Here is a 57,671-nt window from a genome sequence, read left to right as displayed (position 1 = left end):
ATCATGAATTCTCCTCCTTTCCTTATCCAGCAAACCTTGATCTGCCGGCAGATAGGTTCGCACAGGGAAGGAGCTGCGGATAAGCTGTCTGCCTGCTTCCAAGGAATCCAGCTCCCCTGCCGCTATTATTTGGACGATCAAGTTACCTAGCGCAGTCGCTTCTGTTGGACCTGTAATTACCTGTAAACCGCTGTAATCGGCTGTCAGCTGATTGAGCACTTGATTCTGTGAACCGCCGCCGACGATGTGCAAAGTTCGGATGCTTGTTCCCGTCAGCAGTTCCAGCTCTTCCAATGCTTCACTATAAAGCATGGCTAGATTATGATAGACCGTCAGACCCAGTTCTCCGATGTTAGTCGGCACATATTGATCGGTTTCACGGCAATAATCCTGCAATTCCTCAATCATATTGGCCGGCTTCAAAAACCTTGGATCATTCAGGTCTATGGAAGGCACCTGTTTCAAGTCTGTCCGACTAGCTTCCTCGGCCATCTCACCAAAATTGTAATCCACCGGGTATAATCTTCTTATCTCCTGAATCATCCACATCCCGATGATATTTTTTAGATATCGGTAAGTTTTGTTGATTCCCCACTCATTCGTGAAATTTTTATCCAAGCTGCTGTCGTCCAAGATAGGCTCGCTTCGTTCGGTCCCGATCAAAGACCAGGTGCCGCTGCTAAGATAGGCCCACCCTTCCCCGGCTGCTGGTACACCAGCAATGGCAGATGCAGTATCATGGGATCCGACAGCAATCACAGTGCAGGCAGGCAGGTCATATTGCTTTTGCAATGTCCCTTTGATTTCGCCGATTACTGTACCGGCTTCTACCAACGGGGCAAACTGCTTGGATTGAAAACTGGTCAAGGCAAGCAAATCTTCGTCGAAGTCACGTGTGAGTGGATCAAATAATTGCATCGTGGAAGCATTGGTTGCTTCCATCACTTTTTTACCGGTCAGCCGGTAATGAAGATAATCTGGTACAAGCAGCACTGTTTCGGTCCGCCCGATCAGCTCCTCATTTTCAGTAAAAAGCTGATAGATTGTATTGAAGGGTTGGAATTGGATGCCTGTTTTCCGGTAGATATCATGCTTAGGTACCGTTTTCCATACCTGCTCCATCACATCATCCGTCCGGGAATCCCGGTAAGCGATTACCTCACGCAACCGCTCACCATCCTTCCCTAGTAAAACATAATCCACTGCCCATGTATCGATTCCAAGCGTACATGATTGGATACCCTGCCGCTTGGCAATTTGAAGCCCACGTAAAATTTGTTCTTCCAAATGATCAATATCCCAGCACTGATAAGCCCCCTGTTTCTGATAGCCATTCGCAAACCGGTGAATCTCCTGTATGACAAGCTTCCCCTCTTTCAATTCACCAGTGACGAGACGGCCGCTTGATGCTCCAATATCGACTGCAATATGCATCTTGCGCCCCCCTATCTTGTGAAGGCAGCTGGTACGCCGCCATCAACCGTGATCATGCAGCCAGTTGTCTTCGCCGCTGCATCCGAGGCGAAGAATGCAATCGATTCTGCAATATCACTTGGGAAAATATTGACACCTAGTGTTGTACGTTTGCGATAATGCTCCTCCAGCTCATCAGGCGAAATATTATACGCAGCTGCTCTTTCCTCACGCCATTTGGAGCCCCAAATCGCTGATCCTTGCAGCACGGCATCAGGCAGAACACCGTTTACCCGAATACCATAGCTGCCGCCTTCTGCAGCGATACACCTGGCCAAATGCATTTCCATTGCTTTGACTGCGCTGTAAGCCGCTGCATTCTTTCCGGCATAAACAGAGTTTTTCGAGCCGACAAATACCATGCTGCCCCCGATTCCTTGCTGCTTCATCAAGCGGAAGGCTTCCCGGGCAACGAGGAAATAGCCTGTTCCCAATACATCCATATTAAGCTGCCATTCTTTTAATGTCGTTTCATCAAAAGGACTGCTTGTGGCAAGTCCTGCGTTATTGACTATATGGTCGACTCCTCCATACTGCCGTACAGCTGTTTCGAATGCTTCAGCGATTGCCGCTTCATCGGTTACGTCCATTTTGACGGCAAGCGCACGGCCTGCACCGTATGTTTCATTAAGTTCCCTGGCAACCTTTTGGGCTCCTTCGATATTGATGTCTGTCACGACAGCATGAGCGCCTCCTTCAAGGAATACACGCAATGTCGCACTGCCGATACCGCCTGCACCGCCTGTGACAAGAACAACCGAGCGGCTGAATCTTGCCTCTGGTGGAGCCAAGGACAGCTTATACAGCTCCAATGGCCAATATTCCACTTGGAACGATTCTCCTTCAGACAATGACACGAAGTCACCTAGTGCAGTTGCTCCCTTCATGACCGCAATGGCACGATGATACAATGCAGCACTGATATCAGCAGCTTTTTTGTCTTTTCCTGTTGTGACCATTCCGACACCAGGAATGAGAACCACTCTAGGCACAGGTTCGAACATCACATCCCCCTCGGATGCAAGACGGTTAAAATAATCTTCGTAATCTTCAGCGAAGTTTTGGATACCTTCTGCCACTTTCCGTGACAGATCCTCCGCATTGTCAGTAGACGGATCAAATGCAATGTACAAAGGCGTCCGCTTTGTATGTACAAGATGATCCGGACAAGCTGCACCTACCTGGCTCAGCTGCTGCGCCTGTTCACTATTCACGAATTCCAGCACATCATCACTGTCATCGAAACTCAGGATCATTTTCTTCTCTCCGCTCACCGCTCCCCTTATGGCTGGCATCACCTTCGTGATCAGCTTTTCACGTTCTTCTTTATCCAAAGCAGAAACCTTTGCTCCGCCGAAGGCTTTTGTTTCAGACTGTTGTCGGCTGATATAGTCCTCCGCTTCATTGATGACGGCAATCGTCCGATCATAGCTCTCCTGTGCTGTATCTCCCCAAACAACCAGCCCGTGCTTTTCCATCAATACAAGCTCAGCATGCGGATTCGCAGCCACTGCTTCCGCAATCATCTTGGAAAGTGTGAATCCTGGACGGATATAAGGCACCCAAACAAATCGGTCCCCGAAAATCTCCTTGGCGATTTCCTGTCCATTATCCGCACAGCACAGACTGATGATGCTGTCGGGATGTGTATGATCGACATGTTTGAATGGAAGGAATGCATGCAGCAATGTTTCAATTGAAGCGCGAGGGTGGCTGGCATCAATCATGCATTTACCCAAGTAGGCAACCATCTCTTCATCAGTCATAGACTCCTTCTCGATCAGCGGACGAATATCTTCCATCCGCAAACCAGTGAAGTTATGTGCTCCCATCGTTGCCAAATCAGAACCGCTGCCTTTGACATACATCACTTCCACCGGACGTCCTCGAAAGTCCTCCACCGTCGTTTTCATCGACGTATTACCGCCGCCCCAGTTACACACAGAACGGTCGCTTCCGATCAAATTGGAGCGATATACCAGCTCCTCTAGTCCTTCAAACTGCTTCGCATCTGATTCATTCCATTTATTCTGTACCAATTCTAACACTCCTTTTACATTTGATGAAGCGCTTTCAAAATCTACACTCATTATATAACAAACTACCTTACTTTTGTGTATTTATCTTTATTTTTATTTGTTTATTTTTGTTTTGTTATTTTCTTGCTTCACGAGTATTTTCCGGCACGGTTCCATAACGCTCTTCCTGTATCTCTTCCAGTGACTTGCCTCGAGTTTCAGGAGCCATAACCAGGCCAACTACAGCAGCGATGAGAAGGAATCCTATCATGATCAAACCTGCCGTCTGGAAACCCAGCGAACTGATCATCACCGGAACAACGAGCGAAATCAATCCGACAGCTATCCGCGCCAGGGCAAAAATAAACCCTTGTGCCTTGGCCCGATAACGTGTATGGAATAACTCCCCGGCCCATAAACCATAGAAAGCCTGAGCGCCAAAACCAGCAGCAATCCCCCACAGGACGACAAAGGTGAACAATTCAAACATTCCCATTCCGCCAAACGTAAGAACTAGCCAAGCAGCGATTCCCATAGCTGCGCCAATTCCATATAGAAGCTTGCGATTCACCCGGTCACCAAGCTTAATGAAGACGAAATACGTACCTGCCACAGTCAATGTCCAAAGGAAGCCTTGCAGTAAATTTGCCTGCGATGCAGATAAACCTCCGACTGTTTCGTAAATATAAGGCATGAAATAGCCCATCACTCCCGCGACTAGATTCCAGAATACATAGATTCCGACTAGCAGTACGATTGCCTTTAGATTCGCTTTCACAGTAAACAGCTGCTTCCAGGACACATCTTGTGAACCTGAAAATTTACGGCTTTTCTCTTTTTCCTCGGTCCAAATAGTCGATTCATTGATCTGCTGCTGCAGTATCCACGTAATCAGTGCGACAACGAAGAGCTGGGCAAAAATGATGCGACTGCCAAGCAAACCTAAAGGAGCCAGTAATACGGACAGAAACAGCGTGATTGCCGGTCCGATCGACCAAGCAAACTGCCCCCAGCCGACACGAGCAGCCCTCTCCCCCTTCGGAGCCTCTTCGGCTATGTAAGTCCAAGCAGCAGGTATTGCTGCACCAACTGCAATGCCCGTTACAACATACCCAATTAAGAGCATCGGGAAATTGAACGCAAATGTGATGAGCAGAATTCCCAGCATGTATACAAGCAGGTCATATTTATAGATGAATTTCCTGCCGAACTTGTCCACCAGAATACCACCAAGAAACGCACCAATCGCCGAGCCAAAACCATTGGCACTCAACGCACCAAGCAGACCAAGCTTGGCATCATTGAGATGCAAATACTCCATCCATAATGTCAAACCGCCAGCACCGGCAACAATTGAACCCGCCTCTAGATAATTGGACATTGCCACCGTGATGGTCGCCTTCAAACTCCCTTGTTTTGCCGCCATTGTTCTTCCCCTCCTGTACTTTTCAAACGCTACATAATAACAACTCACCTTTTAAAAGCGCTTACATAGAACTTTATGACTGAATTATACACTAATTAGTTTTGATTGTGTTTATTTACTTCTATTTATTTTGTTTTTTGGCCATATCTTAAGATGTCCTTTAGTTTACATAATTTTATTATGATAAACTCATTTCAATTATAAAACCTGCACCATCGATTTACTGATGGTACAGGTTTTTGATTACAGGTCATTCCTCTGATTGAAGCAATGCTTAATTATCCAAATCCGGGCATTACCGGCATACCATATGATTAAAACATTCTTATTAAAATTACACCCGCCAAAATCAAGAACAGTCCAACGACTTGTATCCAGTCAATCAGCGTTTTTTGAGCACCCATCCATCCAAAACGCTGGATAAGCAAGCTTCCCGCTATCTGGCCAAACAGAACCAGTACAACCGTTTGTCCTGTGCCGACTTGTCCAACTAAGTAAATGTTAATCAATACATATGCCGCTCCCAAAAATCCGCCGAACCAAACCCACCAAGAAGCTTTTTGTTTAATTGGATTGCTGACTTTGACAAATGAGCGCTCCTTTAAGCCGACTACAATGATCAAGGTAATCGCCCCAACGAAAAAGGAAACAAAAGCTGCTTGTATGGAGGAATCCAGCACCACACCAAGCTGCCCATTGATTGCTACTTGTGTCGACATCAACATACCAGACACGATGCCGATAAGACGCCAAATCCATAAATTAAAGTTGTTTTCACTGCTTTTTTCCTGTCTGTGCCTTACTTCCTGTATCGCAATTGCAAAAAATACCCCCACCAACACCAAACATATCCCAATTAATCGATAACCATCAAAGGCTTCTCTCCTGGAATGGAACCATCCGAAATTATCAATCAGCATTCCCATGATGATTTGACCGAGAATGGGCATGATGGCAGTCTGCACACTTCCCAGCTTAGGAAATAACAAAATATTGACAGTAAGGAAAATGACACCGAGTACTCCCCCAAGCCAAATCCAAATGGGCTCATGTACCATTAACTCCCAGGATAAACCCAGTGGTGAACCGATCACCAAGGAAATAACAGTCAAAAAGAGAGCACCAATCACAAATGAAATCATCGAAGCCAAGTAAGGGGAGATAACAAACTTTCTCAATTGCGAATTCACAGCTGTTTGAATGGACAACCCTGTCCCAATTAAAATTCCTATCAATGCAGTAATCATTTCATATAACTCCCTGAAAATTTATTTTTAACTAATATAAATGGATAAAATCAGGGAGGCGGTAAGGAACGGTAATGATCGTTATTCGTACTTATCTTCCTCTCTAAGACGATGAACTTATTTTATACCCTTTTAACAGCTGATAGTCAACCATGCAGATAAGATATTTTCCCAAAACAAAAACGCTCCCTAAATCGGCAATCCGATAACAGAAGCGTTAAGACCTTTAAACATATTTTAATGGCGGTCTAATTATAGTTAAGATCGACCTAAATCAGCATCAACTGGCACGGTGTTCAAGTCGCAGGCGATCTGCCACCATTGCAATGAATTCTGAATTTGTCGGCTTTGCTTTCGAGATGCTCACAGTGTATCCGACGGTTCAAAGCGTTGGTATGAAGCTGTTTCCGGTACATTTACCGGTACATTTGTCGGGAGTTTATGTATAAATTTATCGGCTTGTATGACCGGTAGTTTATCGGTCTATCCGTACAAGTTTATGGGCTTTATTGCGAAATTAACGAAGTTGCAAGGTGTTTCCGTTTATTTCCGAAATATTATTTTTATGTTTGTACTGTTACAATTATGCTCGCTTTCTCTGAGGCAAGCAGTAATTCTACTCTGAAGACTATTCCGAAGTATATTCTGTTCTCTATGCTGTTCGCTATTCCGCCGCGTGTCCGAGGGTGAATAGTCCGCCGGAATATTCCGAACGTTGTTATTCCGCGTTGTCCACGCTAGTTTGGTATATTCCGTTGTTCGGCGATATTACTGTGTAATATATATATCTATCCGTAACCCCGCAACCCTATTTCGGCAATACCTGACCTTACCTTGCGACGTCGCAATGTTTATAACGTGATAACCCTCGCCGCACACCCGGCATCCTCCGCCATCTTCCGCAACATCATCGCATAAAAAAATAGTCTCCTCGAGAGAAGGTTCAGCTTTCTTCTTAGCTTCTGCCTTTTCGGCTTTTTCTTTCTCAGCCTTCTCTTTAGCTGCCTGCTCTTCCTCTTTAGCTTTTTTCTCCGCTTCTTCCTTCTCCTTCGCAGCTTCTTCTTCCGCAGCCTTTGCTTCTGCTTTCTTCTGCTTTTCAGCAGCTTTGTCTTCTTTCTTATCTACCCCAGCCACCGGCTCCGCCTTTTCATCACTCTTTACTTCTTCCGTACTAGCCGACTTTAAGGTATCCGGACTCGTAGCAAAACCAATTATAGCAAGCAATATAATGACTGCTGTGACGACTGATCTAATAATCGTATTCCATTTCTTACTAACCCACATTAATACAAGTCCGACCGGGAAAAATAGGAATTATCGACGCCTTGCCTCAGCTAATTCTCGTCCGTTTACCAAGTAATATTTCGCAAAATTATTCCGGAGTTGGTGAGGCTGAACATCTAACCCAACCATCCTCGAATGCTTCTTAAAGGCAGTCTCTATATTTCTGACGTCCATCTTCTTGCCTCTGGTCGATGGAAATACGTGGGGGCTATCGGAATATCGGTCCTTATACTCCAACCATGACTTCAGTTCTCGGCCCATCTTCTGAGAAAAATAAACAATCCTCTCTTTTCCGCTTTTTGTCATTCGGAGGAGCATTGCTCCGTTTCTTATATCTATATCGGTAGGTAACGTCTCCAATAATTCTCCGATCCTGGCGCCGGTGTCTAAAATGAGCCGCGCAATGATCCAGTTCCGGTATTCATGGAATCGCGAAACATCGAACGTAGTAAAGAATAGCTTCAGTTCATTTTCGGTAAGCAGCGATTTTACCTTTCGCACTGGCCGAATTTTCTCTATACCTTCGCAGGGATTTTTCTTGATGATTTTATTTCGGTAAAGATAATTGAAAAACGCATTGATGTTGCGTTGATAATTAGCAAGTGTTGTTTCACTAACTTCCCTACCAAAATCCGAACGATTATGCGGTCTATTTTGCCGAGCCGACATATCGTTAGAAAATGCACCGTACTTTCCCCTCTGTCGTATATAGATAAAATACTCCGTAATATGATCCCGCTTTACTTTCGCCGGATTGTTTACGTCTTGCTGCTCGATTAAATATCGATGGAATAATCGCAAGGTTTGATCGTAACTACTCATCGTCTTATTCGATAATCCACGGCTCTGACATTCGATCATATAGCGGTCCAATTCGATTAAAAAAATGTCCATACAAAAAACGCCCCCTTCACCGGACAGACCCGATAAATTAGAGCGCTCATACATTTCCGAATATATATTTATACATTTCCGATAAGAGTTTATCGGCTTATTCCCGCAGAGTTTAACGCAAAAATCGCATGATACCGGGCTTAGGACGCACGGTGTTCAAGTCGCAGGCGATCTGCCACCATTGCAATGAATTCTGAATTTGTCGGCTTTGCTTTCGAGATGCTCACAGTGTATCCGAACAGAGAGGAGATGGAATCCATGTTGCCGCGGTTCCATGCTACTTCGATTGCATGGCGGATTGCCCTTTCCACGCGGGAAGCAGTTGTATTATATGTTTTGGCGATGTCCGGATAAAGCACTTTGGTGATCGATCCGAGCAGGTCAATATCATTGTAAACCATCGTGATTGCCTCACGCAGGTACATATAGCCTTTGATATGTGCAGGCACACCAATTTCGTGGATGATATTTGTGATGCTTGCTTCCAGATTCGGCTTCTTATCCCGTTTTTTCTCTTTTGTGACGCGGATTGGACTTGCTTCATAATTTCCGCCATGACCGCTTACTTGACGGATTTGTGCTGCCAGGTTCTCCAAATCGAAAGGCTTAAGGATAAAGTAAGCAGCGCCGAGGTCGACTGCCTTCTTGGTGACTTCTTCCTGACCGAAGGCTGTCAGCATAATCACATGCGGCATCGGGGCGGACGTTCTTTCCCGTAATGTGCGAAGAACGGCCAGACCATCGACATGCGGCATGATGATGTCGAGGACGGCTGGAGATCTTCCAGCATATCTAAACAATCTTTTCCATTATAAGCCGTTCCAATTACTTCTATATCGGATTGGTCTTCGAAATATTCCTCCATAAGCTGCACTAGCTCTCGATTGTCATCGACCAAAACTGCTTTTATCTTTTCCATTCCCAGCTTCCTCCCTTAATATCCCTTATGATTCCACGTTATAGTTTCGACACATCAAGGTCAATTCCTGCCAAATTGAAAAAAACCTCGCTTTTAATTCAAATGGATGAAACTCTGCCCATCATTCGACAGTATGCGACGAGGCTTGCTCCGAACAGATGTTTCTTGTCTTTACAGTATACCGTATGACTTGAAAAAGAAAAAGACAATCCTATTCGTAAACGAACAGGAATTGCCTTTTTCAGCTAGCTTTCTTATCGGTTTTATAAATGTCGATACCTGCTTCCTGCAGCATCCATTCAATATGCACGCCATAGCCAGATGTCGGATCATTAACGAATACATGTGTTACGGCACCGATTAGTTTACCATCCTGGATGATCGGACTTCCGCTCATTCCTTGGACGATCCCGCCGGTTTTAGCAAGCAGACGCTTGTCGGTCACCTTGATGATCATCCCCTTTGTTGCTGGGTGATCCTGCGGTACACTATTGACGATTTCCACATCGAATTCTTCAATTTTTTCTCCATCCACAACCGTTCGGATGATTGCTGGTCCTTTCTTCACTTCCTCGCTTAATGCAATTGGCAGTGCTTTTGCTTCTTCGTTTTGACGCATATCACTGTCCAATTTGCCAAAAATACCAAAAGGGCTATTTTTCGTTATGGTTCCGATATGATTGCGATTCATGCTGAATTCAGCGAGTTTTTCCCCTGGCTTGCCATTGTTTCCTTTTTGGATGCTCGTTACATTGGATCTGACGATTGTTCCATCATGTATCTCGATTGGCTTTTGTGTATCCATATCCGAAATGACATGTCCCAAAGCACCATAATTTTTCGATTGTGGATCATAGAAGGTCATCGTCCCGATACCAGCGGCTGAATCCCGGATATAAAGACCCATCCGATATTGTTTATCCTTATCATCAAGAGCTGGGTTCAATTCGGTTGTCAATGTCTGACTGCCGCGTTTCACTTTGATGCTGATAGGTTTTCCTGCCTTTCCGGCTTTCTCGATCAGCGGAGCTACTTCTTCCATATTGTGTATTTCCTGCTCATCGATTTCCAAAAGGATGTCTCCGGTATAAATGGCCGCATCTTCACCAGGTGATACGGTTTCTTGTGCAGTCCGCACTTGATGATGGCCGACAACGAGAACACCGAGTGTATGGAGCTTCACCCCAACCGAATGGCCCCCTGGGATGATACGAATATCCGGAAGGACGTTTACAGCGACCTTTTTGACAGGTATGCTGCCTACCGTATAGACCAGGTCTTGCTTACCACCAGACTGGCCGCGGAAAGCTTCTTGATCTAGTGCTTCGACCGCTTTGCCATCACCAAAAACCGGAAGAGCATCGGAAGGATCGTTATTTGAAAACAAGGTCAATGTTTTGGGTATGCTCAGAAAGGACTGTACAGGTTGGGTCAATGGCGCCGCTACTAACAACGCAAGCAGGCAAAGACCAATGGCGATGCGTAATGCTGCTATCCTTTTCTTCATTTTCTCATCTCCTAGAAGTCCTACCCCACAGCAGTTCATGCTTGTTTATGTACTTCTAGTTTGACTTTCACAGGAACATTTTAAACCCAGAAAACATCAGAAAAAGCGCCTATCTTTTCCTATGTATAAACGAAAAATCCTGCCGCATCAGGCAGGATCATGATTGTTTGTATTGGCCGGCAAGCGTGATGAGTTCCTTCGCATGCTCTTTTGTCTTTTCGGTAAGCACCGTTCCGGTCATCATCCTGCTGATTTCCTCGACTGCCGCGTCCTGAGCAAGCTCCGTCACAGAAGTATGCGTACTGTTGTTTTCCACATGCTTTTCAATCAGCAGATGCGTATCGGCCATCGATGCTACTTGCGGCAGATGCGTGATGCACAATACTTGAGAACCTACAGAGATACCGTAAATTTTCTCTCCTATCGCCTGGGCAACTCGACCGCTGACACCTGTATCCACCTCATCGAAAATGACACTCGTCACACCTTGATGACGTGAGAATATACGCTTCAGGGCCAACATGATACGGGATAATTCCCCTCCTGATGCAACTTTGTGCAGCTCTTTCAAAGGTTCTCCGGGGTTTGTTGATATATGGAAGACAATGGAGTCAAACCCTTCCGCTGTCAATTGAATAGGTCTCCCATCCAGTTCAGGATCACCAGGACTACCTACTTTATGCTGCACGTCAACATGGAAACGAGCTTTCTCCAAATAAAGATCCTTCAGTTCCTCATGAATCGCATCCGTCAGCTGAATAGCTGCTTGTACACGTAAATCGTGTAGTTGCCTTGCTTCCAGCAAAGTGTCTTCACTGAGTTCCGCAATTTGCTGCTCCAGCTGATGTATATGGGAATCACGATTCTGAATCCGATCGATTTCATCCTCGATGCTCGCAGCATATTCCAAAATCTCTTCGACCGATTGCCCATATTTCTTCTTCAATCGGTTTATTTCGTTCAATCGCATTTCAATTTCATTCAAGCGTTCTGGATCATACGAGAGCGAATCCAGCTGGCTGCTCAATTGGAAAGTAAGATCCTCCAGCAAGTAATATTGCTCGCTGATCATTTGATGATGTTTTTGAATATCATCATCATAGGAACTCGCCGATTCAAGGCTGGCTAAAGCATGCCCAACCCAGTCCAAGCCTTTTTGCTCACCGTAAAGGGCATTATAAGCATCATGAAGCGATTGATATATCCGCTCGAAGTTCATCAGCTTGGTCCGTTCTTCTGTAAGCTGTTCGTCCTCACCCGGCTGAAGCGCCGCTTCTTTCAATTCATTGTATTGAAATTGAAGCAGGTCAAGACGCTGTGCCATCTCCTGTTCATTCGTATTCCATTCTTTATAGCGTTTCTTCAATTTTTGAAGTTCTTTGAATTGAAGTGTGTAAGCATCTTTTGCTTTACCGATTGCATCTGCATCGTACAAATCAAGCAACTCGATATGCTTATCCGCATCCATCAACGATTGGGTTTCATGCTGGGTATGGATATCTATCAATGTTTTACCGAATTCACGCAAAATCGCCAAAGTCACCAGCTTGCCATTGACGCGGCAAATGCTTTTTCCGCTAGTTGTCATTGTCCTCTCCAGCACAATCATCCCATCATCGATATCGACACCGAATTGTTCCCCTACGGCATAAATCGGATGATCAGATGCATCAACGATGAAGAGTCCTTCCAATTCGGCTTTCTTCTGCCCATGGCGGATAAATTCAATTGATCCTCTTCCGCCGCTAAGCAGCTGGACAGCATCAATGACAATGGACTTACCTGCGCCTGTTTCTCCAGTCAGCACAGTAAGCCCTTCCTTAAAATGGATTCGTATGTGGTCGATAATCGCAAAATCCTTTATCGAAAGCTCTGTAAGCATTGTATCCCCTCATTTCACTTCCGTTTACAGCATGGACAGCAGTTTGTCTTTGATTAATTCTGTATCAGCTTCTGTACGGCAAATAATCAATATCGTGTCATCTCCGCTGATTGTACCGAGAATTTCATCCCAATCTAAGTTGTCCAATAGGACGGCCAACGCATTCCCATTACCTGGAAGCGTTTTAAGGACAATGAAATGGCTTGTCGTATCGATGCTGACAAATACATCCATGATGAGTCGCTTCAGTTTTTCGAGTGGATTGAATCGGTTATCCGCAGGCAAGCTGTACTTATAAGTTCCCTCCAATGTCGGGACCTTGACAAGATGCAATTCCTTGATGTCACGGGAAACGGTTGCCTGGGTCACATTGAATCCCAGGTCCTTCAAGTGGTCGACCAATTCATCCTGTGTTTCGATATCGTTATTAGTAATCAATTCGCGAATTTTGATATGCCGTTGAATTTTACTCATTGTCTTCCTCCATCACTTCTTCAGACACGCTCTTTTTCGCAGCTAATTGCAAATGCGCATCGTCGACGACTGATTTGATCGCCTCTGTATCAGGGAAATCACTTGCAGTATCTTTCCCCCAAGCCAAGTGAGCCAGAAATTCGATATTGCCATCCCCTCCGGTTATTGGCGAAAAAGTCAGCCCAACAAACTGAAAACCAAGTGATTCACTGAATTTCAAGGTGTCTTCCAATACTTCCATGTGGACTTTCCGGTCACGTACGATTCCTTTTTTACCGACTTGTTCCCGTCCTGCTTCGAATTGCGGTTTAATGAGCGCCACCACATCACTTTCGGAAGCGAGAATGTCTTTCAGTGCAGGTAAAATCAAACGCAAGGATATGAACGATACATCAATCGATGCAAAATCGGGCAGTCCTTCCGTCAGCATATCCGGTGTGACATAACGGAAATTTGTCCTTTCCATGACCACAACGCGCGGATCATTGCGAAGTTTCCAGTCAAGCTGATTGTAACCGACGTCGATGGCATAGCTGCGTGCAGCACCACGCTGCAAGGCACAATCGGTAAAACCGCCTGTCGAGGAACCGATATCAACCATTGTCCGCTCCCTGACATCAATACCAAAATGGTCCAAGGCCTTCTCCAGTTTGAGGCCGCCTCGTCCTACGTAAGGGATGACTTTGCCTTTGACAGTAAGTTCTGCTGTATCATCGACCTTCATACCTGGTTTATCAAGACGATCCGGGCCAGCGTATACGAGGCCGGCCATGATGGTCCGTTTTGCTTTTTCCCTTGTTTCAATTAATCCCCTCTCGACGAGGAGAACATCCAATCTCACTTTTGCCATTCACTCAAGCCCTTTGCTGTTCATTCATTCGTACTATTTGTCGGAGTTTGTCGATTGTATTTTCCTTCGTCAATCCAACTTCCTCCATCTGTTCCGGTACACTGCCATGCTCTACGAAATAATCAGGCACACCCATCCGTCTGACAGAAGAGGCATCATAGCCATTCTCTTCGGCGAATTCCATCACACCGCTGCCGAAGCCGCCTTTTAAGACTGCTTCTTCAATAGTCAAAATCGGTAACGCCGAGCCAAAAATACCATGCAGCATTGATTCGTCCATTGGTTTGATGAATCGCGCGTTCACTACACGAACAGAAATCCCATCTGCTTCCAGCGACTCACTTGCATCCAAAGCAAGCGGGATGGTTGTCCCGAATGTCAGGATGACAGCATCCGTTCCTTCTTTCAGCACTTCCCAGCTGCCGATTGGCAATGCATGCGTTGCATCATCAACCGCTACACCAAGTGCATTACCGCGCGGATACCGTAAAGCGATTGGCCCTTCTTCATGTGCCAAGGCGGTATGCACCATATGCTGCGCTTCATTTTCATCTTTTGGCATCATGATAGTGAAATTCGGCATCGCCCGCAGAAATGAAATATCATACACTCCTTGATGCGTCTCCCCATCAGCACCGACGAAACCAGCCCGGTCAATTCCGACAAAGACGTTAAGATTTTGTCTTGCTATATCATGAAGCAGTTGATCATAAGCCCGCTGTAGGAAAGTGGAATAAATGGCGAGGAAAGGTTTTACACCTTGAGTCGCCATGCCAGCAGCCATTGTGGCAGCATGCTGCTCCGCTATGCCGACATCAAACAGGCGATCCGGCATTTCCTTTTTGAAATTATCCAGCTTCGACCCTAGGATCATAGCCGGTGTGATCACTGCAATCCGTTTATCTGTACGTGCTTTTTCCAATACCGCTTCACTGATCACTTTGCTCCATGCAGGTGCAGTAGCAGCGCTTTTGATCTTTTCTCCGGATTCGATTTTATATGGTCCGACACCATGCCAATTGTCTGTCTTATCTGTTTCGGCAGGTTGATATCCTTTCCCTTTCCGGGTGACAACATGAATGATTTTCGGTCCTTTTGTCTTTTTGGCGTAGCTTATCGCTTCCTCCAAGTCCTGGAAGTTATGTCCATCGACTGGTCCGAAATACGTGAATCCCAACTCCTCAAAAAACATACCAGGAACCATGAAATACTTCATGCTATCTTTCATCCGCTCCGCAGCGTTAGCCAGTTTGCCGCCCACAGCAGGGATTTTTTTGAGCAGCGTTTCCATTTCGTCCTTTGCACGCTTGTACTTACCGGCACTGCGCATTCTGCCAAGTACATGATGCAGGGCACCGACATTATTCGCTATCGACATCTCATTATCGTTGAGGATGACGGTGATGTTCTTTTTTTCATCACCGATGTTGTTCAGTGCTTCCAAGGCCATTCCGCCAGTAAGCGCACCATCACCGATGATCGGTACTACCTCGTAATCCTCATCCATCATATCCCTTGCCGTGGCCATTCCCATTGCAGCCGAAAGCGAAGTGGAACTATGTCCAGTTTCCCATACGTCATGCTTGCTTTCGATTCTTTTCGGGAAGCCGCACATTCCTTTGTATTGCCGCAGTGTATCGAAGTCAGCTGTTCTGCCAGTCAATATCTTATGGATATATGCCTGATGCCCCACATCCCAAATGAATTTATCCTGCGGACTGTTGTATGCTTTATGCAAAGCAAGTGTGAGTTCCACAACACCAAGATTTGCTCCAAGGTGTCCTCCTGTGATGGACAGCTTTTCGATCAGGAACGTCCGGATGGAAGCTGCAAGCTCACCAAGCTCCTCATTGGACATTTCCTTCAAGAATGCCGGATTCTTAATTGCTGTTAAATCCATATTACCTTCCCCTTTTGTCACCGGCCTGATCAGCCTGACAGCATAGTATAAATAGGTACATTTCTGCGCCGGACGAAGAAATCATTCCTGTAGGCATATACCCTGTTTTCATCTCACCTACATCAATTTCAGACAATTTCTGCACTTTCGGCCGTGCAGGAGCCTATTTAAAAATAGCCGCTAGCACATATGTGATAACGGCGTTTTCTATGTTCGTACGTATCAGTCCTGTCCTATATTCCTAGTAGCAATATATCACAGTTGGCCACAAGCTTACAATCAATAACGGTCAGCTTGTCCTTGTGCTCAGATAGACAGTCAGTTCATGCAGTCTGGAAGACTTGATATCCGCTTGTTCCAGGCATTGGTGGGCAAGATCCACGTATTTCTCCATTTGTGCTTTTGCTCCGTTTAACCCAAGCAGTTTCGGATACGTACTTTTATTGTTTACCTCATCACTGCCCACCGGTTTGCCGAGTACAGACTCATCACCAGTCACGTCCAAAATATCATCCTGTATTTGGAAGATCAGGCCGATATATGTACCGAACCGCTTCATCAGTTCCAGTGTTTCTGGTTTGACTCCAGCCAAAAAGGCACCGGCAACGATTGCATATGTTAATAACTTGCCCGTTTTCAGATTATGTATTTGCTCTAATTCATACAACGTACTTTCTTTGTCTTCCGCTTCCATATCAAGCGCTTGACCGGCGATCATGCCGGTTGCACCAGCTGCTTCCGACAGATAGGACATAAGGTATACCTTTTCATCCGGCCGAATCTCACTCGCTTGTCCGATGACAGAGAAGCTTCTTGTCAGGAGGGCATCACCTGCCAGAATGGCTGTAGCCTCCCCGAACTTCTTGTGATTCGTCAGCTGTCCGCGCCGGTAATCGTCATCGTCCATTGCCGGCAAATCATCATGAATCAATGAGTATGTGTGTACCATTTCAAGTGCAGCTGCCACTGGCAGGACTTTCTCACCTTGTCCGCCAAAAGATTCGAATGCTGCCAGCATCAGAATCGGGCGGAGCCGCTTTCCTCCAGCCCGCATACTGTACATGACGGATTCCGCTAATGTATCGGGAAGCATCTTGTCCTTTTCAAGTAATTCCATGATATATTCGTTCAAGCGGTACTGCCCTGTCTTCAAATAATCCTGCAACGATTCACTCACTCAGTCTTCCTCCTGTACGGTGAATGGCTCGGTTTCGCCGGCATTATTCACGATTTCCACCATTTGCTTCTCGACTTGTTCGAGTTTATCGCCGCAAATCTTGGAGAGCTTCATACCTTCCTGGTAATAACCGATCGCCTGTTCAAGCGGTACATCACCTTGCTCGAGCTTGCTCACAATCTCCTCCAGCTGCTGCATCGCTTCCTCAAAGCTTTGCTTTTTCTCTTCAGCCATTCGTATCCTCCTTCACTTCCTTAACGATACAATCTATCGTGCCATCTGCAAGATGGATTTGCACATCGTCGCCTTCTGTAACCTGATTTATGCTCTTTAAAAGGGTTTCCTGTTTATAGGAGATACTATATCCCCGTTTCATCGTCTCCAATGGATTCAACAAAGAAAGCTTATTGATTTGATGAAAGAATTTCTGCTGCTCTCTTTCATGTCTTTTTACCATTGCCTGCTGCAGTCTGTTTTGCAAGACAGCCAGCTGCTGGCCGTAATTTTGGACCTGCTTGCCCGGATGTACGAGTGCAAGACGGTTTACCAGTGTCGTAAAATGCTGTCTCCTTGTCGAAACAGCCGTCGTCCCTGCCCTGGCCAGCCGGTCGGAAAGCTTGTCTAGCTCTATTTCCTTCTGCCTTAAAAGCTGTTCCGGATAGCGGAAAGCATATGAACCCCTCAGCTTGGCCAATCTGTTCGCTTCCTGTCGATACGACTGACTGATAACGTATTGCATCCTGTTTCTCAGCTGCGCCAAACGGTGCTGCAGCTCTTCCTGGGCCGGAACAGCCAATTCGGCCGCACCTGTCGGGGTAGCCGCTCTGACATCGGCCACAAAATCACTGATCGTGAAGTCGGTTTCGTGTCCAACAGCCGAGATGACTGGTACACTTACCCGGTGAATCGCCCGTGCGACGATTTCTTCGTTAAAACTCCAAAGCTCTTCGATCGAGCCGCCACCCCGTCCAATGATGAGTACATCGAAATCATGCTCTTCCGCATAAGAAAGAGCATGGACGAGTGACGGAGCAGAGCGTTCACCTTGAACAGAAACCGGCAGCACCGTCACTTTGACAATCGGATAGCGCCGCTTGATCGTCGTCAAGATATCTCGAATAGCAGCTCCTGTCGGGGATGTAATGACGCCGATATGCTCAGGGTAAGCAGGAAGCGGTTTTTTATGTTCAGGCGAAAACAAACCTTCTTTTTCCAGCTTCTCTTTCAGCTGTTCATAGGCTTGATAAAGCGCCCCCACACCATCCGGCTCCATCTGCTTGATGTAAAGCTGATATTGCCCCTGCGGCTCATACAAACCAATTTCACCGCGAATAAGAACGGTCATACCATTCTCTGGGACAAATTTCAGACCTTTATTTTGGCCGGCAAACATGACGGACTGAATCCTTGCCCCGTCATCCTTCAATGTCATGTACATATGACCGCGGCTGTGATGCTTGAAGTTGGATATCTCCGCCCTGAGCCAGATATCCTTTAAATGCTTGTCCGTTTCAAGCCTCCGCTTCATGTATCGGGTCAGGGCAGTAACGGTCAAATAACGGTCTTCGCTCATGCTAACAAAACTCCTTATACAGCCGCTGCTTGGCGCCTTGCTGCTTTGATCGTATTAAGCATCAGCATCGTGATCGTCATCGGTCCCACGCCTCCAGGCACTGGGGTAATAATCGAAGCAACTTCTTTCGCATGTTCGAAGTCGACATCTCCGGTCAGCTTGCCTTCTGCATTCCGATTGACACCGACATCAATGACAATGGCGCCGTCTTTTATATCGTCAGCCTTGATCATCTGCTCCCGGCCGACAGCTACAACGAGGATGTCAGCTTGCTTAGTGAAGCTTCTAAGGTCCGGTGTGCGGGAGTGTGTATGGATGACAGTCGCATGCTCGTTAAGTAAAAGTTGACCGATAGGCTTACCGACAATATTGCTTCGACCGACGATGACAGCCGTCTTGCCAGCAATTTCGACATTTTTCGACTTGAGCATCTGAATGATTCCATAAGGTGTGCATGGATAATATGTATCTTCCCCGAGCATCATTTTCCCTACATTGGCAGGATGAAAACCATCAACATCCTTTTCGGGATTGATGCTGTTGATGACCGCTTGTTCATCGATATGTGAAGGAAGTGGTAATTGAACTAGGATACCGTTCACAGCCTTATCCAGGTTCAAACGCTGGATAAGATCCAGTAGTTCGGTCTGCGTCGTCGAGCTTGGCAGCTCGATCAGCTCAGAGCTGATACCGATTTCTGCAGATGCCTTCTCTTTTCCTTTTACATAAGACCTGGAGGCAGGATCGTCTCCGACCAAAACAACGGTCAGATGAGGCAGAATATCTTGTTCTTTCAGTGCTGCTGCTTCTTGTTTCAGTTCTTTCCGAATCGTTGCCGCAAGTTCTTTCCCATAGATCAATTCTGCTGTCATGCTCATCCGCTCCCTTAGTTTTTGATTATTCTTGATAGTACGCCGTTGACAAATTTCCCGGATTTTTCATCCCCGAACAAATTGGATATCTCAATCGCTTCATTGATGACCACGCCTTGGGGTACATCCGTGTGATAAAGCAGCTCATATACAGCAATACGCAATGCCGTCTTCTCCACGCTTGCAAGCCGATCGAATGACCAATTCTCCAAGTGATCGGCAATTTTTGCATCGATTGCGTCTTTATGCTCCAATACTCCGTTGATTAGGCTTGCCAAAAAAGCATTTTCAAGCGGCTCTCCTAATACATTTTCCACAGCCTCTTGTGGCTGGATATCGTTCATGTCCATCTGAAAGAGGACTTGGAAGGCAGTTTCCCGTGCCGTACGTCGTTTCATATTCTATCTCCTTTTAACTCATCTCACCAAATCATAACATGATATATAGGCTTAAATCTATCATTGAACAAAAGAAAAGACCTCGGGGCGAACCAGCCAAGGTCTTTTCCAGCGCATACAGTCTATTCGACAGTGTCCGCTTTTTGATCGAGTTGTATACCTACAATATGGACATTGATCTCTTTTGTCGCTAGAGCTGTCATTGTCTGCAAAGCCTGTCGGATGTGCTGCTGGATGTCTTTGGCCACATCAGGCATCCTGCAATCGGCTCGTGCAGTCACATAGACGTCAATGGCGACTCCTTGCTCCGTAAGTTCGACTTTGATACCTTTCCCATGTGCTTTCTTGCCCAGCCTCTCTGCGACACCAGTAGCAAACCCGCCGCGCATCGACGTGACACCTTTCACTTCACTCGCTGCAATACCTGCTATCACCTCAATGACAGCAGGTGATAGCATGACATTGCCGAGCTCGCCTTTATGACCGATCGATACGAAAGATTGCTCTTGCAAAGATCTCACATCCTTTAGGTTTTTTACTCCATGATTGTGTAGTTCTCAAGGAAGTTCGTATTGAAATCCCCTTCCACAAATACCGGATGCTCCATCATTCGAGCATGGAACGGAATTGTTGTATGAACACCTTCAATGACGAATTCACCCAATGCCCGTTTCATCCGGGCAACAGCTTCCTCACGTGTTTTACCATATGCAATCAGCTTCGCAACCATACTGTCATAGAATGGCGGGATGCTATAGCCCGGATAAGCTGCTCCATCGACACGGACACCGTAACCGCCAGGAGCAAGGTAAAGATCAATTTTACCTGGTGAAGGCATGAAGTTTTTGAACGGATTCTCTGCATTGATCCGGCACTCGATCGCCCATCCCTCGAAAGTGATGTCCTCTTGTGCATAACGCAAAGCTTCGTTGTTGGCGATGTGAATCTGTTCCTTGATCAAATCCACTCCAGTCACAAGCTCTGTTACCGGATGTTCCACCTGGATACGCGTATTCATCTCCATGAAATAGAAAGTGTGATCTTTCCGGTCAAAGATGAATTCGATCGTACCTGCTCCGGAATAATCAACAGCAAGCGCCGCTTTCACAGCTGCTTCTCCCATTTTTTCGCGGATATCAGGTGTAACCGCAGGCGAAGGGGATTCTTCGATCAGCTTCTGCATACGACGCTGTACCGTACAATCACGTTCACCAAGGTGAATGGCATTACCATGGTTATCAGCAAGCACCTGGATCTCCACATGACGGAAATCTTCTATGTATTTCTCCAAGTAGACACCAGGGTTTCCAAAAGCGGTAGCTGCTTCCTGTTGGGTGACACTGATTCCTTTTACGAGTTCTTCTTCGGTGCGGGCTATGCGGATACCTTTACCACCGCCGCCGGCAGTTGCTTTGATAATGACCGGATAACCGATCTCTTGGGCAACTTGTTTGCCTTCTTCTGCATCTGCCACGATACCGTTGGATCCCGGTACGACTGGAACTCCGGCTTCACGCATCGTTTCACGCGCAACATCCTTTGTTCCCATTTTATTGATGGCATAAGCGCTTGGGCCGACGAACGTGATGTTACACTCGGCGCACAGCTCTGCGAAATCAGGATTCTCCGCCAGGAACCCATAACCGGGATGGATGGCATCGACACCAGTCAATGTTGCCACACTGATGATATTGGAAAAATTCAAGTAACTTTCTTTACTTGCTGCCGGACCGACACAATATGCTTCATCCGCCAGCTGGACATGCAATGCTTCTTTATCAGCCTCCGAATAGATAGCCACTGTCTCAATGCCCATTTCCTTACAGGCACGGATAATCCGGACAGCAATCTCTCCTCGGTTGGCAATCAATAATTTCTTAATCACAACGAGTCAACCCCTTAGTTAGCTTTCACTCTGAACAGAGGTTGTCCGTATTCAACAAGCTCTCCGTTATCCACAAGCACTTCGACGATTTCACCAGATACATCTGCAGTGATTTCATTGAATAATTTCATCGCTTCCACGATGCACACGACCGTGTCTTTTTCTACTCGATCGCCTACTTTGACGAATACATCGGAATCTGGATTCGGTTTGCTATAGAACGTTCCGACCATTAGTGAAGTGATTTCATGATCGTAATTCTTTGCAGTAGCTTCTGGAGCTTGTGCTGCCGGTTCCGGCTGGGCTGCAGCTGCAGGAGCTTGCGGAGCGCTTGCTGCCGGCTGGATAGGTGCTGGGGCAGCTGCCACTTGTACAATCTCATTCTTTTTGCGAAGGGAGACTTTTTCCCCTTCTGTTTCATAATCGAATTCATCTATCGAAGATTGGTCAATTAAGGTAATAAGTTCTTTCAATTCTTCTAATTTAAGCATATTGGCACTCCTTTACAATGGTCCTGCATGATCATTCATACATGATTATCCCTAACATATTTTACGCAAATGCAATAAAAATCGCAACACCTAACGATTCAGCAAGGCTTCAACTGGAGGAAACGTGGTTCTTTTTTTCGTTTTGAAGTGCTGAATAAAAGCCCTTTTGCTTCATAAGCTCTTGATGGTTCCCTTGTTCGATTAGTTTACCATCCTGCAATACAAAAATATTATCAGCCTGCTCGATTGTATTGAGGCGATGCGCCACCACGATACTCGTGCGTCCCTTCATCAATACCTGCATCGCTTGCTGTATCCTATATTCCGTTATCGTATCGATACTGGAAGTAGCTTCATCCAGCAAAAGGATGTCCGGATCCCGCAGCAGTGCTTTGGCGATGGAAAGCAGCTGACGCTGCCCATGGCTGAGTCCACCGCCATCCTGACCGATTAACGTTCCATATCCGTCCGGCAGCCGAGTGATGAACCGATGGGCATTGGCCGCTTTGGCAGCCTCGAATACTTGTTCATCCGTGGCATCCAATCTGCCATAGCGGATATTTTCCATAATTGTTCCCTTGAATAGGAAATCTTGCTGTAAAACGACCCCGATCCGATTTCGGTAGCTGTCTGAATCGAGCTCAGAAAGCGGCTTTCCATCTATCATGATCTGACCGTCATCCGGCTGATAAAATCCAGCAATCAGATTCATGATCGTTGTTTTACCGGAACCGGTAGGACCGACAAATGCCGCTGTTTGTCCCGGTCGGACAGAGAAGCTGATGTCCTTCAAAGCCGGTTCTTCTTCATAAGCAAATGTCACATTAGCAAAGTGAATATCTCCTTGAAGTTGTGATACTGTTTGTTTCGCCATGTTTTCGTGTTCTTCCTGCTCATCAAGGATCCCAAAAACTCTTTCTGCACCGGCAAGAGCCGAATACAATGAATTGAATTGGTTTGCCAAGTCGTTCAGCGGACGTGTGAACTGCCTCGAATATTCCAGGAAGATAACGATCGTTCCGACTGTAATACCTGCCCCGCCAAATCCAATCAAAAGCGCGCCGACACCGGCAATGACTGCAAAGCTGATGTTATTCAGCATATTCATCCACTTCGGAATGAACCCGGAGAATGTTTGAGCCCAAAAACCCGCTTGCTGCAGCTGCCTTGTCTTGTCACGGAACACACCGACCACTTTGCTTTCCTGGGCGTAGGCTTTGATGACAGCTTGACCGGAAATGCTCTCCTCTGCAAAACCATTCACGCTGCTGACAGCTTGCTGCTGTATCCGGAAGGCGTGACGAGTACGGTTGGTGATCCATTTGATCCCGATGAACATGACCGGCACCACTAGCAGCGTAATGATCGTCAGTATCGGACTCAGCATCAACATGACTGCCAGTATGCCGATGAATGTGATGATACTGGAGACGATCTGGACCATGGACGTATTCAGCGTCGTCGAGATATTATCGACATCATTGGTCATCCGACTCATCAATTCCCCATGCTGCCGTTTATCAAAGAAGGCAAGCTTTAATTGTTGCAGATGCCTAAACAGATCCTTCCTGATCGCGTACACTGCAGTCTGGGAAATCGTGATCATCCAATACCCTTGTAAAAATGTCATCACGGCAACAGCAGTATAAATGAGCACCAGCCAGCCCAGCAGCCTTAGCAAATCCCCTGCCGTAAAATCCCCACTGACAAAACGGTCAACGATATGACCAAGAATGACCGGACCGATCAACGCCAGTAAAGAGCTGACAACTATCATGCCAAACGTGCTGAAAAGCAGCCTTTTTTCCAGAAGCATATAACGCCAGATTCTTAGTAGTGTCTCTGTTGGGTTATCAACATTAGATTTTTGTTTGCGGGAACTTGCCGAATACTCCGGCCGTTTGTAACGGAATGCTGCGGATAGCTTTTTCATGATGTAGCCCCCCTTTGCAGCTGCGAAGCCTGGATTGCACGGAATAACGCTGATTGTTCCAAAAGTTCTTCCGCTGTACCATACGCTGTTCGTTTCCCATCCTCCACAATCAGGATCCGATCGCATTGCATGGCCGTGCTAAGCTTTTGTGTCACCAGCACAGTCGTACACTCATATTGTTTGAGAGCCTCTAATAGTTTGCGTTCTGTCTGCAGATCCAGTGCACTCGTGCTATCATCCATCAGCAATAGCGAGGGTTCCATCAGCAAAGCTCTTGCAATTGTCAGCCGCTGCTTCTGTCCTCCGGAGAGGTTGATGCCATTCTGGCCGAGCCTTGTAGCAAACTTGTCAGGCAGTTTGGCAATCGTGTCGTAAATCTGCGCATCCTTTGCAGCCCGGGTAATAGCTTCATCAGTGGCGTCTGGGACTCCCCAAGAAATATTTTCCCGAATCGTCCCGGAAAACAGCTGTACCTCCTGGGAAACGAAACCGATTTGTTTTCTGAAGGATTTATCATCCAAATCCGGCAGCGGTATGCCGTCTGCCATCACTTGCCCATCGTCCGGATCATACAAACCAATCATCAGATGTAACAAGGTCGATTTTCCGGAGCCTGTTTCACCTAGTATGGCGACCCGTTCGCCAGGTTTGATTTGAATCGTGAAATCTTCAATCACCGGCACCTTGCCATTTGGATATCGGAAAGTCACGTGATCCATGTCGATACGACCGCGAAAAATCTCAGAAGTCCCATGCCCGTCATCCGCCAAAGTATCCAATGCAAGGACATCGCTGATCCGTTCACTGGACGCTTTTGCCCTGGCATAAAAAGTTATCAGCATTCCGACGACGCTCAATGCCCCGGTGATCCTGGTGGCATAGTTCACGATTGCTACTATATCCCCGACATTCGTTTGCTGCTGGACCCCGCCAACATAAAGAATAGCCAGAATGGCGATATTCATCACCAAAGTGAGCAGCGGCACCGACAACTCTGTATATCGGAATGCCCGAAGCATATTTTGCCGCAGTTCATTGCTTGTATTTTCAAATCGCTTCCGTTCGTGCTCTTCCCTGACGAAAATCCTGATCAGACGCAGTCCCACAAGGTTTTCCCGCATCACATGATTCACCTTGTCCACACTCCGCTGCACAATACCGAAATAACGGATGCTTCGCTTCATGATGATACGGAGGACAAACAAAAGAATCGGGATCACAACCAATAAAATAAGCGCTATTTTCGCATGTACGACAAAAGCCATGACTGTTCCGCCGATGATCAGGAAAGGGGCTCTGATCATGAACCGGAAGAACATGACAAGCGTCAGCTGTATCTGGTTGACATCATTTGTAAGCCGGGTTAGAAGCGTGCTCGTACCAAATCGCTGGATATCCTGCAAATCTGCTTGCTGCAGCCGCTCAAACATGTGATCGCGCAGCTCTTTTCCGACACTCTGACCGAGGTGGTCGGCAAAAAATATGTTGATGATTCCAGCTCCGAAGCCGATTATCGCGATAGTCACCATACCCAGCCCAATCTCCATCACAAGTCTGTTATCGCCAGTTGCAATACCATCATCGATCAGCTTTTGTAAAAGGAATGGCTGCAATAGTTCCACGGAAAGTTCCATCAGGATAAAAATCAAAGAAGTGACGATGACAAGCCAATAAGGTTTAAGATAACTGAATACTGTCTTCACTGCTTCGCGCCTTCTCCCTGCATATGTATAGCCTGTTGCTAATCATCCCCTAGCATACCACCACTTGAAACAAAATCGTACTAAACACCTCTGCAAAAAGAAAAACAAGCTGAGACATAACTAAAATACCATTGCTTAAAAGCGAACATTGCTGCCGCTTCGGCAGAATACTCCGCTTTCCACGGGCACGGCCTCAGCCTCCTCGTGGAAAGATCAACACTGCGGGGTCTTCAGCTTGCGCTGTTCCCGTTAGAGTCTCCGCATTCTGCCTACGCTGGTATAGATTAACGTCAAAAAACCCGAACTTACGCGTATCTTTGGTTCAAGATTCACGTCAATAGTTCGGGTTTTCATTTAGCTAAAACACTTTTGTCCCAGCCTCTTCACTCTTTATTTCTGCGGAATGTATTTGACATCGACATTGGCACCGGCGAATTCATCGGAAGCCATCTGCATGATGCTGTTTGCTTCTTGTGCTGTCATTTTATCTGTTTTCACTGTTATTTGTACATGTCCTTCTTCAGCCCGGACGAGCACTTCCTCATAACCTTTCTCTGCAATGATGGATTCCTCCAGGATGGACTCTTTTGATGCGAATTGCTCCATCAGTTCAATTTGATTGACTGCTTCATTTTTTTCTTCGGTGCTCGTTGATGAGCTTGCAACAATCTCTTCAAGTCTGGTTTTTGCTTCGCTGCGCTGATCTGTCGTCTGCATCCGGATGCTGGCAAATAGTTCATCGACATCGGCCGGTTCAGTCGTTACATCTGCTTCGCCTTCTTCATCGGAACCAGCATCACCAGACTCTCCTGAGTCTTTTGTGTCTTTTGAATCACCAGCAGTCGTGCTTGTCCCATTTTCCTCTGCATTATCGTTGATAAAAGCTAGTTCATCCCCATTCGGAGAAGTCATATAATAGACACTCAATACGATCAGCAAGCTCAGCATCGTCAATAGCCACACTGTTTGTTTCTTCAACATCCCAATTCCCCCTCAATTTTTCGGCATGACCGAAATTCGATGTGTCGGTACGTCGAGCACTCGTGATACTGCTTCCACAACCCATTCCCGTACAGTTGCTTGATCGGCACCTTTGGCAACGACAAGCACTCCCCTCACTTCCGGCTTTCTTGTTTCCACCAGCAGCGGCACTTCTTGGTCACCTTGTCTGACGAGCACGACCTGCTGTTCCTCGTTTTCGTCTTCCACGACACGTTCACCGCCGTTTTGATCCGTTTCTTCAGATGTTTGCTGGCCGATGATCAAGTTTTTTTCGTAGATTTTCTGATGCGTGCTGTTGAGATTGACCATCACTTCCACTTCTGAAACACCTTTGATCTTTTCTAGCAGCCCGACTAAGTCTTGTTCATATGCCGCTTCCAGATCAGCTGATGAAGCAGAAGTGTCACTTTCCTTTTTTGCAAAAGTCTCTTCTGTTTTCTCTGTCACGGTATCCTGCTTCTGCTGGGGTGTTTGTCCACCCTTCTCTGTCTGTTCTGTGAATAAGCCGCTTACGAGCAAAAGCAAAGCACCGAGCAATCCAACGATGACCAAATATCCAAGCTTCGTCGGTTTCTTATTCTGGGAATCTTTCAGTTTCCATTGTTCGGAAAGCTTGTCTAGTAACTTTTTCATCCTGTCCCCCCTTTTTGGGTGACCTCAAGCGGCAGATCCTCGAGCTCCCAGATGTCAGCCAGATGGGATTTCACTTTTTCCAAATCCTCGGTCTGTTCGTTTGTTTCAATCGGACGGGAACTGTCGATAACCACGTCGCGAATATCTCCTTCTGGTAAGTCCTGCTCGGTCGTCTGCACCGTTACATGGATGGATTCGATTGCTTCGGCCGTTTCCTCATCCTCTCCCTCCTTAAAGGCGACTGCGATGTCCGTGATTAGCATATGAAAATTCTCTTGCAGCGTTGGATTTGCTTGGTCCTTTAATTGGACAGCCATCTGTTCCTCAATATATGCACGTTGCACCGAATCTATTTCACTTTTCTTCTGTTCTATCGAATTTTCCATGGAAGGCGCATCCGTCAAAGCAGCAAAACCTTCCATCGCTTCCTGTACTGCCCGGCTTGAGTCGACTTGGAATAAGGCAAAGACCGGTTTGAGGAATAACAGCAAAAGCATCAGCCCCATGACCAATTTGACGTATTTGCGCATGTCAGTGTCCGGCAGAACCATATCCAGAACAAAAGCAAGGAGGATGAACAAAATGATCTGCATCACCCAGGATTGCAATGTTTCCAAGTGATCAGCTCCTATCTCAGCATTAATGTGACATTGCTCGTGGCGACAATGATGACAATGGCGATAAAGAACATGAATGCGACAACGAGCAAGCAAGCGAAGATATACAGGATGTACTTACTCATCACTTGCATGGATTTAATGATCGGTCCGTCACCCAGCGGCTGCAGCAGAGCGGCGGCTATCTTATAAATAAGCGCAATGGCAAGGATCTTGATTGCCGGGAACAAGGCGATGGCCAAAACGATCAGCACCCCGACAATTCCGATGGCGTTCTTTAAAAGGAGTGAAGCACTCAATACCGTATCCGTGGCATCGGTGAACATACGGCCGATCACCGGGATGAAGTTGCCGGTGATGAATTTGGCGGTTTTCATCGCTACTCCATCTTGAACGGCTGTGACGGCCCCTTGAACCGAGATGACGCCGAGAAAAACAGAAAAGAAAATACCCAAAAGCCAAAGTGCGACATTTTTCAATAAATCAGCGAGCTGGGTGACGGGATATTCTTTGTTGATCGTACTGACTAGATGTAAAAGAGCACTCATGAGGAATAATGGGATGATTACTTTGGAGATCAATAAGCCGCTGGCATGGATGAGGAATACGATGATCGGATGAAAGAAAGCGACAGCCGAAAGACTTCCGAATGATGCCATCAGCCCAAGCAAAAGCGGAATCAAAGCGAGCATGAAATCACTCATCCCATTGATCGCTTCCATCGTATAGCTCACCGATAGACGAAAACTATTCAAAAGAAGTGTCAGCAGGACCATACAGACGATCAAATAAGCCACTTTACTGATGGAGCCTTTATTGAAAGCGGTTTGAATCGTCTGCAGGATACTGCTGAACAGCGTCAGAAGAATTAAAATACCAAGCAGCTTACCGTTGAGCAGCAGTTCATACAGCAAATATTCAAAAAGTCCCTTTAGCCAGGATTCAATGGAAATATCGCCTTGCTGTTGGATAAATTCAAGCAGTGAGCCTTTTTCCAGTTCCGGGATATATTGACCGTATTTATCAGAAAGCAGCTCCCAATATCCACTGAGTTCATCTGTCGGCAAGCTTTCAAAGGCTGTGACTGCTGCTTCCTCATCTACTGTCTGATTTGTCTCTCCAAAGGCTGCTGACGGATATACAAGTAAGATGCATAATGCGAAAAGAATGACCAAGCAGCGTTTCAACGTATCCAGCTCCTTATCCGCCCGGCATGAAACTGATTATTGTTTCGATGACTGCTGTCAGAATCGGGATGGCCACCGTAATGATGATGATTTTCCCGGCAAGTTCTATCTTGGCGGCAATGGCTGACAAGCCGGCATCCCGGGTCAGATGTGCCCCGAATTCCGTGATGTAAGCAATGCCGATGATTTTCAAAATTGTTTTGATATAAAGTCCTTCTACATTCGCCCTTTCACCCAGCTGCTCGATCAAAAGCAGGATACCAGCGATTTTCTGCAGGATGAACAGGAAAATGATGATACCTGTCACCACGACGACAAAGAATGCGATGGAAGAATTCTGTTCCTTTACAATCAAGGCAAGCAGGCTTGCCACAATACCAATGGATACGATTATGATGATATCCATCTTGATCGCCTCATCCCTGGAATAAAAACACCGACTTGATCTGCTGGAACAACTCCGATAATTTGCCCAAGACAATGAGCAGTACAAGGATGAATCCCATCAGTGTCGTAAATTGTGCAATTTCTTCCTTCCCCATTTGCTTCAGTACTGTATGAATGATGGCGACGATCATCCCGATACCTGCAATTTGAAATAGAATCATTGCTTCTGAGAGCATAGCGGACTCCTTTCCTACTCCGTTCAGATAAGCAGCAGCACGATCAGCAAGCCGGTCAGGAAGCCAAGGTTGCGGATCATCTTTCCATATCGCTGGTTTGCTTCTTCCGATTCCTCCAGCTCGCGTTCCAAATGGGTTCTGGCTAACTGGATATGTTTTTGCTGCTGCTCGAAATCATGCTGGCCGAGCGTACGGCCGAATTGCAGCCAGACATCCTTCTCAGCAGGTTTCAAAGCGGTATTGCCTATCCAATTTTCGGTTATCTCTTCCCAGCAGTCATACAGTCCTGCCGGGTGCAGCTGCAGCTTATCCGAAAGCGACCGGAAAAAAGCAGCTGCAGGTTGCGGGATTTGCTTGGCTAAATTATCGCTCGTTTCGATAATGCTCGTTTGGCTGTACAGGATTTCTGCTTCCATCACTTGCAGACTGCTGATCAGCTGACGAATTTGTTTCGGACGCTGCTGCAGTCTTCGGGATAAATCAAAACCTGCCCAAGTCGCAGCAATCAGCACAAGGATCGCTCCTATCAGCTTCATGCGTTGGCACCTGCCAGCCTGGATGTATCAAGCAGGGCTTGTACCACTCCAGGGGAATTGCCTTTGTTCAAAATGACGATGCGTTCGAACACTTTATGTTGAAACAGCGGACGCAGCGATGGTCTGTGACGGATGGAATCAAAACCATCACCATGAACACTGCATACAATCTTCACGCCTGCATGCAATGCTTCCAATAATGCTTGCACGTCCCGCCCGCTCCCGATTTCATCTGCCACAATCACATCAGGGGACATCGATCGTATCAGCATCATCAACCCATCAGCTTTCGGGCACGCGTCCATGATATCTGTTCTTCTTCCCAAGTCATGCTGCGGAATCCCATTGATACTGCCTCCAATTTCCGACCGTTCGTCAACGACTGCTGTTTTCAACGCCGGATATTGCTGCCAGCCGGTGGAAAGGAATCGGACAATATCCCGTAGAATGGTCGTTTTCCCGGACTTGGGCGGCCCTATGACAAGCGTGTGCCGGCAGGAACCATCTAAATTGTACAAAGACGGCATAATTTGTTTGGCTGCACCCGGTTTTGCCTTTGCGATTCTGATGTTGAAAGAAGATATATGCTTAAGTGCTTTGACCATACCGCCTTCTGTATTCACTTGGCCGCTCAGTCCGATACGATGCCCTCCAGCAATCGTGATGTACCCTTCCCGTAATTCATTTTCAAGTGCATATAAAGAGAAATCACTCAGTTGATTCAGCATGAAACGTGCATCATCCGCCGTTATGAACGATGTATCAATCCACTCGGTCGTATCATCGAAGCATAATTCAAGCTGTTGATTCGTCCGGCATCGTATTTCCTGCAGCTTATCCCATCGATCCCCGATTTTTTCCGACAACATTGCTTGTACAGGCGTTCGAAACAAGTTTTGGATCTCCTTCATTGTTGTTCACCTCTGGCTTCGATTGGACATGTTGTCCATACTGTAATGTATGTGCCTCCGATTGGTTTATGCACAAAAAAGAGCCTCTCCCCAAGGTTGGGAAGAGGCTCTTTAAGTTGCCTTACGCACGTGATACGTATTTGCCATCAGATGTGCTGATGATCAGTACATCACCTTCATTGATGAAGAATGGAACTTGTACGCTCAAACCTGTTTCAACGATAGCTGGCTTCGTACCGCCGCTTGCTGTATCACCTTTGATACCAGGTTCTGTTTCTACAACTTTCAATTCCACGTTGTTCGGCAGATCCACACCAAGTGTTTCGCCGCCAAATGTCATCACGCTGATTTCCATATTTTCTTTCAGGAATTTAAGTTCATATTCGATCTGTGCCGTTTGAAGCTCCAGCTGTTCGAAAGACTCGTTATCCATGAAAGTATGCGTATCACCAGCAGAATAAAGATACTGCATTTTTTTGTGTTCGATATGCGCACGGGAAACCTTTTCTCCTGCACGGAATGTTTTCTCCTGGATGTTACCATTGCGCAGGTTACGCAGTTTGGAACGGACAAATGCCGCACCTTTTCCAGGTTTTACGTGCTGGAAATCAATTACCTGCCATAGGCCATTATCTACTTCGATTGTAAGGCCCGTACGAAAATCGTTAACTGAAATCATTGTTTTCCTCCTTCGAAAAACGGCTGTTACAAAGTAATTAAATCTTTAGTGGAGAACGTCAGGCGCTCACTGCCCTCAGCTGTCAGCACAAGATCATCCTCGATGCGGCATCCGCCTACTTCCGGTATGTAGATCCCCGGCTCTACCGTCACGACCATTCCTGGCTTTAATACCGTATCGGAGCGGAAGGATAGAGCTGGCGATTCGTGTACATCCATACCGAGTCCATGACCGGTAGAATGTCCGAAATATTGGCCATAGCCTTTTTCGGTGATATAGTCTCGTGTGAGCGCATCGGCTTCCTTACCAGTAATACCCGGTTTCACGCCTGCTACTCCTCGAAGATTCGCCTCTAGTACTATATCATAAATCTCGCGTAATTTGTCACTTATCTCACCTACTGCGAAAGTTCGGGTGATATCAGAGCAATATCCATTGTAAAGGGCACCATAATCAAGTGTGACCAATTCGCCCTTTTGGATTTGTTTTTCGGATGCCACGCCATGCGGCAAAGCGGAACGATAGCCGGAAGCGACGATCGTATCGAAGCTGGACTGTGTTGCGCCTTGTTTGCGCATGAAGAACTCCAGCTCATTGGAAACCTCGATCTCCTTCATACCTGGCTTCACGAAAGTCAGGATATGTGTATAGGCTGCATCGGCAATTTCTGCAGCAGTTTTCATGATGCGAAGCTCTGCTTCTGATTTGATCAGACGCAATTCCTCGATCAATCCCGAAGCAGGGACGAGATCTGCTTTGATAGCGTCCTGGAACTGCTGATATAGCGCGAAAGTGACATCTTCATGCTCAAAACCTACCTGCTGCGCTCCTTCTTTCAACAGTTGGGCACAAGCTTCCTGGACGATGGACTGCTTATGCTCAATGATTTCAAAGTCAGGCGCTTGCTCTGTTGCCTGTTCGATATAGCGAAAATCCGTAATGAAAAGCTGTTTGGATTTTGTGATGACAAGCAGTCCCGCACTTCCGGTAAAGCCTGATATGTATCGGCGGTTTTGCCCGCTTGTCACGACAAGTGCATCCAGATTCTTTTTTTCCATCAAACCACGTAATTTCTCGAGTTTCTCCATCTGTTTCTTCCTCTCCCCTTATTTCTCCAGCAGTGCCATAGCTGCATATCGGTAGCCTTTGATACCCAGACCGACGATTTGCGCCTTGCACACGGATGCCAGCATCGAATGATGCCTGAACTCCTCGCGGGTATGGATATTGGAAATGTGGACTTCCATCACCGGTATCGGGATACTGGCAATCGCATCCCTGATGGCAATGCTCGTATGCGTATAAGCAGCAGCATTCAGGATGATCCCACTGCATGTGCGACCCGCTTCCTGGATCTTATCCACGATCGCTCCTTCGTGATTCGACTGAAAGTCTACCAGTTCGTAACCAAAATCATCCGTCACCTTCTTGACTTCCGCCACCACATCAGACAGCGTGTGACTTCCATAAATGCCAGGTTCCCTCGTACCGAGTAAGTTCAAATTGGGTCCATTGATTAACATTAAGCGATTCACTTTTTTCATCCTTTGGTTACAAGATTTTAACTTTCACATAGTGTAACATAAGACGAAGATTTTGTGATTGAAAATTCGAAATGCTTAACCCTTCTCCTGGTATGCCTCGCTTTGCTGGTATTCAAAGCTGATACTGTATCCGATAAATACAGCATAAAGCAAATACAGGCACATTGTCGTAATATTTGCATTCCGATCTGCTTGAAAAGCACTATCCACACCATGGATGAGCGGGGCGAGCAAAAGTTGGACAAGGACCCAAAGCACCGCGCCGAAGATCAAGCTTGGCATAATTCCTTCCTGCTGCTTCAAAAATAGGAAATAAAGAAAAGCAATGAGAATCGAAAGAAGCCCGACTAGGATGATACTGATCAGTTCGGCCACCCAGGTATCGGCCCATGGCATCCATACCCATGAGCGCAAGACGAAATCCGCCACCGATAAATCGGTGAAATGAAAAAAGTAGGCTAACCAGGCAATTGCTGACCAGAGCACGCCCCCGGCGAATCCGGTCACGACGGCACTTCTATTGAAACGCGATGCAGTTTTCCGATTTTGCTGCATATTCCTCACCTCATTACGTAGCATGCCTTGAATATGCAATTTTAATCATAGCTCGCATCTAGTGTTCTCTGTATTTTTTTAGTAAAATAGAAGGAAATCGATACGAGGCTGGTGAAATTATGTCAGATAAACAAACCAATACCTATGGCGGGCAAGCCGTCGTTGAAGGTGTCATGTTTGCGGGAAAAAACAGCTTCGTGACTGCCGTTCGCAGAAATGACGACAGCATTGATTACTTAACCGTCGAACGGAAAGATAACCCGAAACTATCCAAATTGAAAAAGATACCTATATTGCGGGGCCTCGCAGCCATCATACAGGCCAGCGCCAATGGCACGAAACATTTGAATTTTTCTTCAGAGCGTTATGGTGTCAACCCCGAAGACGATGCAGAAATTGTACCGGAAGAGAAGAAATCCAAATTGGCAATGATCATCGGAATCGGCGCAGTCGGTGTTCTTTCTTTCATTTTCGGGAAACTGATTTTCACACTTACGCCTGCATTAGTCGCCGATTTCTTCGACAAATGGCTGCCTTCCCGCTTTGAACAAGTTGCATTGGAAGGGTTCCTGAAGCTGATTCTTCTTCTTGCATACGTTTATCTTGTGTCATTGACACCGATAATTAAACGTGTATTCCAATATCATGGCGCCGAACATAAGGTGATCAACTGTTACGAAAACGGGTTGCCGCTTACGGTCGAGAATGTCCAAAAACAATCCCGTCTTCATTATCGATGCGGATCAAGCTTCATGCTGTTCACTGTCATAGTAGGTGTGATCGTATATATGTTCGTTGCAACAGACCCGCTATGGTGGCGCATGGTAAACCGGATCCTGCTTCTGCCGGTTGTCATCGGGCTATCGTTCGAAGTGCTCCAGCTCACGAATAAGGTCCGGAATATTCCTGTCCTTCGCTTCCTTGGGTATCCAGGATTGTGGCTCCAGCTGATCACGACAAAAGAGCCAAAGGATGACCAAGTGGAAGTTGCGCTCGCTTCTTTCAAAAAAGTGCTGGAAAATGATTCTGTACAGGTGAATAGTGGTATAAAGATAGTAAGATAACGAAACCATGTTTCTTTCGAGGCATGGAAAGGAGGAAAATGGGTTGCGTAGATCTGGGTCTTCCATCATCGTTTTTGTTTTGATTGGGCTTGCTGCCATCGGGGTCGTCATGCAGCTCGTGACGAGTCCAGGCGCATTTTTCCAGAATGTGCTTGTTTGGGTTGGTGGTGCCGTTCTATTCGGTGCTTTGCTCTACTTCATTCTTACACGCCTGCGCGGCCGTGCCACAGCTGGCGGCAGCAGCAACGATATGCAGAAATATAAAAAAGCAGTGAAGCAGTCAAAGCAAAAATATAAGCAGCCAAAAGCCCGCCCTGTCAATAAACCTGCAAAATCAGCTGCAAGCATAAAAAAAGCATCTGCTGCCAAAAGAAAGCGATCCATCAAAGATCGGTCTCGTGGTCCGCAGCTTCGTGTCATCGAAGGCAACAAACAAAAACGGAAAAAGTCGAGCATCTGATGCCCGACTTTTTTTATGGCCAGCGTTTCAGGAACCGCTCCGCCTTGTCCCTGCCAACTGCTATCAGCTTTTCCTTTTCATCAGCAGAGATAGTGAAATCTGCCATTCCGATACCCTCTACCGGAATGAAGATGATATCCTTTGCCGTACCCTGATTGATATGTCGCATATCATGCGCTACCTTCATCGTCTTAAAGAGTGCATAAAACAAATCAAAGGATTGATGAACTTTCTGCACAGGAATTTTTTGTACAGCTTCACTCAGCTTCATTCCCAAAATCGGGCGCCTCAAGAGCCTTTCATCCCCTTCCAAAGTCCAAAGCGGAAAGTTACTGAGCAGTCCCCCATCCAGCAGCAAGCTCCGTTTTCGATTCCTGTATATGAGTCTTGCCGGCATGAAAATATACGGAATACCTGCACTCATCCGAATGGCACGTGCAACTGGAAAACTGTCGCCATCGATCCCATAAGTCTCAGCCAGATCATCCGGGAATACGATCAAGCGGCCGAGCGTTACATCGGCTGCAATCACTTTCAGCGTTTTTGGCTTCAAATCTTGAAAGGTGTATACCTGCTTTTTCGCCAATGCTTCGTATAACCATCTTTCCAAGGCATTCCCTTTGTATAAACCCATCTTAAAATAAAGCGTCAGCCAGTTAGCGAATGGGATGAACTTCGTCAGCTTGATTGGATCTGTGAATTTGCTGATATCGGTTTCTTGCAGCAATGCTTCCATCTCTTTCCCATCGTAACCAGCTGCCAGCAAACCTGCAACGATCGCACCGGCGGAAGTACCCGCTACGTTCTCAAACTCGTATTTCTCCTTCTCAACAGCCTGAATGGCACCGATGAAAGCAAAGGCCTTCACCCCGCCACCTGAGAAAACGCCGTCTATTTTCATAAGCACGCTCCATGATGACTTTTTATTATACCTAATCAAGGAGCTGTTCTTTTAGAACAAAAAAACCATCCGAATTGGATGGCTGGTTAAGACTTTTGGTCATGCCTAATTTTGATCAGTGCTTCTTGGCGTTCCTTGTCTGCCTGGAAGAATTGAACGAGATTACCGATCCGTTCGATGGAATTCCAACTCAAGTGATGCTCGATCCCTTCTACATCGTGATAGATATTCCCTTCCTCGACACCGATGATCCGAAGGAAATCTTCCAATAGTTCATGCCGGTATACGAGCCGTTTGCCGACCTGTTCCCCTTTATCGGTCAAAATCAATCCTCGATATTTTTCATACTTCAAATATTCATCTTTATCCAGCTTCTGCACCATTTTTGTGACAGAGGAAGGATGGACTTGCAGATTCTCTGCTATATCCGATACACGAGCGTACCCTTTTTGCTCCATTAATATGTAAATTTGTTCGATATAGTCCTCCATACTGGGTGTAGGCATAATACTCCTCCATTCAAACCACTGCGGCTTCTACATCTTTACATGATACACTTTTTTCAGCGGACAAACAAGCCAACAAAGTTGAATCCGGACAAAAGTGTTACACTTATTTGAACGGGTGTAAAAATTCTTTGAAAATAAGTACTTGCTTGCTATAATATAAGCTGGAGTATCAGCAGATGGGGGAAATGACATGGAAGCAGTACTGGTTATCGGCATTGCACTCGTTGTATTCATTCTTTACAGTGTAATCCGTTATTTTATTCAGAAGAAACATTTAAAAACTCTTACAGAGGAAGAATTCAAAGCTGGCTACCGTAAAGCGCAGCTGATCGATGTTCGCGAGCCGAAGGAGTTCGACGGAGGACATATCCTGGGGGCCCGCAATATCCCGCTGACACAACTTCGCTACCGGATGGCAGAGATCCGAAAGGACAAGCCTGTTTACTTGTATGATCAAAATGGTACACGTACCGTACGAGCTGCAGCTATGCTGCATAAAAAAGGATGCCAGGATCTTAACCAGCTTAAAGGCGGCTTCAAGGCCTGGAGTGGTAAAATCAAGCGTAAAGGCGATTGAAAAAGAGCTTTGCACGTAAGGTGCAAAGCTCTTTTTTCATTCAGGTATATAACGAAGGATCGGCTTTCTGGCAGCAGTCGTCTCATCCATTCTGCTGACGACTGTCGTGTGCGGTGCTTCCTGGACGATCTCTGGATTTTGTTCTGCATCTGCAGCGATCTCCAGCATCGTATCGATGAAACTATCCAATGTTTCTTTTGCTTCCGTTTCGGTCGGCTCGATCATCAGCGCTTCCTCTACGTTGAGCGGGAAGTAAATAGTCGGTGGGTGATAGCCAAAATCAAGCAGCCGTTTGGCCATATCGAGTGTCCGGACACCAAGCTTTTTCTGCCTGCGTCCGGAAAGTACGAATTCATGCTTACAATGCTGCGCATATGGTAAATCAAATGCTTCACTCAAGCGACGCATCATGTAGTTGGCATTCAAGACAGCATATTCACTTACCCGTTTCAGTCCTTCTGGCCCCATCGTCCGGATGTATGTATATGCACGGACATTGATACCAAAGTTTCCGTAATAAGGCTTCACGCGTCCGATTGAATCTGGACGGTCTTCGTCAAGGATGATTTCTCCTCCCGATCTGCGTACGATTGGCTTCGGCAAAAAGGCAGCCAGCTCCTCCGATACACCCACAGGTCCCGAGCCTGGACCACCGCCGCCATGCGGGCCGGTGAACGTTTTATGCAGGTTCAAATGCACGACATCAAAGCCCATATCACCAGGGCGTGTGTATCCCATGATGGCATTCAAGTTGGCACCGTCATAATACAATTTACCGCCTGCTTCATGGACGATCTTGGCCATTTCCAAAATGTCTTTTTCGAACAGCCCGAGTGTATTCGGATTCGTGAGCATCAGTGCTGCTGTATCTTCTCCAACGACACGGCGCAAATCATCCAAATCAACTAGTCCCTGTTCGTTCGATTTAACAGTGACAGATTCGAATCCAGCAACAGTTGCCGAAGCAGGATTCGTACCATGGGCAGAGTCCGGCACGATGACCTTGGTCCGCTGCGTCTCCCCATTCTTCTCATGTAAGGCACGGATCATCATCAGTCCGGTCCATTCCCCGTGAGCTCCTGCTGCTGGCTGCAAACTAACCTCATGCATACCAGTGATTTCTTTCAGCTGCTCCTGCAGATCAAACATAAGCTCCAGCGCACCTTGTGCTGTTTTGGGGTCTTGGTATGGATGCACATGGCTAAATCCATCCATTCGGATAACATCTTCATTGATTTTCGGATTATACTTCATCGTACAGGAGCCAAGCGGATAGAATCCGGAGTCGACACCATAATTTCTTCGGGACAGTGCTGTATAATGCCGGATGATCTGCAGCTCGCTTAACTCCGGCAATTCGGCTTGTTCACTGCGGATATAATCTGACTCGAAAACTTCCGATAGATCCGTTTCTGGAACATCAAGCGGCGGCAAACTGTATCCGGTCCTGCCTGGTTTCGTTTGTTCGAATAACAATGGGAAATCAGTGTTGTTTTGCATGGACTGCCGCCACCTCTCTTACGAATGTATCAATCTGTTCTTTCGTGCGCTGCTCCGTCACAGCAACAAGTATGTGGTTCTTCAAACGATCATCTGTCCGTCCCAAGTGATACCCCCCGATAAACCCTTGTGTAACCAGATGATCATTCAGTGCATCCGCATCGTCGTCTATTTTAATTACCAATTCATTAAAGAAGGCGCCTTGGAATACGACTTGCAGCCCGTGTGCTTCAAGCTGCTTTTTCATATATTGGGCTTTTTGTATATTCAAGTGCGCCATCTCAGCCACACCTTTTTTCCCTAGTGCACTCATTGCGACGGAAGAAGCCAACGCATTCAGTGCCTGATTGGAACAAATATTCGATGTTGCCTTATCCCGGCGGATATGCTGCTCCCGAGCTTGCAGTGTCAGGACAAATCCGCGTCTGCCTTCTTCATCCTTCGTTTGTCCGACAAGCCTTCCCGGCAGTTTACGCATCAATTTAGCCGTGCTTGCGAAATAACCGCAGTGAGGACCTCCGAACTGTGCCGGAATGCCGAATACTTGTGTATCACCAACTACAATATCGGCTCCGAAGCTGCCTGGCGGTGTCAAGTATCCCAGCGCCAAAGGATTGCTGGACACAACCATCATCGTTTTTGGCTGTGTATCAATGATTTTTCGAATGTCGGCAAGTGGTTCGACTTGACCGAAGAAATTTGGGTACTGGATGATGACGCTTGCCGTATTTTCATCCACTAACTCTTCCAACGCTTGTAAATCAGTCAATCCTTCCTTATGCGGGACAGTGACGATTTCCAAGTGCTGTCCTCTGCCATAGGAATCAATCACTTGACGCGATTCCGGATGAACCGCTTCAGACACAATGATCTTTCTCTTCTTTGTATGACCCGCGCTCAATGTGGCTGCTTCGGCAAGAGCTGTTCCGCCGTCGTACATGGAACTATTCGCTACATCCATTCCAGTCAGCTCGGCTATCATTGTCTGGAATTCAAAAATGGCCTGCAGCTCACCTTGGGATATTTCAGGCTGATAAGGTGTATAAGCTGTATAAAACTCTGATCTGGAAATAACATGATCCACGATGGAAGGAATGTAATGATCGTACACACCCGCACCAAGGAAGGAAGCATGTGTTTTCATGGTGACATTGCGATTTGCCAAGCCAGCAAGTTCCGCTTTCAGTTCTCCTTCGCTCTTCGGTTCTTTGATCCCAAGCGGCGCTCTCAGACGAACCTCCTCCGGAATATCAGAGAAAAGCTCCTCTGTGTCCTCCACACCGATCATTTGCAGCATTTCTTCTTTGTCTTGCTCTGTCATCGGTAAGTATCTGAATTCCATGGCGTATCCCCCTATTTCCGCTTATAGAATGGTATTGCGACAACCTTGGCCTGTAATCTCTTTTTCCGGATCTGCACCTCTACAACATTGCCTTGTTCTGCAGCATCTGCTTGTATAAGGGCAAGGCCGATAGATTTATCAAGTGTAGGCGACTTGGTGCCAGTCGTTATCTCCCCAATCTGTTCATCTTCGCTGAAGACCGGATACCCATGACGAGGAATGCCTTTATCCAGCATCTCGATACCGACTAGTTTTCGCTCAGTTCCGTTCTCTTTTTGCTTTTTTAAGACTTCTTTGCCGATGAAGTCGGCAGATTTATTCGTTTTCACCGCAAAGCCGATACCTGCTTCGACTGGCGTGATTTCCTTTGTCAATTCATTTCCATACAAAGGCAAATTCGCTTCAAAACGCAATGTGTCCCTTGCTCCAAGTCCGACTGGCTGTAGGTTATATGGCTGGCCTGTCTTTAACAGCAGTTCCCAGACAGCTTGCCCGCTTGCAGCCGGCCCATAGATCTCAAAACCATCTTCACCCGTATAGCCTGTGCGAGAGATTAGAAAATCCCCTTCAATGTCTTCCAATTTCGCAGGGTAAGCAAATCGAAAAAATGAAATTTCCGATAATTTTGCCGCTGTCACCTGCTGAAGGATTTGCTCCGCATGGGGTCCTTGGAGGGCAACCTGCATGTAAGCTTCTGACTGATTCTCGATTTCCACGCCATCACGCTTATGGCTAATCAGCCATTTGAAATCCTTTTCGGTATTGGCGGCATTGACAACCAATAGATAACGATTTTCCTCCAGCATATAAACAATCAGATCGTCCACTGTTCCCCCGTCTTCATGACACATGACGCTGTACTGTGCTTTATTCGGGACGAGCATATCCAGGTCATTCGTCAAGACATACTGCAGGAAATCCTTACTCGCCGGTCCATGAACCAGAATCTCCCCCATATGGGAAACATCGAATAAACCAGCAGCTTGCCTGACAGCATGATGCTCTTCCTGGATGCTGCTGAAATGTACCGGCAGTTCCCAGCCTCCAAAATCGATCGTCTTGCTGTTTGCCTGATAAGCAGGATAAAGCGGTGTTCTTTTCAACTCACTCATCATCCTTCTCCTCTCTTATGTACCTCGCAACAAAAAACAGAGCCCATCTCAAATACATTTTGAGGGGCTCTGTCCATTTACCAGAAAGTTTCTTATCGTCACTTGGACCATAATTGCTTCTTGGGTGGCTTCCACTATGGAAACACTCTCCAGAGTTGCGTCGTGCTGGAGTTCTTTTGCCTGAGAGATTCACTCAATATTTGCTCCTTCGGCGCCGCATAACAGCGGTCTCTCCTCCAACATTCACTCGCGGTTTATGAAATTGTAAATCGCGGGCATACTAACAGACAATCAACCTATAAAAAAGCAAAATCCAAACATTCTAACAAAAAATATTAATAATGTTTGGTTTCAGCCTCATTATAACATAACAATTTTAGATTGTGTCTATCTTTTTATGCTTTTTCATGATACTCCGAAAATAAGGAGATGAGTTTACGATGCATACGGAAATACACGATGATAAGCAATTTATCGATATGATGGATGAGGTGCTGCAGCACGAAGGAGATACAGCATCCTGGGAGCATTTTCAAATGGCTTATACAGCTGCCAAAGAAACGAATATCGACACCTTCACTGGTTTGGTCGCTCCCGGGTATCTGCCCCACATGACCTTCCATCCGCACCAGCTCCAAGCGAGCCGGCGGGTAGTCGAGGAGATGAACGGACGCGCCATCCTGGCAGATGAAGTAGGCCTGGGGAAAACGATTGAAGCAGGTCTTGTATTGAAGGAATTGATGATTCGCGGCTTAGTGAAAAAAGTACTCCTTCTTGTCCCTGCATCCCTTGTCAACCAGTGGGTGAATGAATTGAATTCCAAATTCCATATACCAGCCGCTTCCCAGCGCAAGCAGTATGTGTGGGAGCATTACGACGTGATCGTCTCCTCCATCGACCTGGCAAAGCGCTCACCTCACCGGGAGATCATCTTGGAACAGGACTACGATTTCGTACTTATCGATGAGGCACACAAACTGAAGAACAGCCGTACAAAGAACTACGCCTTCATCCAGGCTCTAAAAAAGAAATATTGTCTGCTGCTGACTGCAACGCCAGTTCAAAACAGACTGAGTGACATTTATAATCTCGTATCCTTGCTTAAGCCTGGCTATTTAGGCAGTTATAAGCAATTCAAAGATACATATGGAGATAATCGCAAAGATGCAGAAGAGCATCATTATTTGAAGGAACTCATCCGTAAAGTGATGGTTCGCAACCGCCGCGAAGAAACAGGGCTGCAATGGACAAAGCGGAAAGTCGAAACCATTTGGATCGATTTCACCGAAGCCGAGCGACGGGTGTATGAGCATATGCAAGATTCCACAAGCGCTGCAGCAACTTTTGCGAAAATCACCCTGCTCCGCGAATTATGCAGCTCCAGGGAAGCAGCCTATTTATCCATGAAAAAGATGGTGGAGGAAAATCCCGAGACAGATCATGCCTATTTGCCGCTTATGAAAGAAATCGAACAGCTCCCCCAGCACAGCAAAGCATTGAAAGTTGTCGAGCTGATCAAGGCAGCGCCGCCAGGAGAGAAATTCATCATCTTCACAGAATATCGTGCAACGCAATTTTATTTGCAATGGACACTGAAACAGCATGACATCTCGTCTGTTCCTTTCCGCGGCGGCTTCAAAGCCGGCAAAAAGGACTGGATGCGTGAGCTGTTCGAAAAACACGCCCAAGTTCTGATCGCAACCGAGGCCGGAGGCGAAGGAATCAACTTGCAATTTTGCAGCAATATGATCAACTATGACTTGCCGTGGAATCCGATGCGGCTGGAGCAGCGTATCGGCCGTATCCATCGTTTCGGTCAACAGAAGGATGTGCAAATCTATAATTTTGCAGTTCGAGACACACTGGAAGCACATATACTCGAGTTACTGTATAAGAAAATCAATTTATTCGAACGGGTAATCGGTAATCTCGATCATATCCTTGCCGAACTTCAATTATCCGATATGGAAAAAGAAATCAAAAAAATCTTCGCTGATTCACGATCCGACGGTGAGGTCAAAGTCAAGCTCGACAATCTGACTGCGGTCATCACCGAAACCGGACAACAGCTGGAAAGGGAGAAATTACATGGATAAACAAACACTCCATCAGTTTTTGCGAAAATTTTTCGTATCGAATGGCTGTAAGCTTCTGGAAGAAAAGGAGGGGCTGCTCCGGTTCCTGCTGACACCCGAATTGGATGAGGAATTGATGAATCGGCCGTTTTATTGGCGTTATAAAAAAAGACTTGGTCAAGAAGGCGATCCGATGGAACTGACTCTCCTGACTGACCCAAACGAGACCGCCGAAAAAGCAGAGTATATACATTTCGGGAGCCCGCGCCTGCACAAGATTTTCCGTCTCATTCGTGACTCCGCTCAAGTTGCCCGTCTATATGAAAAGGTGGATACAGCTTCTCGGACACCGTTGTACCCATGGCTCATCCGTAATATAAGCGTGCATTTTTCCGGCAAACGCAAACGTACGGAAACACATTCTGTTGGATTACAGCTATTGAATGGTCAGCTTGCAACCGATTGGATGGAGAATTTCTCACAGGTGGAATTCAAACAGCAGATTAGCGATCAATGCTATTGCCTCTCCCCCATCATCCGATACCAAAGCGGCTACCAGCGAATCAGCAGCTATATGCAGTCTTATTTGGAGACTGTCGATGATAGCTGGGTGAAGGAAACAGCAGAAACGCTCAAACAAGAAGAAGAATTACTGGCACATTTCTTTGATCAAAGCGGTCAGGAAGAGCTTGAGCCGGAGATACGAGAAGAAAGAGCTGCATTGTATAAAAACGAGTTGGATGCAGTGCACAAAAGACTAATACCATCCATTCAAATGGAAACGATCAATGCCGGCATCTTTTATCTATCTGAAGAGACAGCACAGAGACTGCTCCATAAAAAAGAGGCCTGAAGCACGTTCAGGCCTCTTACTTTTTACGACGGAAAAATAATTTGAAAGCAAATGGCAGAACACCAAACCACTTTCCATGCAGCTGATGCTTCTCCTTATCCTTTGGTTTCTTTTCCTGCTTCGGTGCGTCCATTTTTTTCACCAGCTCCTGTGCTACGAATCGGAAATAATCATTAGAGGACAACTCCTAACCCCCTTACTTTTATTTATTAGCGTGGCCAATTTCAATTCTTTCCATACAGCATGAACCAAGATGCCTGTACGTTTCAGGGTAAATTGTTTTTAAGCATGCTTGCATGGTTGATTTCAGCATTTTCTCGATATGACGACCCTGTTGTCTTGTAGTAAAGTATCCGCTAAGGAGGTGACATACTTGCAGGACAGTCCTTCGTATTACGCAGAAAATCTAATGGAGGAAGCAATAAGGCAGCACGCATCAGATATACACTTTACACCAGAGGCGAATGAAATAAGCGTTTATATACGAATCCATGGAAAACGAATCCTTCACAGCCGTCTTTCGGCCATGCGCTTTCGCAAGCTTATCGCCTACTACAAGTTCGTCAGCGGGATGGATATTGGGGAAATGCAAAAACCTCAGGACGGGGCGATGCCATTTTCCTATAAAGGACAAAAACAATATTCCCTCCGGCTATCCACCTTGCCCCTTAAGCAAACGGAGAGCTTGGCAATTCGAATCCTACCTCAGAGTGAAGCTCCTTTGCTCGATCAGCTCTTTTTGTTTCCTTTTCAAATCCACAAGTTGCGCCAGTTGTTGGTGGAAAATACAGGAATCCTGTTGTTTACCGGACCTACAGGCAGCGGGAAAACGACGACGATGTATGCCCTTCTCCAGGATTTATTGCAAATGAAAGCATATCAAGCCATCACTTTGGAAGACCCAATTGAAAAAAGAATGGAGAATATGCTGCAAGTACAAGTGAATGAAAAGGCTGGCCTTACCTACCAAGCAGGGTTGAAAGCGGCGTTGCGTCATGATCCCGATGTGCTGATGATCGGAGAAATCCGGGACGAATCCACCGCGAGTTTTGCTTTTGAAACGGCCAGGACAGGACATCTGGTCATCAGTACGCTGCACGCCAAAAATGCCGCAGGCGCCATTCATCGATTAAGAGAAATGGGGATACCAGAAGCAGATTTACAACATACCTTGATCGGTGTGGCTTCACTGGAGCTGCTTCCTGTCACTGCGCCACGTTCTTCTCGCGCTGCCATTATGGAGCTGGCAGATTCTGGTCAAATCAGCTGCTTGCTGAAAGCGTACAACACGTCTTTCCTGACATTTGCGAAACTTAGGAGGAAAGCCTATGCATATGGTTTTATCACGGAAGAAAATTATCAGGTTCAAGAAGGAAGACAAACTGCTATCTATGGAACAGCAGATGCTTTTCCTACAACAGCTTCACCGAATGCGAATGCAAGGCTATGATATGGCTCATTCATTGGATTTCCTGCACTGGCAGCCGAAATGGCAAACCATAACCCGGAAGTTACAAGAAGGTCTACAACAAGGTCTCAGACTGGATGAAGCATTCTCTCACGCTCGTTTTTCACCTTTTATCGTCATCCATCTCTATGTGGCCCATCACGATGGAAACCTGGGAGATGCATTGGAACGAAGCTATACCACTTTGCAAAAACAGATGCTGCAGCTGACGAAATTCAAGAAAGTTACCCGCTATCCTGTTTTTCTTCTCATCAGTATCTTTTTGCTTCTGCTCTTCGTCAAGTTGTACGTTTACCCTTCTTTTCTTTCCCTATTCACTTATTCAGCAGATTCTGCAGACCTTCTTGGCTTCTTTTCCAGTTTGGTGAATTTGTTTTTGTATGGCAGCTTGGCTTTCGGTGCGATTGGCATCGGACTATTCCTCTCTCAAGATCATCTCCGGAAACGATTATCATCAGAAAAGAAACGGTATTACCTGGAAAGACTGCCTGGCATTCATCGGATAGCTCGTACACGGACAAGTTTTCAGTTCGCCATTCAGCTTGGAAATCTTCTTACAGCAGGACTTTCGCTATATGAAAGTCTTCAGCTTTTATCCAAACAGCATTATCACGACATGCTGCAGCTGTACAGCAGCATATTGCTTTCCCAGCTGTCTTCCGGCCGGACGATGGACGAGTGCCTGCCTGGTTTGCCGCTGCTCGATGCGCAACTTCAGAGCATTCTTATAAATCAGGGAGATGTCGCATCCCAATCGAAGGATCTGCTGATGTATGCAGAAATCATGACTTCCAAAATGGAGGAACGCACGAAGACCTACCTTCATCTCCTGCAGCCTATTCTGCTATGCATCATGGCCCTTTGTATCATTATCGTTTATCTATCTTTGCTGCTGCCCATGTTCCAGATGGTCAATACATTATAGAAAGAGGTTCACTAGTGAGAAACGAAAAGGGATTCACATTGGTTGAAATGCTTATAGTCTTACTCGTCATTTCTGTTTTGATGATCCTGGTTGTACCGAATCTGGCTGATAAAAATGATCGTGTCCAAACGCAAGGCTGCGATGCGTTAGTAAAATTAGCCGAAAGCCAAGTCCAAACATATAAAATCGATCATGGAACAGCCCCTTCCTCTCTGTCCCAGCTTCAAGACGGATACTTGACGGAGACGACATGTCAAGGCGGTAAACGCACCTTGGTGATCAGTCCTGGAGGCGGAGTTTCGTTAACAGATGTATCAGGATAATAAAAATGGAGGTTACAGTTTACTTGAATTGATGATCGTGTTGGGTTTGTCTTCCTTTTTGATTGCAATCGGTACTGGAATCTATCACCATCTTCTCGTAAAAGCAGAAGTGAACCAATTCAAACAACAACTGGAACAAGACCTTCTTTATCTCCAGCAATACACCCGGTTCGACAGGACAGCCAAGCTTTACCTGGAAAAAGATAAATACGAGATATACTCCGGGCAACTGAAGAAAGATCTATTAGTCCGGAAAATCCCAGAAGGTTATACAATCAAAATTTATCCTGAAGCCATGACATTTGCTTTCAACCAATCAGGTACTGCACTAAATCCAGGCAGTCTGACCTTATCCACACCAACAGGAACTGAAAAGCTTGTTTTTCAGCTCGGCAAAGGAAGGGGACGCTATGAAAACAGCTCCTAAACAAAGTGGTTTTCTTTTATTGGATGCTTTGTTCAGCTTCGGTATGTTCCTGCTTTTGTGTACCTTGCTGCTACCCTTATGGATAGATTTGCGAAAAGAACAACTCATCCAAGAAACAAAGGCCACTTATTATAGCCTGCTCCAAAATGAACTGGCCAAACCCAATCCGAAAAATCAAAAGTCGTATGAAGGCGAGTTAGTAGTAGAGTTGGCATTCAGTATCGAGGATGGCATGAAAAAAGGATGTCTTGAATTAAAAGGAGGTGGAAGAAAGGAGAGCAGCTGCTTATATGGGTATCTCGAGTAATAAAGGCTTCACACTACTGGAAGTATTGATCGCACTAAGTATTTTGATTCTAATCCTCTCATCCATTCCTCCCCTGCTTGGAACCATGACGCAAAATACAGAAACAGAGTCATTATCAATCCGACAAGCTCTGCACTTCATTTCAATGGAAGTACACAAAGGAAACGTTGTAAGCATAGAGGAAAATAAGCTTTTCATTGAGGACCAGCAAGGAAGGTTAGCTGTTTTTGAACAATATAAGGATATGATACGAAGACGCGTTAACGGTAAAGGCCATGAAATCTACCTTCATCATATTGAGAATTTGGAATTTCATCTGGATGGAAGCATAATAACTGCTATAGTTCGAGGAAAAGAGGGAAGGTTGTATGAAAAGCGGATTATTACGGAATGAAAAAGGATTCCTCCACCCTTTCCTCCTTTTCCTTACAGCTTTTTTCCTGCTCTTGATCACTTCCGGCAGCTTGCTTCTTACCATTAGAGTACAATCAACGGAACTTCTGTTCGAGCAATACAAATTAGAGCAAGCTGCGTCCATTGCAACCAATACTGTCGAAAAACACTATCTCCAAAATCTGAATGCAGAGGAAAAAACGCTTCAAATTCATAACGATGCTGTAGAAGCCGATGTAACGATCAGCAAGAATGATGAACAGATTGTTGTGCATTATGTAATCAAAACAGATTATACGGAAAAACCGATGATTTTTTATAAAAAATATCACTCTTCATGAATAAGATCGTTACAATCGTACAAACTAATCTTTGTACGATGGGCTATAGCCAAGTGGTAAGGCAGCGGGTTTTGGTCCCGTTATCGTTGGTTCGAATCCAGCTAGCCCAGTAAAATGAATCCCGCCGATATGGCGGGATTTTTTTATGTCAGGAATGGATTTTTGGCTTGCTCTTCCCCTATTGTCGTTTTCGGACCATGTCCTGGATAGACTTCATAATCATCCGGCAATGCCAATAATTGATCCGTTATGCTTTGCATCAAAGTCGGCAGATCACCTCGGTACAAATCGGTTCGTCCAATACCGCGCTGGAACAATGCATCGCCAACGATTGCACGCTTCTGTTCGTGGAAGACCAACGTGACACTTCCAGGGGAATGTCCGGGTGTATGACGGATTTCAAAAGCAAATTGCCCAATTTTCATCTCACCGGGTTTCAAATATTCATCAGCATCCCTTGCCGTAATTTGCTTGACCGGAAACATTTTCGATCCATTCTTGCCTGGATCACCAAGCCAATCGGTTTCTTCTTCATGCAGATAAACAGGAATATGATATATATCCCTGGCATCATCCACTGCCCCAATATGATCGAAGTGGGCATGTGTCAAAAGGATTGCTTGCGGCCGTAGTTCTTTCTGCTTGATCCATTCAATCAATTTGACGCTATCACCGCCTGGATCGATAATCAGGCAGTCGTTTTTTGATTCCACTATGTAACAGTTCGTTCCCATAGGTCCGAGACTTATTGTATGTATTTTCATTTTTTGGCTGCTCCTTTCCAGAAAAACTAAAAGTTCGCTCGACAAGTATATGTTAGTGTACTACTATATAGAAAGTATTTACCAAGCTACTTTTAATACAAGTATAGCAGGAAACCAATTATTTTGCTCATAGGAGGGCAGGCAAGTGATTTTATCCATCATCTTGTTCTTTATTGTATTTCTTTGTGTGCGCACATTTATCATGGAATGCAAAAAAAAACAAGTGGCACAGGCAATCATTACCTTTATTTATGCGGCTGTAATCACGGCTATTTCCATTATCAATTTATTATAGGCCTATCAAAAAGGATCGTTGCAGATGCAACGATCCTTTTTTCAGCTTGCTTTTTCTTTGCCTTCTTCGAAATCATAAAATCTGAGTAAGTCACCATAGATGATCCGATCGGAGTAATTCAGTTCTTTTGTCACTTGTTCCTGTATTGGTTCACAGACACTTTCGATCTGTTCACCGGTTTCCCCGGATATCTCTGCTTCTTCTCCTTCTTTGTCATCGGCTGGTTCTCCTGTCAGCCTGTCATAGCACATATCATTGGTGAACACATAATCATCACTGATGAAATCTCCATTTCGCAATGCAATGTACTCTTTACGATCTTCTGCAAATACATCATTACCGAATTGGATGTCATGTTCGGATTCAATGCCCAACAAACCAAGTATCGTCGGTTTCACATCAATCTGTCCGGCTACCTTCTCCATCACCTGTCCATTTCCATCACCTGGAATGTGGATGAAGAATGGCACGCGCTGATTCTGTACTTGCTGATATGGCGTGATATCTTTGCCCAAGTACTGGCTCATTGCTTTGTTGTGATATTCACTGATGCCATAGTGATCGCCCATCATGACGATGATGGAATCCTCGTATTCGCCAGATTCTTTCAGCTGCTCAAAAAATTGCTGCACTGCCTCGTCTGTATAGCGTGCTGTTTGGAAATACTTATTTAATGTCTGGGAATTGGAATCAAACTGATCGATAGTTGCTTCCTCTTCCGGCAAATCGAATGGGTGGTGGTTCGTCAACGTGATGAACTTCGTATAATACGGCTGTTCCATCTCTTGCAAGTATGGAATGGACTGTTCAAAGAATGGCTTATCCATCAGTCCCCAACCGACTGTGTTCTGATCCTCGCCTTCCGGGATGACGTCGTAGCTATTTTCATCATAGAATGTATCGTAGCCGAGACTGTCGTACATCACATCGCGATTCCAGAAACTGGAATTGTTTGAATGGAAGACAGCAGTAGTATAATTGTGTTGTCCGAGAATTTCTGGTGTTCCGTTATATTCATTCTGTCCATGCGTGAAAAATACAGCACCACGCGGCAATGGATAGAGGGAATTTTCTACCAGGAATTCAGAATCGGAAGTTTTCCCTTGTTCGGTCTGGTGATAGAAATTCTCAAAATAATACGTATCTTTATCTTCTGTCAGACTGTTAAGGAATGGCGTGACTTCTTCTCCATTCAATTCGTTGTTGATCAGGAAGCTTTGCATCGACTCTAAGGAAATGAAGATGATATTCTTCCCTTCCGCCTGCCCGAATTTAGCCGATTTGTCTGTTTCTACTTCTTCATTCACATAAGAGAGGATCTCCGGAAGTTCATTCCCGTCGGCAAAAACGCGCTGTGCTTCTGTCTTTGATTGCATGACAGCATCATAGATGTGGAAGTTGAACAAACCGATGTTCTTGACCAAGTATTCCCGGTCAAATCCGCGGGTGAATAGCTGTGGACGCTCGGCTTCTGCCAGCCCGATGTTTATGATGACGACAGCCGCGATAGCAGCCATGGTCGAAACTTTCTTTCTGCGAAGATAACCGACTGTCATAGTATCTTTATAACGGTAGCTGAAGAACCAGATGATAGCCAAATCCAAAAACAGCAGGATATCCTGTGGATAGATGAGGCTGAGAATACTGCCGCCAAGGTCTGCGGCATTGCTTCCTTGCATGAGGACCGGCACTGTGAGGAAATCACTGAAGTGACGGTAGAAAATCAAGTTGATGTACAAGATGACAGAACCCACGAGGCTGATCGACCGGATGTACCGTACCTGCCATTTACGTGAGAATAATACACTGAGGCCAAATGCCAAAAAAGCACTTACAAACGGATTGAGCAGCAGAATGAACTCCTGCATGGCATTATCCAAACTGATGTTGAATAGGAAACGATATATGATATACGTCTTCAGTCCAAACAAAACTGTCGCCAAAATATATAATGGTGCAGTGAATGTTCGTTTCAAGTAAAAATCCTCCTCATTATAGAACCAAGCGTAAAACAGACGGCAGCAACTTGCGCTGCTGCCATGCACGCATTTCTTTCTTTATTTTGCAGCCTCTTCCAAGTGCTGTTTGACAAGGTACGCAGCACCGTAAACACCAGCATCATTGCCGAGCTGTGCCGGCACGATTTCACATTCATATGTTGTACGCGGCAGTGCAGCTTTTTTGAATGCTTCCTTGATAGGACCGATCAAAGCATCCCCTGCTCTTGATACGCCGCCCCCGATGATGATCCGAGAAGGATTCGTAAGGATAGCCGCATTGGATAAAACTTGTGCCAAGACAGTGGTTGCTCTATCCACAATCCCATTGGCTTGTTCATCTCCTTTGGCAGCGAGCTCGAAAACGTCTTTCGAAGAAACTTGACCGTTATCGGCAAGACGCTTGCCCAAACCGCTCTTTGGATGCGCAGCTGCAGCCTCAGTTGCCAGACGGCTGATTCCGGTAGCAGAAGAGACTGTTTCCAAACATCCTTTGCGCCCGCAATTGCATGGTGCACCATTTTCCTCGACCGTGACATGGCCGATTTCCCCGGCAGTACCATTGATACCATTGATGATATGACCATTAGCAATCAGGCCGGCTCCCACACCTGTTCCCAATGTAATGGCAATGATATTTTCCTGCTGGGCTCCTGCACCCTTCCACACTTCACCCAGCGCCGCCAGGTTAGCATCATTGTCGATAAATACAGGTAAACCAGATAATACCCCAAGCTCAGCCGAAAGAGGAAAGTCTCGCCAGCCGACATTGACCGCTTCTGCGATGACACCATTTCGCGGGACAACGAAACCCGGAGCTCCGACACCAATGCCTTGGATCCTTTCTTTGGCAATGCCGAGTTCGGATAGCTTCAATTGGATCGTTTCCCAGATTTGCTTCGGTATGTGCAAACCTTGCTCGAATTTATCTGTCTTGATTTCCCATTTTTCTACGATTTCGCTCGTATCATCGATGATGGCGAGCTTGATTGTCGTGCCTCCGATATCGACACCGACCAATAATCCATCCTTACTCATTGTTTCCCGCTCCTTCACGACTATCCGATAAAGCACTTATCTCTTTTTTTAAAATTACATTCGCTTGTCCATATTCCTTTAAAGATAATAGTTTATTGTCATACAGCTCCCGCAGCTCTTCTTGCATCATGCTCAAATCGAGCTTGCGGTCTCCGATGTATACAAAAATGCCATACGATTTCAATAGCTGCATTACATCATAAACCGTTTTCATTCATATCACCTAACATATTATAACAACCTTCACCTAAAATTGAAAATGATTTAAGAATACGTTCACACCTTCTTAACAATATGCCTTATTGTAAAAAAAATAACCTGAAGACAATTGACTTCAGGTCATATCTTTACAATTATAACATTTTGCTTTGGAAATAAGCTTCCAACAATGCATAAGTTGCTGCCAGAGCCTTTTCATGTGTCCGCTCGAAGGCATGGGATGCGGCTATGCCCGGCCCGATCAAACCATGGCGGATATCATACCCTGCTCGTATCGCAGCGGATGCATCCGATGAGTAATATGGGTAAATATCCAGCTTATACTGTAAATCGTTTGATTGTGCAAGCTCAGCCAACTGCTCCCTTAACGCATAATGATAAGGTCCGCTGGAATCTTTCACGCAAATGGATACATCGTATTCGGTAGTTGCTTGTCCGTCACCGATCGCTCCCATATCGACAGCGATATATTCCACTACCTCTGGTGGTATACTCGAATTCCCACCGTAACCGATTTCTTCATTATTTGAAATGAACACATGTGTGGTGTATGGCAGCATCCAATTGTCTTCCTTCAACTCCCGGAGCAATTCAAGCAGGATGGCAACACTTGCTTTATCATCCAAATGCCTTGATTTTATGAAGCCCGAATCGGTACGTTCAAAGCGGGGGTCGAACGATATGAAATCACCTACACGGATGCCGAGTGCTTCTGTTTCTTCACGTGAAACGGTCTGTTCATCGATCCGGACTTCGATGTTTTTCTCATTCCGTTTCGCCTCCCCTGCGTCACGGTACACATGTACGGAAGTCTGGTGCATCAGGATTGTGCCGCTATAAGCTTTGTCTTTGCTATGTATCGTACAATATTCTCCCTCGACACTGTTCCAGCGAAAGCCGCCCACCATTGCCAAGGACAAAGTACCGTCCGCTTTTATCTCTTTTACCATCGCACCCAAGGTATCAACATGCGCTGTCAACAAACGATGGTTTGCTGTATCTTTGCCTGGTACCGTGATCAGCAATCCTCCTTTATTGGTCACCTTGGAGGAAAGTCCTAGAGAATCGGCAAAACTGCGGCAAAAATCAATCGCCTGCTCCGTATATCCGGAAGGACTAGGTATATGTACAAGCTTTTCCAATGTTTCTGCAATACGATCAATTCTTTGCAATGCTATCCCTTCTTTCATAACATTTCGGTCTCTTACATAGTATCAATAAGTGAGAGTTTGTCCAATGAGGAGGGCAATGTATGCGAAAACTGCTATTTATCGGATGTATCTTTTTTGCCGTTATCCTTTGTTCCACCTTTATCATTCGCACGCAACAGCCTCAGCCCGTAATCCAGCATTTCCCTATTGATGACACTGCCACTTTCACCGAAACATCCACCTCATTGAAGAAGGTGGATTTTCGGAGGGTCCATTGGCGAATCGAAAGCATCCTCGACAGAGAAGCCTACTTACGCCAGGATGTCGGACTGCTATTTGAAAACGGCAGATTGGTAGGAGTCATGAATAAATGGATGCATCCTGCCCGCAGTTTGATACAGGAAAAAACACTTATCCTTCAGCCAAGCAAGCAGTTGGATGCAGTATCCTTCCATTTTGCTGAACTGCACAAAAACGAAATCACCAGCTCTTTCAAGCTGACCGGCATTCGTTCCTACACATCCGATACATTCGAACTTTTTTCGTTTCCTAAGAACGAAAAAGAAACACAATCAAGGTACACCGCAAAAACAGCTACGAATAAGACCCTGCAGCGAATATGGACAGAAGCCAAACAACAGTTATCCATTCCAGCCAATCAATACACCGAAATACCGCTCACAGCTCTCCCGCATGCCGATCTATCGCAAATCAACGGTCTTTCGGAAAATAATAAAAGGCAGGAAATCATCAGCCGGCTTTGGGAAGGACTTTACCGCAATTATATCGTGCCAATCGGTCCAGCTGTAGCGGATGGAACTGTGAACACTTATGTCCCATTGCTGCTTTTCGATAAATCAGGAAAACATCTGCGTGTCCTTTACCAAGATGAAAATGGGCAGCATAGAGAACTGCTGCAATATTACTGAGAGATCTCTTGCTGAAGCTGTTTGTAATCAGGATTATCCGGGTCGATATCAGCCGCCTTTGTAACATGCTCCAGCGCTTCATCGTCATCTCCTTGCGCATGTAACGCTGCAGCGAGCAGATAATGAGCTGAGTCATTTTCTGGCTGTAACTCAACGAGGCGCTCATAATCATCGATGCTTTTATCGATATCTCCCGTATCGTAATATGCTGCGCCTCGATAAAACAACAGTGCCGGCTCATAAGGAGTATCGGCGTCATGGAGTGCCGCTGTCGTCTGCGCGATAATCGCATCATAATCCATGTGTTCAACTGCTTCTTCCACTTGTAGCAGCTGACGAACCGATTCATTGACAGGACTGGATAAACCGTACCAAATAAGTCCAACCAGCAATATGACAGTCAAAAGAAGTCCGCCAAGCCGGGCTTTCTTGTTCTTCTTTCCAGGCAGCCCGACAAGAAGTGAAACTGCAAATCCTCCGACCAATCCGCCTAAATGAGCGAACACATCAATAACGTGGCTCGCGGAGAAACTGATCACCAAGTTGATAAGCAGAATGACAATCAAACCGTTCCCAATGGTCCGCCAGAACAGCTTCGGATATACAACCCCAAAATAAAGCAAAGCACCAAACAGCCCAAAAATAGCACCTGAGGCCCCTGCACTCAAGTTTTCGGAGAATGCGAAACTCGCCAAGCCGCCAACGATTCCACTTAACAGGTAAATCAAGAAGAAGCGTCGATGGCCGAAAACTTGCTCCGTCAAAGTTCCGAGATAATACAGTGACAGCATATTTGTCAAAAGATGCAGTGCGCCGATATGCAGAAACATGGATGAAGCGATACGCCACCATTCATTTTCCGACAAAATGAGCAGGTTGTACTTCGCCCCAAGCTCAATAAGCACTGCCGAATCGGTAGAACCGCCAAGCAATGTCTCCAAAAGGAACATCACCAAACAAATCCCGATCAGAATATAAACCAGAAGTGGTTTTTTTCGATGGAAAACGGCTTGATCGGCCTGTTGCTGCTTCACAAGCAAACCCCGCAGCCTGCCTTTCTCCATTTCGAGCTCCTGTTCGTCATCCGTTGCCAATGATAAGGTATCCTCCAGCTTCAAATGACGAAAAAGCTTTTGCATCTGGGCATCATGCGATACGCGATCCAAATAATAAAGCTGCATCGGGATCGGTCGTCTGCTTTTGATAATCATGGGCTTTTTCAGCTTTGACCAATCATCAGCTGGTTCCTGATCACCAAAATAGACATTATGTATCCGTGTCTTTTTGGGAAATAAGCTTTTATTCATATTTTGGATTTGATTAGCAGTCTTCAGAATATCCTGTTTCAGATGGTTCGCCCAAGTGAATGTCTTAAGTGAAAGTTTTACGATGTGGGTTATCCCATCCTGCTTCTTTTCCAGCCAAGCGACACGCAAGTCTTCATCAGCTCTTATAAATGTGAAACCGTGAACGGCAAGCAGACGATTGATCATTCTATAATACGCCGTTTCTTCGTTGTAGGTCATACCTCTCCCCCTCTGCCTACAGTTTATCAAAAAAATCATGGAAAAACGCTCAGTTTACACTGAGCGTTTAAATAAAATCGGCAGCATCCGAGAACGCAGGGGCTCAAATCCCATTGAAAGCCGAATCAGCCCTTTGCGCAGGACCGTTACAGCTAAAAGTGCATTCAGCACCCGATACCGCTCCCGTACTAAAAATACGACACTAGCTGCCAATGTCACCGTCGTGATGAGGGATTTCCACATCAGCACCCTTCCTTTCCTATGGGATAACCATAGTGTAACCCGAAAGAGAACCCTCCTATTCGGTCAAAACAGAAAACCATCATCTGTCAAAAGATGATCGACCGGCAGATCAAATGGGGCTATCGGCAGCGACCGCTTGATTTGCTGTTTGCTTGCCAAGGCCAATGTCGTATTTTTAAAATCGGTTAAATAGCGGTCATAATAACCCCCTCCATAACCGAGCCGATAACCCGTTTCTGTAAAGAAAAGACCAGGAACAATAAGAAGATCAATGGAATCCTTCGAAGCGGGTGTACAAAGTTCCGGAATCGGTTCTTTGATGCGGAAAGCCCCATCTGTCAGTTGATCATAGCTTTCGATATAAAAAAACTGCATACCCCTGTTTTCTGTGGTGAGCGGTACACATACTTTCTTCTCTCCCAGCCAGGCTTGCTGAATCAGCCTTGTTGTATCCCATTCATGGGAAAGAGCCATCGTAAGACCGATGCTGGAGGCATCCTTCCAAACGGTGGAAGCAAAAAGAAACTCTGCCAGCTTACGCTCAACTTGCAACTTATCTGTTTGCGGCATCTCTTTCAGCAGCCGAAGCGCCTCTTGTCGAAGTCTTTCTTTATTTACCATCCGCCCGCCCCCTTTTTATGTAATCTCAATTGTCAATATAAGCTAGACAAAACAGCATCATCCAGGTGACTCAAAAATACTTCCAATGGTGTTTGATAGTTCAACGACTTTCTCGGAA

Annotated in this window: 62 protein-coding genes, 1 tRNA gene, 2 pseudogenes and 1 riboswitch (2 of these 66 only partly in view); of the genes and pseudogenes, 15 read left to right on the top strand and 50 right to left on the bottom strand. The window is 46.0% G+C overall.

Translation table 11 applies throughout. The features are described from left to right. Positions 1-5 carry the 5' portion of an L-rhamnose mutarotase gene (rhaM, locus tag BLQ53_RS17050; protein ID WP_093728520.1) on the bottom strand. 310 nt of this gene lie to the left of the window's left edge, so 5 of the gene's 315 nt are visible here — the first part of the coding sequence; its start codon is at positions 3-5; the stop codon falls past the left edge of the window. After that, a protein-coding gene (rhaB, locus tag BLQ53_RS17045) for a rhamnulokinase (protein WP_093728519.1) crosses the window boundary here: on the bottom strand, positions 1-1,434 show its 5' portion. Its footprint begins 12 nt before the window's first position; only the first 1,434 of its 1,446 coding nucleotides appear in the window; the start codon lies at positions 1,432-1,434; the stop codon falls past the left edge of the window. Before rhaB ends, rhaM begins: the two co-directional genes overlap by 17 nt. An 11-nt stretch (positions 1,435-1,445) precedes the next feature. Beyond that, positions 1,446-3,512: a bifunctional aldolase/short-chain dehydrogenase gene (locus BLQ53_RS17040; RefSeq protein ID WP_093728518.1), complete on the bottom strand. Its 2,067-nt coding sequence runs from the start codon at positions 3,510-3,512 to the stop codon at positions 1,446-1,448. Positions 3,513-3,627: 115 nt separating this feature from the next. Continuing rightward, complete coding sequence (locus BLQ53_RS17035; protein ID WP_093728517.1) at positions 3,628-4,917, bottom strand: MFS transporter; 1,290 nt, start codon at positions 4,915-4,917, stop codon at positions 3,628-3,630. Between the two features lie 314 nt (positions 4,918-5,231). Further along, the gene (locus tag BLQ53_RS17030) at positions 5,232-6,164 is read right to left on the bottom strand and encodes a DMT family transporter (protein ID WP_093728516.1); all 933 of its coding nucleotides are present in this window, start codon (positions 6,162-6,164) and stop codon (positions 5,232-5,234) included. A 280-nt stretch (positions 6,165-6,444) separates the two neighbouring features. Next, positions 6,445-6,540: pseudogene (locus BLQ53_RS18785) on the bottom strand (sporulation transcription factor Spo0A); the annotation flags it as partial. A gap of 392 nt (positions 6,541-6,932) precedes the next feature. Next, positions 6,933-7,448, bottom strand: coding sequence for a hypothetical protein (locus tag BLQ53_RS17025; RefSeq protein ID WP_093728515.1), 516 nt, complete (start codon positions 7,446-7,448; stop codon positions 6,933-6,935). 30 nt (positions 7,449-7,478) lie between these two features. Then, a complete protein-coding gene (locus BLQ53_RS17020) occupies positions 7,479-8,342 on the bottom strand; it encodes a tyrosine-type recombinase/integrase (protein ID WP_170829755.1) in 864 nt (287 codons plus the stop codon). 140 nt (positions 8,343-8,482) lie between these two features. After that, positions 8,483-9,261, bottom strand: a pseudogene (spo0A, locus tag BLQ53_RS17015) (sporulation transcription factor Spo0A). Between the two features lie 241 nt (positions 9,262-9,502). Then, positions 9,503-10,768: a SpoIVB peptidase gene (gene spoIVB, locus BLQ53_RS17010; RefSeq protein WP_093728513.1), complete on the bottom strand. Its 1,266-nt coding sequence runs from the start codon at positions 10,766-10,768 to the stop codon at positions 9,503-9,505. Between the two features lie 157 nt (positions 10,769-10,925). After that, positions 10,926-12,650 (bottom strand): DNA repair protein RecN, encoded by a 1,725-nt coding sequence (gene recN / locus BLQ53_RS17005; RefSeq protein WP_093728512.1) that lies wholly within the window; start codon positions 12,648-12,650, stop codon positions 10,926-10,928. A gap of 24 nt (positions 12,651-12,674) precedes the next feature. Beyond that, positions 12,675-13,124, bottom strand: a complete 450-nt coding sequence (gene ahrC / locus BLQ53_RS17000; RefSeq protein WP_093728511.1) for a transcriptional regulator AhrC/ArgR — start codon at positions 13,122-13,124, stop codon at positions 12,675-12,677. Further along, positions 13,117-13,974, bottom strand: a complete 858-nt coding sequence (locus BLQ53_RS16995; RefSeq protein ID WP_093728510.1) for a TlyA family RNA methyltransferase — start codon at positions 13,972-13,974, stop codon at positions 13,117-13,119. The genes ahrC and BLQ53_RS16995 overlap by 8 nt, the downstream gene beginning before the upstream one ends. A 4-nt stretch (positions 13,975-13,978) precedes the next feature. Further along, positions 13,979-15,874 carry a 1-deoxy-D-xylulose-5-phosphate synthase gene (dxs, locus tag BLQ53_RS16990; RefSeq protein ID WP_093728509.1) on the bottom strand — a complete coding sequence of 632 codons (1,896 nt, stop codon included), beginning with the start codon at positions 15,872-15,874 and terminating at the stop codon, positions 13,979-13,981. 289 nt (positions 15,875-16,163) lie between these two features. Next, on the bottom strand, positions 16,164-17,051 hold the full coding sequence (locus BLQ53_RS16985; RefSeq protein WP_244499387.1) for a polyprenyl synthetase family protein: 888 nt from the start codon (positions 17,049-17,051) through the stop codon (positions 16,164-16,166). Then, on the bottom strand, positions 17,052-17,285 hold the full coding sequence (locus tag BLQ53_RS16980) for an exodeoxyribonuclease VII small subunit (protein WP_093728508.1): 234 nt from the start codon (positions 17,283-17,285) through the stop codon (positions 17,052-17,054). After that, positions 17,278-18,624, bottom strand: a complete 1,347-nt coding sequence (gene xseA / locus BLQ53_RS16975; protein WP_093728507.1) for an exodeoxyribonuclease VII large subunit — start codon at positions 18,622-18,624, stop codon at positions 17,278-17,280. The genes BLQ53_RS16980 and xseA overlap by 8 nt, the downstream gene beginning before the upstream one ends. A 14-nt stretch (positions 18,625-18,638) precedes the next feature. Further along, positions 18,639-19,496, bottom strand: coding sequence for a bifunctional methylenetetrahydrofolate dehydrogenase/methenyltetrahydrofolate cyclohydrolase FolD (gene folD, locus BLQ53_RS16970; RefSeq protein WP_093728506.1), 858 nt, complete (start codon positions 19,494-19,496; stop codon positions 18,639-18,641). 14 nt (positions 19,497-19,510) lie between these two features. Then, positions 19,511-19,894: a transcription antitermination factor NusB gene (gene nusB / locus BLQ53_RS16965; protein ID WP_093728505.1), complete on the bottom strand. Its 384-nt coding sequence runs from the start codon at positions 19,892-19,894 to the stop codon at positions 19,511-19,513. 122 nt (positions 19,895-20,016) lie between these two features. Continuing rightward, positions 20,017-20,406, bottom strand: a complete 390-nt coding sequence (locus tag BLQ53_RS16960) for an Asp23/Gls24 family envelope stress response protein (RefSeq protein WP_170829754.1) — start codon at positions 20,404-20,406, stop codon at positions 20,017-20,019. A gap of 23 nt (positions 20,407-20,429) precedes the next feature. Further along, positions 20,430-21,779: an acetyl-CoA carboxylase biotin carboxylase subunit gene (gene accC, locus BLQ53_RS16955; RefSeq protein ID WP_093728504.1), complete on the bottom strand. Its 1,350-nt coding sequence runs from the start codon at positions 21,777-21,779 to the stop codon at positions 20,430-20,432. Between the two features lie 14 nt (positions 21,780-21,793). Next, entirely contained in the window at positions 21,794-22,270 is a 477-nt protein-coding gene (gene accB, locus BLQ53_RS16950) for an acetyl-CoA carboxylase biotin carboxyl carrier protein (RefSeq protein ID WP_093728503.1), read from the bottom strand. A gap of 109 nt (positions 22,271-22,379) precedes the next feature. Next, positions 22,380-24,203: an ABC transporter ATP-binding protein gene (locus BLQ53_RS16945; RefSeq protein ID WP_244499386.1), complete on the bottom strand. Its 1,824-nt coding sequence runs from the start codon at positions 24,201-24,203 to the stop codon at positions 22,380-22,382. Further along, positions 24,200-25,906, bottom strand: coding sequence for an ABC transporter ATP-binding protein (locus BLQ53_RS16940; protein WP_093728502.1), 1,707 nt, complete (start codon positions 25,904-25,906; stop codon positions 24,200-24,202). The genes BLQ53_RS16945 and BLQ53_RS16940 overlap by 4 nt, the downstream gene beginning before the upstream one ends. A gap of 390 nt (positions 25,907-26,296) precedes the next feature. Then, the gene (locus tag BLQ53_RS16935; RefSeq protein ID WP_093728501.1) at positions 26,297-26,887 is read right to left on the bottom strand and encodes a SpoIIIAH-like family protein; all 591 of its coding nucleotides are present in this window, start codon (positions 26,885-26,887) and stop codon (positions 26,297-26,299) included. A 12-nt stretch (positions 26,888-26,899) separates the two neighbouring features. Further along, positions 26,900-27,541 carry a stage III sporulation protein AG gene (gene spoIIIAG, locus BLQ53_RS16930; protein ID WP_093728500.1) on the bottom strand — a complete coding sequence of 214 codons (642 nt, stop codon included), beginning with the start codon at positions 27,539-27,541 and terminating at the stop codon, positions 26,900-26,902. Then, positions 27,538-28,158, bottom strand: a complete 621-nt coding sequence (gene spoIIIAF / locus BLQ53_RS16925; protein WP_093728499.1) for a stage III sporulation protein AF — start codon at positions 28,156-28,158, stop codon at positions 27,538-27,540. Before spoIIIAF ends, spoIIIAG begins: the two co-directional genes overlap by 4 nt. Positions 28,159-28,169: 11 nt before the next feature. Then, entirely contained in the window at positions 28,170-29,345 is a 1,176-nt protein-coding gene (spoIIIAE, locus tag BLQ53_RS16920) for a stage III sporulation protein AE (RefSeq protein WP_093728498.1), read from the bottom strand. 13 nt (positions 29,346-29,358) lie between these two features. Continuing rightward, positions 29,359-29,751: a stage III sporulation protein AD gene (gene spoIIIAD, locus BLQ53_RS16915; RefSeq protein ID WP_093728497.1), complete on the bottom strand. Its 393-nt coding sequence runs from the start codon at positions 29,749-29,751 to the stop codon at positions 29,359-29,361. 10 nt (positions 29,752-29,761) lie between these two features. Then, positions 29,762-29,968 (bottom strand): stage III sporulation protein AC, encoded by a 207-nt coding sequence (gene spoIIIAC / locus BLQ53_RS16910; protein WP_093728496.1) that lies wholly within the window; start codon positions 29,966-29,968, stop codon positions 29,762-29,764. Between the two features lie 23 nt (positions 29,969-29,991). Then, positions 29,992-30,504, bottom strand: coding sequence for a stage III sporulation protein SpoIIIAB (gene spoIIIAB, locus BLQ53_RS16905; protein WP_093728495.1), 513 nt, complete (start codon positions 30,502-30,504; stop codon positions 29,992-29,994). After that, positions 30,501-31,415 carry a stage III sporulation protein AA gene (gene spoIIIAA / locus BLQ53_RS16900; protein WP_093728494.1) on the bottom strand — a complete coding sequence of 305 codons (915 nt, stop codon included), beginning with the start codon at positions 31,413-31,415 and terminating at the stop codon, positions 30,501-30,503. The genes spoIIIAB and spoIIIAA overlap by 4 nt, the downstream gene beginning before the upstream one ends. A gap of 121 nt (positions 31,416-31,536) precedes the next feature. Beyond that, positions 31,537-32,094, bottom strand: a complete 558-nt coding sequence (efp, locus tag BLQ53_RS16895) for an elongation factor P (RefSeq protein ID WP_093728493.1) — start codon at positions 32,092-32,094, stop codon at positions 31,537-31,539. Between the two features lie 26 nt (positions 32,095-32,120). After that, positions 32,121-33,182, bottom strand: coding sequence for a M24 family metallopeptidase (locus tag BLQ53_RS16890; RefSeq protein ID WP_093728492.1), 1,062 nt, complete (start codon positions 33,180-33,182; stop codon positions 32,121-32,123). 18 nt (positions 33,183-33,200) lie between these two features. After that, a complete protein-coding gene (gene aroQ, locus BLQ53_RS16885; RefSeq protein WP_093728491.1) occupies positions 33,201-33,629 on the bottom strand; it encodes a type II 3-dehydroquinate dehydratase in 429 nt (142 codons plus the stop codon). A gap of 84 nt (positions 33,630-33,713) precedes the next feature. Further along, on the bottom strand, positions 33,714-34,193 hold the full coding sequence (locus tag BLQ53_RS16880; protein ID WP_170829753.1) for a YqhR family membrane protein: 480 nt from the start codon (positions 34,191-34,193) through the stop codon (positions 33,714-33,716). 119 nt (positions 34,194-34,312) lie between these two features. Between BLQ53_RS16880 and BLQ53_RS16875 the strand changes: the two genes are divergently transcribed. Together BLQ53_RS16875 and BLQ53_RS16870 are read left to right on the top strand one after the other, a co-directional pair. After that, complete coding sequence (locus BLQ53_RS16875; RefSeq protein ID WP_093728489.1) at positions 34,313-35,257, top strand: DUF1385 domain-containing protein; 945 nt, start codon at positions 34,313-34,315, stop codon at positions 35,255-35,257. A 43-nt stretch (positions 35,258-35,300) separates the two neighbouring features. Then, a complete protein-coding gene (locus BLQ53_RS16870) occupies positions 35,301-35,717 on the top strand; it encodes an SA1362 family protein (RefSeq protein ID WP_244499385.1) in 417 nt (138 codons plus the stop codon). 13 nt (positions 35,718-35,730) lie between these two features. On the opposite strand, the gene BLQ53_RS16865 is transcribed toward BLQ53_RS16870, so the two are convergent. Together BLQ53_RS16865 and mntR are read right to left on the bottom strand one after the other, a co-directional pair. Then, a complete protein-coding gene (locus BLQ53_RS16865; RefSeq protein ID WP_093728487.1) occupies positions 35,731-36,618 on the bottom strand; it encodes a patatin-like phospholipase family protein in 888 nt (295 codons plus the stop codon). 86 nt (positions 36,619-36,704) lie between these two features. Next, on the bottom strand, positions 36,705-37,124 hold the full coding sequence (mntR, locus tag BLQ53_RS16860) for a transcriptional regulator MntR (protein ID WP_093728486.1): 420 nt from the start codon (positions 37,122-37,124) through the stop codon (positions 36,705-36,707). Positions 37,125-37,317: 193 nt separating this feature from the next. Between mntR and BLQ53_RS16855 the strand changes: the two genes are divergently transcribed. Beyond that, positions 37,318-37,704, top strand: a complete 387-nt coding sequence (locus BLQ53_RS16855; protein WP_093728485.1) for a rhodanese-like domain-containing protein — start codon at positions 37,318-37,320, stop codon at positions 37,702-37,704. Positions 37,705-37,740: 36 nt separating this feature from the next. On the opposite strand, the gene gcvPB is transcribed toward BLQ53_RS16855, so the two are convergent. From gcvPB to gcvT, 3 genes are read right to left on the bottom strand one after another with little or no spacing between them, the layout of a single operon-like run. Beyond that, positions 37,741-39,204 (bottom strand): aminomethyl-transferring glycine dehydrogenase subunit GcvPB, encoded by a 1,464-nt coding sequence (gcvPB, locus tag BLQ53_RS16850; RefSeq protein WP_093728484.1) that lies wholly within the window; start codon positions 39,202-39,204, stop codon positions 37,741-37,743. Beyond that, entirely contained in the window at positions 39,188-40,546 is a 1,359-nt protein-coding gene (gene gcvPA, locus BLQ53_RS16845; RefSeq protein WP_093728483.1) for an aminomethyl-transferring glycine dehydrogenase subunit GcvPA, read from the bottom strand. The genes gcvPB and gcvPA overlap by 17 nt, the downstream gene beginning before the upstream one ends. An 11-nt stretch (positions 40,547-40,557) precedes the next feature. Beyond that, positions 40,558-41,658 (bottom strand): glycine cleavage system aminomethyltransferase GcvT, encoded by a 1,101-nt coding sequence (gcvT, locus tag BLQ53_RS16840; protein WP_093728482.1) that lies wholly within the window; start codon positions 41,656-41,658, stop codon positions 40,558-40,560. 158 nt (positions 41,659-41,816) lie between these two features. After that, positions 41,817-41,905, bottom strand: a riboswitch (glycine riboswitch). 193 nt (positions 41,906-42,098) lie between these two features. Here gcvT and BLQ53_RS16835 point away from each other — a divergent pair. Both BLQ53_RS16835 and BLQ53_RS16830 read left to right on the top strand, forming a co-directional pair. After that, positions 42,099-43,754: a DEAD/DEAH box helicase gene (locus tag BLQ53_RS16835; protein WP_093728481.1), complete on the top strand. Its 1,656-nt coding sequence runs from the start codon at positions 42,099-42,101 to the stop codon at positions 43,752-43,754. Beyond that, positions 43,747-44,586 carry a YqhG family protein gene (locus tag BLQ53_RS16830; protein WP_093728480.1) on the top strand — a complete coding sequence of 280 codons (840 nt, stop codon included), beginning with the start codon at positions 43,747-43,749 and terminating at the stop codon, positions 44,584-44,586. Before BLQ53_RS16835 ends, BLQ53_RS16830 begins: the two co-directional genes overlap by 8 nt. Positions 44,587-44,602: 16 nt before the next feature. On the opposite strand, the gene BLQ53_RS16825 is transcribed toward BLQ53_RS16830, so the two are convergent. Further along, on the bottom strand, positions 44,603-44,770 hold the full coding sequence (locus tag BLQ53_RS16825) for a YqzE family protein (protein ID WP_093728479.1): 168 nt from the start codon (positions 44,768-44,770) through the stop codon (positions 44,603-44,605). Between the two features lie 189 nt (positions 44,771-44,959). Between BLQ53_RS16825 and comGA the strand changes: the two genes are divergently transcribed. The 8 genes from comGA (at position 44,960) to BLQ53_RS16785 (ending at position 48,880) form a co-directional block, all read left to right on the top strand. Continuing rightward, positions 44,960-46,036, top strand: a complete 1,077-nt coding sequence (comGA, locus tag BLQ53_RS16820; protein ID WP_244499384.1) for a competence type IV pilus ATPase ComGA — start codon at positions 44,960-44,962, stop codon at positions 46,034-46,036. Continuing rightward, positions 45,921-46,979 carry a type II secretion system F family protein gene (locus BLQ53_RS16815; protein ID WP_244499389.1) on the top strand — a complete coding sequence of 353 codons (1,059 nt, stop codon included), beginning with the start codon at positions 45,921-45,923 and terminating at the stop codon, positions 46,977-46,979. The genes comGA and BLQ53_RS16815 overlap by 116 nt, the downstream gene beginning before the upstream one ends. Positions 46,980-46,993: 14 nt before the next feature. Beyond that, positions 46,994-47,302 carry a competence type IV pilus major pilin ComGC gene (gene comGC, locus BLQ53_RS16810; RefSeq protein WP_244499383.1) on the top strand — a complete coding sequence of 103 codons (309 nt, stop codon included), beginning with the start codon at positions 46,994-46,996 and terminating at the stop codon, positions 47,300-47,302. Beyond that, positions 47,289-47,729, top strand: coding sequence for a type II secretion system protein (locus BLQ53_RS16805; protein WP_093728475.1), 441 nt, complete (start codon positions 47,289-47,291; stop codon positions 47,727-47,729). The genes comGC and BLQ53_RS16805 overlap by 14 nt, the downstream gene beginning before the upstream one ends. After that, positions 47,713-48,036, top strand: coding sequence for a hypothetical protein (locus tag BLQ53_RS16800; protein WP_093728474.1), 324 nt, complete (start codon positions 47,713-47,715; stop codon positions 48,034-48,036). Before BLQ53_RS16805 ends, BLQ53_RS16800 begins: the two co-directional genes overlap by 17 nt. Further along, positions 48,020-48,430, top strand: a complete 411-nt coding sequence (comGF, locus tag BLQ53_RS19475) for a competence type IV pilus minor pilin ComGF (RefSeq protein ID WP_093728473.1) — start codon at positions 48,020-48,022, stop codon at positions 48,428-48,430. The genes BLQ53_RS16800 and comGF overlap by 17 nt, the downstream gene beginning before the upstream one ends. Continuing rightward, positions 48,405-48,770 (top strand): hypothetical protein, encoded by a 366-nt coding sequence (locus BLQ53_RS16790; RefSeq protein WP_093728472.1) that lies wholly within the window; start codon positions 48,405-48,407, stop codon positions 48,768-48,770. The genes comGF and BLQ53_RS16790 overlap by 26 nt, the downstream gene beginning before the upstream one ends. Before the next feature lie 39 nt (positions 48,771-48,809). Beyond that, positions 48,810-48,880, top strand: a tRNA-Gln gene (locus tag BLQ53_RS16785). Between the two features lie 33 nt (positions 48,881-48,913). On the opposite strand, the gene BLQ53_RS16780 is transcribed toward BLQ53_RS16785, so the two are convergent. Then, entirely contained in the window at positions 48,914-49,534 is a 621-nt protein-coding gene (locus BLQ53_RS16780; RefSeq protein ID WP_093728471.1) for an MBL fold metallo-hydrolase, read from the bottom strand. A 145-nt stretch (positions 49,535-49,679) separates the two neighbouring features. Between BLQ53_RS16780 and BLQ53_RS19015 the strand changes: the two genes are divergently transcribed. Continuing rightward, complete coding sequence (locus BLQ53_RS19015; RefSeq protein WP_170829751.1) at positions 49,680-49,829, top strand: hypothetical protein; 150 nt, start codon at positions 49,680-49,682, stop codon at positions 49,827-49,829. Positions 49,830-49,870: 41 nt separating this feature from the next. On the opposite strand, the gene BLQ53_RS16775 is transcribed toward BLQ53_RS19015, so the two are convergent. From BLQ53_RS16775 to BLQ53_RS16760, 4 genes are all read right to left on the bottom strand, one after another. Then, on the bottom strand, positions 49,871-51,805 hold the full coding sequence (locus BLQ53_RS16775; protein WP_244499382.1) for an LTA synthase family protein: 1,935 nt from the start codon (positions 51,803-51,805) through the stop codon (positions 49,871-49,873). 81 nt (positions 51,806-51,886) lie between these two features. Further along, positions 51,887-52,864: an ROK family glucokinase gene (locus BLQ53_RS16770; RefSeq protein ID WP_093728470.1), complete on the bottom strand. Its 978-nt coding sequence runs from the start codon at positions 52,862-52,864 to the stop codon at positions 51,887-51,889. Further along, positions 52,857-53,078, bottom strand: a complete 222-nt coding sequence (locus BLQ53_RS16765; protein WP_093728469.1) for a YqgQ family protein — start codon at positions 53,076-53,078, stop codon at positions 52,857-52,859. The genes BLQ53_RS16770 and BLQ53_RS16765 overlap by 8 nt, the downstream gene beginning before the upstream one ends. A 139-nt stretch (positions 53,079-53,217) precedes the next feature. Continuing rightward, on the bottom strand, positions 53,218-54,273 hold the full coding sequence (locus BLQ53_RS16760; RefSeq protein ID WP_093728468.1) for a M42 family metallopeptidase: 1,056 nt from the start codon (positions 54,271-54,273) through the stop codon (positions 53,218-53,220). A gap of 62 nt (positions 54,274-54,335) precedes the next feature. On the opposite strand from BLQ53_RS16760, the gene BLQ53_RS16755 reads away from it, so the two are divergent. Continuing rightward, a complete protein-coding gene (locus BLQ53_RS16755) occupies positions 54,336-55,163 on the top strand; it encodes a hypothetical protein (protein WP_093728467.1) in 828 nt (275 codons plus the stop codon). On the opposite strand, the gene BLQ53_RS16750 is transcribed toward BLQ53_RS16755, so the two are convergent. The 3 genes from BLQ53_RS16750 to BLQ53_RS16740 form a co-directional block, all read right to left on the bottom strand. Further along, complete coding sequence (locus tag BLQ53_RS16750; RefSeq protein WP_170829750.1) at positions 55,157-56,689, bottom strand: rhomboid family intramembrane serine protease; 1,533 nt, start codon at positions 56,687-56,689, stop codon at positions 55,157-55,159. The genes BLQ53_RS16755 and BLQ53_RS16750 overlap by 7 nt on opposite strands. A 54-nt stretch (positions 56,690-56,743) precedes the next feature. Continuing rightward, positions 56,744-56,932 (bottom strand): hypothetical protein, encoded by a 189-nt coding sequence (locus tag BLQ53_RS16745; protein ID WP_093728465.1) that lies wholly within the window; start codon positions 56,930-56,932, stop codon positions 56,744-56,746. Positions 56,933-56,995: 63 nt separating this feature from the next. Continuing rightward, positions 56,996-57,553: a 5-formyltetrahydrofolate cyclo-ligase gene (locus tag BLQ53_RS16740; protein WP_093728464.1), complete on the bottom strand. Its 558-nt coding sequence runs from the start codon at positions 57,551-57,553 to the stop codon at positions 56,996-56,998. Between the last annotated feature and the right edge of the window lie 118 nt (positions 57,554-57,671).

The sequence above is a fragment of the Terribacillus halophilus genome, assembly GCF_900101385.1.
GTDB lineage: Bacteria > Bacillota > Bacilli > Bacillales > Amphibacillaceae > Terribacillus > Terribacillus halophilus.
The sequence above is the reverse complement of the archived record's forward strand: the minus strand, read 5'-3'. Positions and strand labels throughout refer to the sequence as shown.

Bases quoted from the DNA above. Each gene is read 5' to 3' on its own strand.
- spoIVB (WP_093728513.1), bottom strand. From the start codon at position 10,768: ATGAAGAAAAGGATAGCAGCATTACGCATCGCCATTGGTCTTTGCCTG.
- BLQ53_RS17035 (WP_093728517.1), bottom strand. From the start codon at position 4,917: ATGGCGGCAAAACAAGGGAGTTTGAAGGCGACCATCACGGTGGCAATG.
- comGF (WP_093728473.1), top strand. From the start codon at position 48,020: ATGGGTATCTCGAGTAATAAAGGCTTCACACTACTGGAAGTATTGATC.
- BLQ53_RS17030 (WP_093728516.1), bottom strand. From the start codon at position 6,164: ATGATTACTGCATTGATAGGAATTTTAATTGGGACAGGGTTGTCCATT.
- BLQ53_RS17025 (WP_093728515.1), bottom strand. From the start codon at position 7,448: ATGTGGGTTAGTAAGAAATGGAATACGATTATTAGATCAGTCGTCACA.
- BLQ53_RS16855 (WP_093728485.1), top strand. From the start codon at position 37,318: ATGGAAGCAGTACTGGTTATCGGCATTGCACTCGTTGTATTCATTCTT.
- BLQ53_RS16740 (WP_093728464.1), bottom strand. From the start codon at position 57,553: ATGGTAAATAAAGAAAGACTTCGACAAGAGGCGCTTCGGCTGCTGAAA.
- dxs (WP_093728509.1), bottom strand. From the start codon at position 15,874: ATGGATTTAACAGCAATTAAGAATCCGGCATTCTTGAAGGAAATGTCC.
- spoIIIAC (WP_093728496.1), bottom strand. From the start codon at position 29,968: ATGCTCTCAGAAGCAATGATTCTATTTCAAATTGCAGGTATCGGGATG.
- spoIIIAB (WP_093728495.1), bottom strand. From the start codon at position 30,504: ATGAAGCTGATAGGAGCGATCCTTGTGCTGATTGCTGCGACTTGGGCA.
- BLQ53_RS16815 (WP_244499389.1), top strand. From the start codon at position 45,921: ATGGTTTTATCACGGAAGAAAATTATCAGGTTCAAGAAGGAAGACAAA.
- xseA (WP_093728507.1), bottom strand. From the start codon at position 18,624: ATGAGCGAAGACCGTTATTTGACCGTTACTGCCCTGACCCGATACATG.
- BLQ53_RS16890 (WP_093728492.1), bottom strand. From the start codon at position 33,182: ATGGAGAAACTCGAGAAATTACGTGGTTTGATGGAAAAAAAGAATCTG.
- spoIIIAG (WP_093728500.1), bottom strand. From the start codon at position 27,541: ATGAAAAAGTTACTAGACAAGCTTTCCGAACAATGGAAACTGAAAGAT.
- efp (WP_093728493.1), bottom strand. From the start codon at position 32,094: ATGATTTCAGTTAACGATTTTCGTACGGGCCTTACAATCGAAGTAGAT.
- BLQ53_RS16995 (WP_093728510.1), bottom strand. From the start codon at position 13,974: ATGGCAAAAGTGAGATTGGATGTTCTCCTCGTCGAGAGGGGATTAATT.
- BLQ53_RS16980 (WP_093728508.1), bottom strand. From the start codon at position 17,285: ATGGCTGAAGAGAAAAAGCAAAGCTTTGAGGAAGCGATGCAGCAGCTG.
- BLQ53_RS16875 (WP_093728489.1), top strand. From the start codon at position 34,313: ATGTCAGATAAACAAACCAATACCTATGGCGGGCAAGCCGTCGTTGAA.
- BLQ53_RS17020 (WP_170829755.1), bottom strand. From the start codon at position 8,342: ATGGACATTTTTTTAATCGAATTGGACCGCTATATGATCGAATGTCAG.
- accB (WP_093728503.1), bottom strand. From the start codon at position 22,270: ATGCTTAAATTAGAAGAATTGAAAGAACTTATTACCTTAATTGACCAA.
- gcvT (WP_093728482.1), bottom strand. From the start codon at position 41,658: ATGAGTGAGTTGAAAAGAACACCGCTTTATCCTGCTTATCAGGCAAAC.
- folD (WP_093728506.1), bottom strand. From the start codon at position 19,496: ATGACAGCAGAATTGATCTATGGGAAAGAACTTGCGGCAACGATTCGG.
- gcvPA (WP_093728483.1), bottom strand. From the start codon at position 40,546: ATGGAATTCAGATACTTACCGATGACAGAGCAAGACAAAGAAGAAATG.
- BLQ53_RS16790 (WP_093728472.1), top strand. From the start codon at position 48,405: ATGAAAAGCGGATTATTACGGAATGAAAAAGGATTCCTCCACCCTTTC.
- BLQ53_RS16805 (WP_093728475.1), top strand. From the start codon at position 47,289: ATGTATCAGGATAATAAAAATGGAGGTTACAGTTTACTTGAATTGATG.
- BLQ53_RS16935 (WP_093728501.1), bottom strand. From the start codon at position 26,887: ATGTTGAAGAAACAAACAGTGTGGCTATTGACGATGCTGAGCTTGCTG.
- BLQ53_RS16745 (WP_093728465.1), bottom strand. From the start codon at position 56,932: ATGTGGAAATCCCTCATCACGACGGTGACATTGGCAGCTAGTGTCGTA.
- BLQ53_RS16755 (WP_093728467.1), top strand. From the start codon at position 54,336: ATGCGAAAACTGCTATTTATCGGATGTATCTTTTTTGCCGTTATCCTT.
- BLQ53_RS16835 (WP_093728481.1), top strand. From the start codon at position 42,099: ATGCATACGGAAATACACGATGATAAGCAATTTATCGATATGATGGAT.
- ahrC (WP_093728511.1), bottom strand. From the start codon at position 13,124: ATGAGTAAAATTCAACGGCATATCAAAATTCGCGAATTGATTACTAAT.
- spoIIIAD (WP_093728497.1), bottom strand. From the start codon at position 29,751: ATGGATATCATCATAATCGTATCCATTGGTATTGTGGCAAGCCTGCTT.
- nusB (WP_093728505.1), bottom strand. From the start codon at position 19,894: ATGAAACGACGTACGGCACGGGAAACTGCCTTCCAAGTCCTCTTTCAG.
- BLQ53_RS16780 (WP_093728471.1), bottom strand. From the start codon at position 49,534: ATGAAAATACATACAATAAGTCTCGGACCTATGGGAACGAACTGTTAC.
- spoIIIAA (WP_093728494.1), bottom strand. From the start codon at position 31,415: ATGAAGGAGATCCAAAACTTGTTTCGAACGCCTGTACAAGCAATGTTG.
- BLQ53_RS16865 (WP_093728487.1), bottom strand. From the start codon at position 36,618: ATGAAAATAGACGGCGTTTTCTCAGGTGGCGGGGTGAAGGCCTTTGCT.
- mntR (WP_093728486.1), bottom strand. From the start codon at position 37,124: ATGCCTACACCCAGTATGGAGGACTATATCGAACAAATTTACATATTA.
- BLQ53_RS16945 (WP_244499386.1), bottom strand. From the start codon at position 24,203: ATGAAAAAGCTATCCGCAGCATTCCGTTACAAACGGCCGGAGTATTCG.
- BLQ53_RS16770 (WP_093728470.1), bottom strand. From the start codon at position 52,864: ATGAGTAAGGATGGATTATTGGTCGGTGTCGATATCGGAGGCACGACA.
- BLQ53_RS16800 (WP_093728474.1), top strand. From the start codon at position 47,713: ATGAAAACAGCTCCTAAACAAAGTGGTTTTCTTTTATTGGATGCTTTG.
- BLQ53_RS16765 (WP_093728469.1), bottom strand. From the start codon at position 53,078: ATGAAAACGGTTTATGATGTAATGCAGCTATTGAAATCGTATGGCATT.
- BLQ53_RS16830 (WP_093728480.1), top strand. From the start codon at position 43,747: ATGGATAAACAAACACTCCATCAGTTTTTGCGAAAATTTTTCGTATCG.
- recN (WP_093728512.1), bottom strand. From the start codon at position 12,650: ATGCTTACAGAGCTTTCGATAAAGGATTTTGCGATTATCGACCACATA.
- BLQ53_RS16760 (WP_093728468.1), bottom strand. From the start codon at position 54,273: ATGAAAGAAGGGATAGCATTGCAAAGAATTGATCGTATTGCAGAAACA.
- gcvPB (WP_093728484.1), bottom strand. From the start codon at position 39,204: ATGCAAAACAACACTGATTTCCCATTGTTATTCGAACAAACGAAACCA.
- BLQ53_RS16750 (WP_170829750.1), bottom strand. From the start codon at position 56,689: ATGACCTACAACGAAGAAACGGCGTATTATAGAATGATCAATCGTCTG.
- BLQ53_RS16880 (WP_170829753.1), bottom strand. From the start codon at position 34,193: ATGCAGCAAAATCGGAAAACTGCATCGCGTTTCAATAGAAGTGCCGTC.